Here is a 57671-nt window from a genome sequence, read left to right as displayed (position 1 = left end):
GGTCTGGTATGCGCAATTGCTCGAACCCGACGTGCCGATCAATGTGGCCCAATACGTCGATGTGCCTGGCGTGCTGGATCCCGCGATCCTGCAGGAAGTGACGGTCATCGCGGCGCGGGAATACGAATCGGTGCTGCTGCGCCTCGGCGAATCCGACGGTGTGCCGTACCAGTGCGTCGATCCGGCGAATTCCGTGGATATCCAGATGGTCGACCTGCGTGACTACCCCGATCCGGTGGCCACGGCGCACGATTGGATGCGCGCGGATGCAAGCGCGCCGGTCGATCTGCTGACCGATCGGCTGCTCGCCGGTGCCGTGCTGCGAGTCGCCGATCAGCGGTGTTTCTGGTATTTGCGGGCGCATCACATCGTGCTCGACGGATACGGGGCGCTGACCAATACGCAGCGAGTTGCGCAGTTGTATACGGCCAGGGTGCTCGGCAGCGAGCCGCGGGCGGTGCAGCCGGGAACACTGACCGAGCTGGTCGATGGTGAACTCGACTATCGGGACAGCCCGCGCTTCGAAACCGACCGGGCGCACTGGGCCGAGCGGGTCACCGGGCTCGACGGCGCGACCAGCCTGGACGGGCGGAGCGCGCCGCGTTCGGCGACCAATCTGATCGCTGGCCGGGTGTTGCCGGACGCGCTGGTCGAGCGGATGAATTCGCTTGCTGAGAACCAGGATTCGACGCTCGCGGTGGTGCTGGTCGCGGCCTTCGCCGGATATCTCGGGCGGTTCACCGATCGGAGCGAGGCGGTGTTGAGTCTGCCGGTGACGGCGCGCACCAATGCGCTCATGCGGCGGTCGGCCGCGATGCTGTCCAATATTGTGCCGCTGCGGCTCCCGGTCCACGGCTCCTGGGGGGATCTGCTGCGTGCCACGCGGGTGGAAGTGGCGGGTGCGCTGCGGCACCAGCGGTATCGGCACGAGGACATCCGCCGCGATGCCGAACACGACGGGCGGCCCGCGCGCCGTGCGCTGTTCGGTCCGCTGGTCAACATCATGTTGTTCGGCAGCGATTTGACGCTGGGCGATACGGTCGGGCGGTACCACGTTTTATCCACCGGACCGGTGGAGGATTTGAGCCTCAATGTCTATTACGGCGAGCGTGACAGCGTGCACGTCGATTTCGAGGCCAATCCCAATCTCTATGGCCCCGACGACATTGCGCGCCATCAGCGGCGGTTCGTGCGGTATCTGGAGCGGTTGGTGGCTACCGAGGTCGATACACCGATGGCGGCGGTGGCGGTGGCGACCGAACTGGAACTCGAGGTCAGCACCCGGATCTGGAATGCGACCGGCTTCGATGTGCCCGCGGCGGTCGCCGGTGCGCCGACACTGGTTTCGATGTTCGAGGCGCAGGTCGCACGGACGCCGGATGCGGTCGCGGTGCGATTCGCGGGTGTGCCGGACCTGACATATCGGGAACTCGCGGCACTCAGCAATCGGCTGGCACGGCATTTGATAGGCCTCGGCGTCGGACCGGAGACGCTGGTCGCACTCGATATCCGTCGGTCGCCGGAACTGGTGATCGCCATTTACGCCGTGCTCGCCGCGGGGGCGGCGTATGTGCCGCTGGATCCGGAGCATCCGGCCGAGCAGACCGCGCACATTCTGGCGACCGCGCGACCGGCATGCGCGCTGACGACTGAGGCCACAGACCTTTCCGGAGTGCCGGTGATCCGTCTGGATGGGCTCGATCTCGCCGACTATCCCGATGGTCCGGTCTGGGACCGGGAACGCACCGCCGCGCTGCGGCCGGGCCAGCCCGCCTACGTGATCTTCACCTCGGGGTCGACCGGACTGCCGAAGGGGGTCGCGGTCACCCACGAGGCGATCGTGAATCGGCTGGTTTGGATGCAGCGGCAGTATCGGTTGTCGGCCGATGATGTGGTGCTGCAGAAGACGCCCGCCACCTTCGATGTGTCGGTGTGGGAGCTCTTCTGGCCGTTGCAGATCGGTGCGCGGTTGGTGGTGGCCGAGCACGACGGTCATCGTGATCCCACCTATCTGCGGACGGTGATCGCCGAGTATGGCGTGACAACAGCACATTTCGTGCCGTCGATGCTGGAAGTCTTTCTGGCGCAGCCGGAATTCGACGGTTGTCCCACACTGCGAACCGTCTTCGCCTCCGGCGAGGCACTGTCCGCCGCGCTGGCGCAGCGGCTGCGGGCGCTGACCGGTGTGCGGCTGCACAACCTGTACGGTCCCACGGAGGCGGCGGTCGACGTCACCTTCCATGAAGTGACCGATACCGATACCCTCTCGGTGCCGATCGGCGCGCCGGTCTTCAATACCCGGCTCTCTGTGCTCGATTCGCGGCTGCGGCCGGTACCAGTCGGGGCTGCGGGCGAGCTGTATCTGTCGGGGGTACAGCTCGCCCGTGGTTATATCGGCCGCCCCGGACTCACCGCGGAGCGGTTCGTCGCTGACCCCAGCGGGTCGGCTACCCGGATGTATCGCACCGGTGACCTGGTGCGCTGGACCACCCATGGTGAGCTCGAGTACCTGGGCCGCACCGATTTCCAGGTCAAGTTGCGTGGGCTACGGATCGAGCTCGGTGAGATCGAAGCCGTGCTCGGGACCGTCGATTCGGTGGTGCGCGCGGTGGTCGTACTGCGCGATGACGCCGGGGTGGGCGAACAGTTGGTCGGGTATGTGGTCGAGTCCGAGCCCGCCGCGTTCGTGGTGCTGGATGCGCTGCCGGTGAACGCATCGGGCAAATTGGATCGTACGGCGCTGCCCGCGCCTGAGCGGCTCGAATACGCCGAGGTCACGACGCCGGTGGAGGCTGCGGTCGCGCGGGTATTCGGTGCGGTGCTCGGACACGATCGAGTCGGGCGCGATGATGATTTCTTCGCACTCGGCGGCAATAGTTTGGTGGCCACCCAGGTCGCGGCGCGTGTGGGCGCCGAACTGGGCTGCCGGCTCGGGGTTCGCGACTTGTTCACCGCTACCACGGTGTCCGCACTCGCTGAACTCATCGAGCGGGCGGGTGGATCCAGTGGCGTGCCGGTGCTCGCGCAGCTGCGGGCGCGACACCGGCCGCCGCTGGTTCCGCTATCTCCGGCGCAGCAGCGGATCTGGTTCCTGAACCGGTTCGACCCTTCCGGCGCCGGTTACAACATGCCGTTCGTGGTGCGGTTGCGCGGGGCGGTCGATATTTCGGCGCTGCGACAGGCCCTGGCCGATCTGGTCGATCGGCATGAGGTGCTGCGCACGATCTTTCCCGCGGTATCGGATGGCGTGGCGGCCAAGCAGGTGGTGTTGTCCACCGACGCGGTTGTCGTCGTGGGCGAGCCGGAATCGCTCGGTGCGGACGAACTGGACGACGAGCTGGCTCGGTTCGCGGCGCACGGATTCGACCTGGAGCGCGAAATACCCATTCGGGCACGGATCTTGCTGGTCGATGACGACAGCTGCGCGCTGGCGCTGGTGCTGCACCACATTGCCGCGGACGGCTTTTCGCTGCGAGTATTGGCCAGAGATGTGATGTCCGCGTACGGATCACGGCATGCGGGCGATGTGCCGAACTGGCTGCCGCTGTCGGTCCAGTACGCGGATTACAGCCTCTGGCAGCATACATTGCTCGGCTCCGCGTCGGATCCGAACGCCGCGTTGGCCCGGCAACTGGGGTTCTGGACGGCCACGCTCGCCGGTGCGCCCGATCTGATCGAACTGCCCGCCGATCGATCCCGGCCCGCCATCGCATCCGGACGGGGTGCGGTCTTCGGTTTCGAAATTCCCGGCGAGGTGCACGCCGAGGTCGTGAAACTTGCCCGTGACCAGGGTGTTTCGAACTTCATGGTGTTGCATGCCGCGCTCGCCGTGCTGCTGTCGCGGGTGTCGGGCAGCGACGACATTGTGATCGGCACGCCGGTGGCCGGGCGTGGTGAACGGGCGCTGGACGACCTCATCGGCATGTTCGTCAACACTCTGGTGTTGCGCACCGTAATCGATGCGGCCGCTGCGTTTTCCACGCTGCTCGCACGGGTGCGCGAGGCCGATCTGGCCGCCTTCGGTCATGCCGAATTGCCATTCGAGCAGCTGGTCGATGCCATCAACCCGCCGCGCTCGCAGGCGCGGCACCCGCTGTTCCAGGTATTGCTCGCTTTCGACAATGCCGCGGACATCGCCTTCGAACTCCCCGATTTGTCGGCCCGCACCAGTAGGCTGGACACCGGAGTGACCAAATTCGATCTCCAGCTCACGGTCACTGAAGGCTTCGCCGGTGCCGGACTCGGGGAAGGTCCGGCACCGGCGGGGATTCGGGCGGAGTTCACCTACGCCACCGATCTATTCGATGAATCCACCATCGCCGACTATGCGCAGGCAGACCAGCCTGGAACTGGCCGGGCTCGAAGCCTACGTCAGCCGGATTGCGGCCAATGCACCCGACTGGGAGCCGTTGTCGATCCAGTACACCGATTACAGCGTGTGGCAACGTGCGGTGCTCGGCTCCGACCGCGATCCGAGCAGTGTGCTGTCCCGGCAACTCGGCTATTGGACAACGGAATTGGCGGGTCTGCCCGAGGTGCTGCCATTGCCGACCGATAGACCGCGCCCGGCGCGCCGGGATATGCGCGGTGCCACAGTCGGTTTCGAAGTCGATGCGGTACTTACCGCTCGGTTGGCGGCGGTCGCCCGTGCGCACGGCACAACGCTGTTCACCCTCATCCACAGTGCGTTCGCAGTCCTGCTCGCAAAGCTGTCCGGCACACCGGATATTGCCATCGGCGCACCGGTCGCGGGACGCGGCGAAACCGCGCTCGATGATCTGATCGGCATGTTCGTCAATACCGTTGTGCTGCGGACGGAGATCGACCCGCGCACCGGCTTCGCGGATCTGCTTCGGCAGGCCAGGGACCGCGATATCGCGGCCATGTCACATGCCGATGTGCCGTTCGAGCGAGTCGTCGATGCCGTTGGCCGGACCAGGTCGAGTGCCTATACGCCGCTGTTCCAGGTGATGTTGACCTTCCAGAACATGCCGTCCGGTCGAGTGACGCTGCCCGGGCTCGAGGTCGAGGTGCTCGATCTCGCGCTTGCCGAGGCCAAATACGACCTGCAGCTCACCGGCATCGAGTTGTTCGATGCGGCCGGTGACCCGGCCGGATTGGATATGCGATTCGATTACCCGACCGACATTTTCGACGCCACAACGATTCGGCTGTTCGCCGAGCGGCTACTGCGCATATTCGAGGTAGTCGCGCAAGACCCGAACGTCGCGATCCGTGCCATCGACATTCGCGGTATCGGCGAACGGTCAGGTGGCGAACGGTCGGTCAGTCCAGCGGATCTGTCCGCGCTGATTACCGCTGCCGCCGAAATCAATCCCGGTGCCGTTGCTTTCACCCACGATGCGCACACGGTGACCTTCGGCGAGCTGGCAACCAAGCTCGCGACGGTCGCCAAGGCCATGGGCGCGACGGCGAAACCGGAAGCACTCATCAATGTCGCCCTCGCCGGGCTGGTGCCCGGCCTCTTGGCCGCCCTCGGCGGCAGTGGTCTCGCCGCAGTCCTGCGGACCCTGCGCACCGAAGCGCTCGCGGTGCTCGCCAACTCTGGTTCGGAAATCGATTCGGAAGGAATTAGCTGATGTCCCAGGCCGAATCGGTCGCATCCAGCAAACTCGACAATCACATTGCCGCCTACGATCATTCGGCACTGCGTCGGGCGTACAGAACCGACGATTTGCCCATCCTGATCGATAAGGTCGCCGAAGTGGACCCGGAGCGGATCGCCCTGCGGCACGACGGGACCACCATCACCTACGCTGCGCTGGCCACCGAGATCATGGTGCTGGACGAGGCGATGGGCGGCGGTCTGAGTGCCGACGCGCTGGTTTCGGTCGTGGTCTCCGGTCAACTGCCCGCCCTGCTCGAGTCCGGGGACGGTGCACTCGGCAGGGTGCTCGAGCTACTGCTCGACGATGCCCTGACGGCGGCAGCCCATGTGCTGCCGTCGATATTCGCGCCGATCGAGACCCTGGTCAGCGTATTCGAGGAGCAGGTGCGCCGGACGCCGGACGCGGTCGCCCTGGAATTCGCGGGTGCGACGCCGGCCCATTGGTCGCCCGAGCACCACCCCGCATCGCGTCACCACGCGACGCTGACATATGCGGAGTTCGATGGCCGGGTGAATGCCCTCGCCCGGCGGTTGGTCGAGCTTGGTGTCGGTCCGGACAGCCTGGTGGGGCTTGCCGTGCGACGTTCGTTCGATCTGCTGGTCGGCATGTATGCGATCTTGAAGGCGGGCGGTGCGTATGTGCCGATCGATCCGGAGCATCCGGCCGAACGCATCGGTTATGTGCTCGAGGTCGCCGCACCGGTCCTGGTGCTGACCACGAGCCACGACCAGCCCGCGCTCGCGCCGAATATCCGGGTGCTGCGGATCGACGAATTCGACTATGTCGAGGCGGAGTCGTCGGTCGAGGATCGCCCCCGGCTGTCGGCGGACAATACGGCCTACGTCATCTTCACCTCCGGCTCGACCGGCCGTCCGAAAGGCGTTGCGGTATCGCATCGTTCGATCCTGGCCAACCTGCGGTGGCGACAGCGGATGTATCGACTACACGTCGACGATCGGGTGCTGCAGAAGACGCCGTTCACCTTCGACGTCTCGGTGTGGGAGTTCTTCTGGCCGTTGCAGGTCGGTGCACGGCTGGTGATCGCGGCACCGGATGGTCATCGTGATCCGGCATATCTGGCGCGTACGATCGCCGAACGCGGCGTCACGGTCGCACATTTCGTGCCCTCGATGCTCGCGGTATTCGTGGCCGAACCGGAGATCGAAAGTGCGGCACGGGCACTACGCCTGGTATTCGCCTCCGGCGAGGCGCTACCAGCGGCTACCGCAGCCGCCTTCCGCGCAATCAGTGGCGCGACGCTGCACAATCTGTACGGCCCCACCGAGGCCGCCGTCGATGTCACCGCGCACGAAGTAACCGCCGCCGACAGCACTACCGTGCCGATCGGTGCGCCCGCCGATGACACCGATCTGCTGGTGCTGGACGACAATCTGCGTCCGGTGGCCCGTGGCGTCGTCGGTGAGCTGTATCTCGCCGGTGTGCAGTTGGCCCGCGGTTATGTGGCCCGTCCTGGCTTGACGGCTGACCGGTTCGTGGCCAATCCCGAGGGCGCGCCTGGCGACCGCATGTATCGCACTGGCGACCTGGTCCGGTGGCGTACCGATGGTGATGGCGGCCCGGACGAACTGGAATATCTCGGCCGCATCGATTTCCAGGTCGAACTGCGTGGGCTGCGCATCGAACTCGGCGAGGTCGAGGCGGCACTGCTGCGCAATGAACAGGTGGCGCAGGCCGCGGTGCTGCTGCACCGGCACGCGGGCGGTGATCACCTGGTCGCATATGTGGTCGCCCCTCATGGTGGCACCGTCGATCCGGCCACCGTGCTGGAATCCACGCCCCGGGACCTACCGACTACATGGTGCCGTCGCTGGTGGTTGTCCTCGACGAAATGCCGATCAACGCCAATGGCAAGCTCGACCGGCGTGCACTGCCGCAACCGGTGTTCGGATCACCCGCATACCGGTGTACTCGCACACGCCATCGCGAACCGATTGCAAGATCAGGGCCAACATGTCGCGCTGCTGGCCATGATGGACAGCCCGCTGCACACAACGGTGGACGATAGGGCGACCGTCCCGGTGGCGGATCTGCTCGGCGGCCTGCTCGGCGAACAAGCCGACGATATCGATACCGAACTGGACCGCACCCAACTCGCCCGCCGCATCGCCGAACTTCCGGAACCGTTGACATCCTTCGGATTCGACCGGCTCGCCCGTCTGCTGGACGCGGGCACACACGCACTGGAGCTCATCACCCGCTACCACCCGCGGCCCTATAAGGGCAGCATCGTCTACTTCACCGCCGCGCTCGACGACCCCACCGGGGCCACCGGTGCGGCCAGCTGGGCCGACGCGGTCGACGGCACGGTGCACAACCACGCTGTCCAGGCCACGCACTGGCGCATGACCTCCGAATCCGCCCTCGCCCGCATCGGCCACGTCCTGACCAATCTCTTGACGCACACCGAGCGTGCCTGAACGCCCCAACCAGGAAGGCCGATCAATGACCAACCCATTCGATGACGATGACGCTCAGTTCTACGTCCTGATCAATGCCGAGGGCCAGCATTCCCTGTGGCCGATCTTCGCTGCCGTCCCCGGCGGCTGGACCGTCGCCTACGGCGCGGCCACGCGCCGCTCCTGCCTGAAGTACGTCGAATCCAACTGGCTGGATATGCGTCCCAATTCGCTCATCGCCGCGACGCGGCCCGAAGCCAACTGAATAGGTAGGGCGCGCCGGTTCGTACACCCCCTGCCGACCGGCGCGCCCTATCGCCTCATGCCCTGGTGCGTGGCGTATCGACGACCATCCGAGCCTGCTCGCGCCAATCGGCGACGGCACGCCCCCGGAAACCCGACAGCGCGGTATCGAACTGTTTGGCGCGCTTGGTGACGGTGAGGCCGACGTAGGTGTGGCCATTGGTGATCGCCCGGGTCGCCACCGCGCACGCCTCGTCCACCTCGCCCGAGGCCAGCAACGCGGTGGCGTGTTCGAACCGGACCAGCGCGGGTTCCATGGTCTCGCTGGGGTCGTAGAGCCCGATAGCTCGCTCGGATGCCAGGGCGGTCTGCTCGGGGCGGCCCAAGCGGGAGTACCCGATCGCCTGATAGAAGGCGAGCTTCTCCGGCCGGAAGGAAAAGATGCCGATCGAAAGTTGTTCCGCGGGCACATTTTCCAGCGCCTGCTCGGATTTGAAGATGCAGCGGGTGAAGCCTTCGAAATTGCCGAGGCTGGCGTGCGCACGGGCGGCCATTCCCCATAACCACGCCGCTGCCGGGCCGTGGCCCGGATTTTCTTCGAGGCGCGGGCTGAGTAGGTTCAAAACTTCCTTCGGGTTATCGCTATAGGTGGGTAAATATGCCAATCCCGCCAGTGCGATGTCCTCCGAATAGCGATCTCCGATGTCCTGGGCGGCATGAATTGCGGTGGTGTACCACAATCGGGCCTGACCGAAATGTCCCTCGTTGAACAGAATTTCGCCGACCACATTCGCCAGTCGCCCGGCCGTACGGACCAGTCGGATTTGATGATGGGTCGCCTGTCGCTCCGCGAGACAGCCGCGCACTGCGCGGAATTGGTCGAGCGTGGTATGCAGCAACTCGTGCGGCGGGACCTGCACGACGCGGGTGCCGAGCGCCTCGACGGATTGCTCGAGCAGGCCGAGCCGTCGTTCGCTCATCGAACCCGCATCCAGGGTGGCGAGCATCTTCTCCGGTTCGCTCGCGACCATCTCGGCCGCCTGACCGGCCACGCCCGCGCCGATGCAGGCCAATAACAATCGCCTTCTCACGTCGTCATCCTCGACTTCCTTGTCGAGCCCGATGTCCCTACCGAGCTGTATCCGATCGAGCGCCGCGCTCGTATCTTCGGTATCGCGGGCCGCCGTCGGGCCCGTGATCGCGCGCTCGAATCGCGCGACGACGACCGAATCGGCCTCCGATAGCACTCGATCGAGCAAACGCCTGCTTGCGGCATGCATCCGGGTTGTCCGGCCGTTCTCCCACAAGATCACGGTGCGCGGGGTGACGCCCACCAGGCGTGCGAACTCATAGCGACTTCGCTTCATCGCCACGCGAAGAGCAAGTACGTCTTCGCCGGTCCAGTCGACCTCAACCATAGGTCCCCGCTCCCTTGTACCAGGCTGAATCAATCGGAAATTACTCGCATTTATCGCATTCGGCTCTGTTATCCACCGAATCGCAACGTGCACGCTGAAGCGGTACCCGGCACCGGGTTTGTGCCCCAAACCCTTTCGGGGGTGCCGGCTCCGGCGGAGCTCGACTCACGGTCCCGACGCTGTCCGATCCACAGCGTTGCAGGCGGGTTCCGGTGGGGCCGCCGGTGCTGGGTGCACTTATCTCTTCAGCGGAGGTGAACAATGGACGTTTTGCATTCGGATATACGGGAATTGTGGCTCGTGCAGAGCCGCGACTGCAATCAAGAGCCGGTGGGTCTGACCGATGACCGAGCGCGTTTCATACTGTCCGTTCACGCCGGCCACGGCGCCCACTGCCGACAGTATCTGGCCGCCTCCGCGCACTGCTTCCGGCGCACCGCCGAAAAGTAGCCACCGCTCGGATGAGGGGTCTCGGTGCGACGCTCGGTTACCCAGCATCACACCGGGTTCGAGCGTTCAGTGCCGCGCACGCTCAGCGAAAACGTTGCGTGCCACGGTGATTGCGTTGAGCGCGGCCGGGAACCCGGCATAACCCGCCATCTGCGTGATGATTTCGACGACCTCGGTCTCGGTGCCGCCGACATTCAGCAGGCCGTGGATGTGTACACCCAGTTGCGGCGCCACGGTGCCGAGTGCGGTGCACATGGCGACGGTGACCATTTCACGAGTCTTCAGATCAAGGCCGGGACGCGAATACACATCGCCGAAGGAGTATTCGATGATGTAGCGCCCCAGATCCGGTGCGATATCGCGCAGCGAGGCGATGACCTGTTCGCCTACGTGCCCGTCGATCTCGGCGAGCTTGGCGCTCCCGCGCTCGAACCGGTCACCGGTCGGTGCCGGTGCCGGTTCGGCCGGTGCGGGGAGATCGGTACGGGCTTCGAACACTTCGCGCGCCGCACCCAGCCCGTTCAGCGCGGCAGGGAACCCGGCATACACGCTGACGTGGATCAGCGTCTCCACGATCTCCTCCCGCGTGCACCCGACATTCAGCGCCCCGTCGATATGGAACCGCAACTGTGGAGCGGCATTTCCCATCACGGCCAGCGCCGACACCGTCGCCAACTGCCGCTGCCGCAACGTCAACCCCGGCCGCGAAAGAATGTCGCCGTACCCGAATTCGACGGTCAGCCGCCCGAGGTCCGGTGCGATATCCGCGAGACTGTCCAGCACCGCGGGCCGCTCCTGCCCACCGACCTGCCGAAGCAGTTCCAGTCCACGCTCGAAACGATCATTGCTGGCAGAGGCCTGTGTGTTGGTCATGCCCCGAACTCTAGAAGTTGGAGTGTGCTCCAACGCAAGCACTGATCCCCCCATGAGCCGTGACACAGGCGCAACCGCGTGGCCGGGTCTCGGGGTCGAAGGCTGTCGCACAACCAGTGACCACCGCACACAAGTCGCAACGTATGCGAGGTATGCATTCGATGTGCGCGAACGGTCTCCGGCGCGACACCGGATGGTCGGGCGGTGACTTACGCCTACACGAAGTCGCCGAAAACCATGCCCGATCTGCTACCCGATCCGATTGCCGACCAGGACCTTCCATAGGCTCGCGCGATGCGCGTACTTGTCACGGGAGCGGCGGGTTACCTCGGCCGAGCTGTCGTTTCGGCCTTGACGGAGGCCGGTCACGACGCTGTCGCCATGGTGCACATTGCGCGACCGAACATCGTGCAGGCGAAAGAGATTCGCTGTGCCGATTTGTTCGACTCCGTCGCACTGCGACGGGCCGTGGACGGCGTGGATGCGGTGTGTCACCTGGCCGGGCGGACCCGGGTGCGCGAGTCTATGGCCGACCCGCTCCGGTATTTCGGGGTCAACACCGTCGGGACCATCGCCCTGCTCGATGCAATGGCGACCGCCGGGGTGCCCCGGCTCGTATTCGCCTCGACCGGGGCGATCTACGGCGATGTCAGCGGACGGCCGATCGCCGAGGATCTGCGCGATAACCCGCCCCATCCGTACGCGAGCAGCAAGCTGGCGGCCGAATCGGCCCTCGAAGCCCACGACGTCGCCGCTGTTGTACTTCGACTGTTGAATGTGGCCGGGGGCCGCGATCCGGACCCCACCCGGCTCATGCCCCGGGTGCTCAGTGCCGCGGTACGGAATGAACCGTTGGAGATCAATGGTGACGGCACAGCGGTCCGTGACTATGTGCACGTTTCCGATGCCGCGAACGCGTTCGTAGCCGGGCTCGAACACCTGCCGTCGCCGGGCGCGATCGAGAGGTACGTCATCGGTAGCGGACGGGGCACGAGCGTCGGTCAGGTAGTTGCCTGCGTCGAAAACATATCCGGACGTCGTATGGTGCTCACCCATCGCCCCGCGGTGCCGGAGCTCAGTTCGCTGGTCGGCGATCCGTCCAAGGCCTTGGCTCAATTGGGTTGGGTGCCAGAGCATTCCGATATCGATGCGATCGTCGAGCAGATGTGGCACGCCTACTCGGACTAGGGTGTCTCGGGCTCGGATCGCGTTCCTGCGGATGCGGCGCGGCGCGGCCATCGGTCCGGTGGTAATCGGCCGAACCAGCACGAGTATGGGCACCCAGGGCAAGCCGCCCCAGCCAACTGTCCATGGTGATGCGCCTGGAAAAGGTGGATGCCCGCTGGCTGGTAAACAAGGTGAACTCCCCCCACCCCGGGCCTAGCCGACCCCGCGCATCCGACGATGTGGACCTGTTCCGTTGCATCGAGCAGCGGTGATATCTAGATATTTGCCACAGGTGTCGCAGTGCGCCCGATTCGACCGATGCTGCTCGGGTGGCGGTGCCATTTTCGATGTATTGTGCTCACCTCGCGGAATGTCGCTGTAAATTTGCCAACCGTTGGCGCTTGACGGCACCGACTAGTCGATGGATGCCCCGCACAACTCGTGGAGGTAGAGATCGTGACTCGTCTATTTCTTCCCTTTCTCCGCGGCAGGAGACGCCGCTGGTCCCGTGTCCTCAGTGCATTCGGCGGTGTGGCACTCGCGCTGTCACTGGCGCCGATGGCAGCTGCGGAACCGCTGTATCCACTGCCCGATCCCGATCCGTTCTACGCCGCCCCGGTGGATCTGGGCGCGCACGGCCCCGGTGACGTGCTCGATGTGCGGGCATTGCCGCCGGTGCCCCTCTTCCCCGGAGCCACGGCCACACTGGTCAAGTTCCGGTCCACCGACTCGCACGGTGGGCCGATCGCGGCGACCACCACTGTTATCACCCCGCCTTTCCATCAGCCCGACGCGCCGTTGCTGTCGTATCAGCACTTCATCAATGCACTCGGTACGCACTGCGGGGTATCGCACACGCTGTACAGCGGCGATCTGAATCTGGGCGCGACGGTGTCGATGTTGAATGCGGTGCTGCAGCGGGGTTGGAGTATCTCGCTGCCGGATCATCTCGGACCGCAGTTCGCCCTCGGAGCGGGGCGTTTGGGTGGCCAGATCGTATTGGACAGCATCCGGGCGGTGAAACGGCAGCCCGAATTCGCCGTCCAGCACAGCCCGGTAGCGCTGGCCGGCTACTCCGGTGGCGGATTGGCCACCGGATGGGCGGCCGTGCTGCAGCCGTCGTACGCATCCGAGCTGCAGCTGCAGGGCGCGGCCATCGGTGGTGTCCCGGAGAACCTGGTGACCATGGCGCAGCAGCTGGGCCTCGAGCCGCACCCGGGCTTCGGACTGGCCATGGCAGCGGCGATCGGTCTGGAGCGAGAGTACCCGGATCAAATACATACCGGCGCATATCTCAACCCACGTGGCCTCGCGCTCCGTGGCGCCATGGCCAACAGCTGCACCAACGAAATTCTCGCCATGGGCGCCAACGGCAGCGCTCGCGAGTTCGTCACCAGTACGTCGTTCATCGATAGTCGTGAGGCGCGGTCGGTGGTGGAGGAGAACAGTCTGGAACTCTATCCCGGGGTGCCGGAAATCCCGATATTCGAATGGCATTCGCCGTCCGACCCGCTTGTTCCGGTCGGCTCCATCGGCAACACCGACCGCCGGTGGTGCAGTGCCGGGGTGCGGTTGCGGACGATGGAGGTGTCGGCGCCCGAGCATTTGTCCGCGGGGGTACAGGGTGCCCCCGAGGTACAGCAGTGGCTCGAGGGCCGGATGCGCGGTGAGCCCGCGCCGGTGGCCTGCTGAGATGGACCTCGGCAACTGAACCGCGATCAGCGGCCGAATAGGATGACTCGCATCAGGTGTGCGATGCGCTGCTGTGAGCAGAGAGGGTTATCGGGGCCCAGCCACTGACCGAGGTCGACTACCAATGCCAGTGCGGCATGCACCAGCACCCGCGCCTCGGCAACGGAGAGCTCCGGTCGGACCCCGATGAGCAGCTTGGCCCACTCTTCGACATTGAGCCGCTGGATATTTCGCAGTACGGTGCGGCTCTCCGGCGGCACATTGCTGATCTCCGCGTAGTACACGAAGGTCAGCTCACGCTCGGCGAAAGATCCCTGCACGTACAGCTCGATCAGAGTGCTCAGCGCCTGTTCCGGCGTATCCGATGCGGCGATGGCGGGTCCGATGGCCGCCGAAACTCGGTCCGCCGCACGGCGAAACGCGGCCGCGAGCAGGTCGCCCTTGCTGCGGTAGAAGCGGTACACCGCCGAGGAGGCGGGCAGGCCCGCCGCATTGGCGATCTCCTCCACGCTCACATTCGGATACCCGTGCTCGTGAAACAGTTCGATGGCCCGCACCAGCAACAGCTCGTGCTTGAAGGTCAGCGGAACCTCCTTCGCACCAAGGGATTCGGTCGCATCACCCGGTGCGGGCAGATCACATGCGGTCACCGCATGACAGGCCGAGCGAAGCAAGGCCGCCAAGGCGCGCGCGGGCACTGCGACATGATGATCGGAGATGCTGCCGATAACGCTCATCGCGGCGGCCGAGAGCACCGATCGATCCTCGTCGGGCAGTTCAGGGCGAGTCTCGGTGAGCAGTTCGCGGGCGACCGAATCGGTGGCGATCAGGTTATCGATGAGGATCTGACGATCGGCATCCTCCAGATAGCGGTTCTGCCAGCGCAGCAGGGCGGCGCTGCGGCGATTCGCGATGGAGGCCGCGATCAGCGCATCGAGGATGTGGTCGAGGCGTTCGGCGGCGGGCCGGTCGCGTAGTTGTTCGGGCAGGCGCACGGCCTCGGTGCTCAGCCCGGCCAGCCGCAGCGCCTCCTCGCGGAACAGGGCGTATTTGCTCGGATAGTGGCGATACAGCGCGGTGGAGCTGATATCTAGGCGCGAGGCGATGTCCTCCATGCTCACGCCGTGGTAGCCGAATGCGCCGAAGGCCTCCGCTGAGGCAGCGGCGATCTGCGCCCGTCGGTTGCGGGGGCGGCGTCGCACCGCGCGCGGTTGCGCGGTGCGGCCCGCGGTCGCGTCCTCCGTCGCGCGAGGATCCTCGGCATCCATCCCGCGATGTTAGCCCAAACGGACGCTTGCTCGACGTCTCTTCCCAGGGCTGAAATGAGGATGAACGATTGATTACAAAAAGCGGCATTTACGTGGGCCGCCACTATGTGTTTGCGCGAAATTGTCATTAACATACATGGTTCAGTAAAGGGCGGCCTGCCCAAGCGCGGGTGCGCAGATTACGAGCGGGCAGGACGGCCGAACAGGACCAACTGCATGAGCAATCGAACCCGGGCGGGGGACGCGATCGGTTCGGTGCTGAAGGTGCGCCCCAGATCGACCACTAACGCGAAGGCCGCGTGGATCAGGAACCGGGCCTCGGCAGGTGAGAGCTCCGGTCGCACCTCGCGCAGCAGCCGCGCCCACTCCTCCACACTGAGCCGCTGGATATTTCGCAGCACCGTGCGCTCATCGCTCGGAACATGCTGGAACTCCGTGTAATACACAAAGGTCAACGCGCGCTCGGAGAACGAACCCGCGACGTACTGTTCGATCAGTATGATCAGCGCCGCTTCGGCGTCGGCTGCCGCCGCCACCGCCGGGCCGATCGCACCCGAAACCCGATCGGCGGCCCGTCGGAACGCGGCCGCGAGCAGATCACTCTTGCCCCGATAGAACCGGTACACCGCCGACGCGGCGGAAAGTCCTGCGGCAGTAGCGATTTCCTCGACGCTGACATTCGGATAGCCGCGATCGTGAAAGAGTTCGACGGCCTTGCGCAGCAACAGCTCGTGCTTGAACGAATCCGGAATCTCCGCCGCCACTGGCAGTTCGGCATCCGCTTCCAGCGCGGGCAGCTCGGCGCGCACGAGCGACCAGCAGGCCGAACTCAACAGCCGAGCAAGAGATTTCGCCGGCAGGCTGGCATGGTGATCGGCAATGCTGGTGACCGCGCTGAGCAGGGCGGCGCGCAGCACCCGCAATTCGTCCTCGGCGAGTTCCGGTCGCAATGCGGCCAATTGCGCACCGATCGCACCCACGACGGCGAGCTGTTGGTCGGTGAGAACCGTCAGGTCCTCCGGTTCGAGATAGCGACCCTCCCAGCGCACCAGGGTGACGGTCGGCCGATTCTCGATCGTGACGCCGATCAGAGCGTCGAGCACCCGGCGCAACCGCTGCTCGGGAGTCCTGCGTTCACCCACCCCGCCGATTTCGTCGGCTGCCATCCCCGGGCCCTGCGCCGCCTCCGGCAGCTCCACCGATTCCGTCATGGCCCGGCCCACCCGCAGCAATTCCTCCCGGAACAGCGCGTACTTGCTCGGATAGTGCCGATACAGCGCCGCCGAGCTGATCCCGAGCCCGGCCGCGATGTCCTCCATGCTCACGCCGTGATAGCCCAGCGCGCCGAAGGCGGCCGCCGACGCCGCCGCGATCTGGGCCCGCCGATTCTTCGGCCTGCGCCGAATCTCGCGCGGTGCCGAGTCGCCGCTGACCGCCTTGCGCGCCGTACGGCGATTGTCGACACTCATGCCGCCATGGTATCGACAACTTCGCCACCGTCAGCTGTCCAGGTCGGTCTGATTTGCCCAGGTGGGGGAGTTCGGCCCTATTTTGGGGTCAGCGCCCGCATTCAGGCGGTTTCATCGGGCGCATTCGTGTCGAAGGTGGCCAACCCCAACGATTTCCACGCATCGAGGAGGCGCTTGTCGCCGGATGCGACGACAAGATCGGTGTCCTCCAATTGTTCTGCCGAAGCGCAGTGGATGGCGTCGTACCCGCGCAATGCGAGCAGGTCGGTGAGCTCCGCCGCCCGCCGGACGAGTGCCTCATCCACTTCGGTGATCTCGAGCTGTGGCCAGAGCTGGTCCAGCAGCCGTCGGCATGACGTATACGCATTGTCGTCCAGGCGCACCATACGGTGCGCCTGTGCGAGTGCGGCCGCGGTCTCCACATACAGCAGTCTGCTCGACACAACGGCGTCCGCGTCATCCCAGAATCGGCGACACGCTTCACTGCTCGGCTCGCTGACCAGCAGCGGTACGAACGCCGACGTATCGAGATAGCCGATCACCGCCGCTGCTCCTCGATGAGCTCGCTGACTATGCCCTCGCCACGAATCGGCTCGGGCGCGGGCTGCTTCTTCTTGCGGGCGGGCTGCACACGCCCTTCGGCGCGAAGTTGCTCCAGCCGCGTCGGCTGCCCGACAGGCACGAGGCGGGCGACCGGTCGGCCGTGGTCTGTGACGGTCACCGTGCGTCCGGAGCGAACCTCGGCCAGATGGCGACTGAGGTTATCGCGCAGTTCTCGAATGCCGACGTCCATGCTGCTCTCCCTAACGTGGCTATTTCTCTTGATGGCATTGTAGCCACATACCGACGGACTCCCCGTCAGCTCCGGCTCAGCGTCTTGTCGGCGGGGTGTTGGGGACTGGCAGGGCGAAGGCGAGCCCGATGGCGTTGGCGGCTGCCAGTCGGTTCAGTGCTGGGCCGGGCGGACGGCGGCGTACCAATCGAGCAGGTCCGGGTTGTCGACGGCGCTGCGTTCGACGACGCGCGTCGGGTCGGCGCCTTGGAAGAGTTTTTTGATCGGGACCTCGAGTTTTTTGCCGGTGCGGGTGTGCGGGATGCCGGGCGCGACGATGATTTCGTCGGGGACGTGGCGGGGGGAGACCTCGGTGCGGATGGTGGTTTCGATGCGGGTCTTCAGGTCGTCGGTGAGGTCGGTGCCGGGGGTGAGGGTGACGAATAGCGGCATCCAGTAGCCGCCGTCGGGTTGTTCGGCGCCGATGACGAGGGCCTCGGTGATTTCGGGAAGGCGTTCGACCGATTGGTAGATATCGGCGCTGCCCATGCGGATGCCGTGCCGGTTGAGGGTGGAGTCGGAGCGGCCGTGCACCACGATGCTGCCCCGTTCGGTGATGGTGATCCAGTCGCCGTGCCGCCAGATCCCGGGGAACATGTCGAAATAGGCGTCGTGGTAACGGCTTCCGTCCGGATCGTTCCAGAAGCGTACCGGCATGGACGGCATGGGTTTGGTGATGACGAGTTCGCCGACCTCGTCGCGGACCGGCTTGCCGTCGGCGTCGAAGGCTTCCAGCGCGACACCCAAGTACGGCGCGGAAAGCTCACCCGGCCAGGTCGGCACGGTCCGTGCGCCGCCGATGAAGGCGGAGACCACATCGGTGCCGCCGCTGATCGAGGCGACCTGCACATGGTCACCGACATTCTCGCCCAACCACACCGCCGATGCGGGCGGCAAGGACGAGCCGGTGATGCCGACCTGTCGCAGCGCGGTGAGATCGTGGTCGGTGCGCGGCACCGCAGCCGCCTTGATGCAGGCGAGCACATAGCCCGGACTGGTGCCGAGGACGGTCGCGCCGACCTGAGATGCGATGTGCCACAGCGCATCCGGAGCTGGATAGGTGGGACTGCCGTCGTAGCAGACGATGGTCGCACCGACCAGCAGTCCGGCGACCTGGAAGTTCCACATCATCCAACTCGGGCTGGTGTACCACAAGAAGGTGTCATCGGAACCGATATCAGCTTGCAGCGCAACGGCTTTGAGATGTTCGAGCACGACGCCACCGTGCCCGTGCACAATGCCCTTGGGTAGACCCGTTGTGCCGGAGGAGAAGACGATCCACAGCGGATGGTCGAAATCGACCGTCTCGGTTTCGATCACAACGGCCTCGGTATTGGTGGCCGCCTCGGTCCAGGTCAGTGCGTCCGGAACCGGCAGGCCCAGCTGCGAGACGGCGACCGTCGTCCGCACGGTGTCGAGTCCGGCCCGCAGTGCCGCGATGTCGTCGCGCTTGTCATGGGTCTTGCCGCCGAACCGGTAGCCGTCGGCTGTTATCAGCACGGCGGGTTCGAGCTGGCCGAGCCGGTCCAACGCTGCCTTCGGCGAATAGTCCTGACCGCAGGCGCTCCACACCGCGCCAATGCTCGCGGTCGCCAGAAAGGCGATCACCGCCTCCGGAATATTCGGCAGGTATCCGGCGACGCGATCACCCGGCTGTACGCCGAGCGAACGCAGCGTGCGCGCGAATGCCGCAGTGCTGTCGATCAATTCGCTCCAGGACACGTCCCGCACCGGTGCGTCCTCGGCAACGCCGATGATGGCGGGTCGGTCGGTACGGAACTGTCGTACCACCTGATCGACATAGTTCAGCCGGGTGCCAGGAAACCACTGCGCGCCAGGCATTTCGGCGCTTGCCAGCACCTCGCCCGCGATCGGACCGAGCTCGAAGTAATCCCACAGCGCACCCCAGAAGCCGGGCAGGTCATCGACCGACCACTGCCACAGCGTCCGGTAATCCGGCGCGGACTGCCCGGTGCGTGCGGCTACGAACCGGGCGAAGTCGGTGATGCGCGCCTCGGCGATATCGGATTCGGTCGGCACCCACTGTGGTTGCACCGCATTACCTCCTGGGGATGATCTTCGGAAATCAGGTCTGGTTCGCGCGCCGCACGATCTGCTCGGCATGGCGCAGTACCGGGGCATCGACCATGCGACCCTCGAATGCGAAGACGCCCCGATGGTGCGCGACTTCGGCGAGTACCCTGCGAGCCCAATCGATGTCGTCATCCGACGGCGCGTAGGCCGCCCGGATGACCGGCACCTGGCTCGGATGGATCGCCACCTTGGCGTCGAAGCCGCTCGCGACCGCGTCCACCGCTTCGGTGCGCAACCCGTCGAGGTCGCGGATATTCAGATACACCGAGTCGAGCGCGAACTTGCCGTACGCCTTGGCCGCGAGCAGCGTGGTCGATCGAACATGGCGTGCCACATCGCGATAGCCGCCATCGGCATGCCGACTGGAATTGCCGCCGAGCCCGGCGACCAGATCCTCCGCACCCCACATGGCCCCGATGGCATTGCGCGCCGATACCGCTTGCCCAATCGATATCGCGCCGAGCGGCGATTCGATCAGCGCGATCACCTCGTAGTCGGCGAGTGAGTCGAGCTGTTCGGCGGATTCGGCCTTCGGCAGCATGATCCGCCGATACGCGGTCCGCGCCAAGGCAGCGAGATCCGGTTCGTGCTCATCGGTGCCGACAGCATTGATCCGCACCACGGTGGTCGCGGGATCCAGTGGGGTCTCCACGAGTGCCTTGCGCGCGGACGCTTTATCCCCGGCCGCGACTCCGTCCTCGAGATCGATGATCACCACATCGGCTGCCGCGGCCGCCTTCTCGTAGCGTTCGGGGCGGTCGGCGGGGCAGAACAGCCAGGCCGGTCCCGGCATGTGCCAACTCATGTGGGCTCCTTGCGTACCAATGTCTTGCGTACCGCAGTCGCCACGATATCGCCATGCTGATTGCGAGCGGTGTGCGCGAAGGTGAGGATGCCCTCGCCAGGGCGGCTCTTGGATTCGCGCTTATCGGTGACCGTCGTCTCGGCATACATGGTGTCGCCGTGGAACAGCGGCTTCGGAAAGGCGACCTCGGAGAAGCCCAAGTTGGCCACGATCGTGCCCTGCGTCAGTTGCGCGACCGACAGACCGATCAGGGTGGACAGGGTGAACATCGAATTCACCAGGCGCTGGTGGAACGGCGGCAGCTGATCGCTGAAGGCCGCGTCCAGGTGCAGTGCCTGGGTATTCATGGTCAGCGTGGTGAACAGGACGTTATCGGCCTCGGTAATGGTTCGGCCCGGCCGGTGCTCGTACACCACACCGATCTCGAACTCCTCGAACCACAGTCCGCGCTGCACCACCCGCCGTGGCGCGTCTGTCTCGCTCACAAGCCCAGCTCCCGTCCGATCAGCATCAACTGCACCTCCGTTGTGCCCTCGCCGATCTCCAGGATCTTGCTGTCGCGATAGTGCCTGGCCACAGCGTATTCGTTCATGAAGCCGTAGCCGCCGAAGATCTGGGTGGCGTCGCGGGCATTGTCCATGGCCGCCTCGCTGGCCACCAGCTTCGCGATGGAGGCTTCCTTCTTGAATGGTTTGCCCGCGAGCATGAGTGCGGCGGCGTCGTAGTAGGCGGTGCGCGCGGCGTGGGCGCGCGCCTCCATGCGGGCGATCTTGAAGGCGACGGCCTGGTTGCGGCCGATGGCCTGACCGAAGGCCTCGCGCTCCTTGGCATAGCGCACACTCTCGTCGACGCAGCCCTGGGCCGCGCCGACCGACAGCGCCGCGATGGCGATGCGGCCCTCGTCGAGAATGCGTAGGAAGTTGGCGTAGCCACGACCGCGCTCGCCGAGCAGATTCTCCTGCGGCACCCGGACGTCGGTGAAGCTCAGCGGATGGGTATCCGAGGCATTCCAGCCGACCTTGTTATAGGCGGGCTCGGCCACGAAACCGGGGGTGTCGGTGGGCACGAGGATGGTCGAGATCTCCTTCTTGCCACCCGACTGCCCGGTCACCGCGGTCACCGTCACCAGTGTGGTGATATCGGTGCCGGAGTTGGTGATGAACTGCTTGCTGCCATTGATGACCCATTCATCGCCATCGGCGACGGCGGTGGTTCTGGTGCCGCCCGCGTCGCTGCCCGCACCTGGTTCGGTGAGGCCGAAAGCGGCGAGATTGCGGCCACTCGTCAATTGCGGCAGCCATTCCTGCTTCTGCTTATCGTTGCCGAAGCGATAGATGGGCATCGCCCCCAGCGAGACACCGGCCTCGAGCGTGATCGCCACACTCTGATCGACCTTGCCGAGTTCCTCCAGCGCCAGACACAGCGCGAAGTAGTCGCCGCCCATACCGCCGTACTCCTCCGGGAACGGCAGGCCGAACAGGCCCATATCGGCCATGCCCGCGACGACCTTGTAGGGAAACGTATGGTTCGCATCGTGTTCGGCGGCTACGGGGGCGACCACCGACTTGGCGAAATCGCGCACCGTCAGTGCGAGGTCGCGATAGTCCTCGGGCAGTGTGCCGGTGGACAGGTAGTCGGTCATCCGGAAATTCCTTCTCGTTCAGCGGTTTCGGGCGCGGCGGGAGCGGCGGTGATGCGTACGAGCGGCTGGTCGAGGCGGACCTGGGCGCCCGGTTCGACCATGACTTCGACGCTGCCCGCAACCGGTGCGGTGAGCGTGTGCTCCATCTTCATGGCCTCGACCACGACGACCGGCGTGCCAACGGCGACGGTGGCACCGTTCGCGACCGGGACCGCGATCACCGAACCGGGCATGGGACTACGGATTTCGGCATCACCAACGTGTTCGGCGCCGCCGCGGACATTCACCTCGGCCACTTCGCGCAGCACCGCGACGCCGGACGGTCCGGCCACCCAGAGCTGTCCGTCGTGCTCGGCGACGCGGTAATCCCGGCGCAGCCCGTCCAGCGTCACGACCAGCCTGCCGTCGGTGAAATCAGCAGTGAGCGAAGCTGATTCACTGCTGTTGAGGTGTACTTCGGCGGCGTCGGGCGAGCCGGTCAGGTAGACGTGCTCGGTGCGGTCGCCGTTGGCGAGCCTGATGGTGGTCGGCGCGGGTGCGCCGATGCGCCACCCGGACGGGACATCCCACGGATCGCTCGCCGCCGCAGGCCAGCGCCGCAGCCAGTGATAGGCGGCCGCGGCGATGAACTCCTCGGCCCCGACGGTGGCGGGTCGGAAGTCGCCGACGCGACGATCCAGCAGTCCGGTATCGAGCTTGCCCGCGGCCACATCCTGGTCGGTCAGCAGGAAGCGCAGGAACTCGATATTGCTGGTGACGCCGAGCAGGACGGTATCGCTGAGCGCCCGATCGAGTTTCGCGAGCGCGGTAGGGCGATCGGCCGCGTGCACGATGACCTTCGAGAGCATCGGATCGTAATCGCTGCCGACGACGGTGCCGATGCGCAGGCCCGAATCCACGCGCACGCCAGCACCTTCCGGCTCGGACAGGTCGAGCACCGTGCCGCCGGTGGGCAGGAAGCCGCGACCCGGGTCCTCGGCATAAACGCGTGCCTCGATCGCATGTCCGACCAGCCGCAGCTCATCCTGGTCCACCGCGAGCTTCTGTCCGGCCGCGACGCGCACCTGGCACTCCACCAGGTCGACCCCGGTGACCAACTCGGTGACCGGATGCTCAACTTGCAGCCGGGTATTCATCTCCATGAAGAAGAACTCGTCCGGCCGATCGGCGGACACGATGAATTCGACCGTGCCCGCACCGACATAGTCGACACTGCGTGCGGTATTGCAGGCGGCGGCGCCGATGCGCGCCCTGGTCGCGGCATCCAGCAGCGGCGAGGGCGCCTCTTCGATGACCTTCTGATGCCGCCGCTGCAGGCTGCATTCGCGTTCACCGAGGTGGATCACGTGGCCGAATTGATCGGCGAGAATCTGCACCTCGATATGGCGTGGCCGGGTGACGAATCGTTCCAGGAACAGCGTGTCGTCACCGAAGGCCGCGCCCGCCTCACGCCGAGCACTGGCCAGTGCGGCGGGCAATGCCGACGGCTCCTCGACGAGTCGCATACCCTTACCACCGCCACCAGCCGATGGCTTGACCAGTACCGGATAGCCGATATCGGCTGCGGCGTCGATCAATTCGGCATCGGTGAGGCCGGGCCGAGCGATACCGGGGACGACGGGCACGTCGAACGCGGCGACGGTGTTCTTCGCCGCGATCTTGTCGCCCATGATCTCGATCGCCTTGGCGGGCGGTCCGAGGAATACGATGCCCGCCTCGGCCAGTGCTGAAGCGAAAGCCGCATTCTCGGAAAGGAATCCGTAACCGGGATGCACCGCCTTCGCGCCGGTGCGCACCGCCGCGTCGACCACTTTCTCGATGTCGAGATAGCTCTCCCGGGCCGGAGCCGGGCCGAGGCGCACTGCGGTATCGGCCTCGCGCACATGCCTGGCCTGCGCGTCCGCGTCGCTGTACACCGCGACCGAGCGAATTCCCATGGCGCGCAAGGTACGAATGACCCGCACCGCGATCTCGCCGCGATTGGCGACGAGCACGGTGTCGAAATCGATGGGATGGGATTTGTTCATCATCGCGATCACATCCGGAAGACGCCGTAGGAAACGGGTTCGAGAGGTGCCTGCGCACACACCGAAAGGGCAAGTCCGAGTACGGTTCTGGTATCGGCGGGGTCGATCACACCGTCGTCCCAGAGCCGCGCGGTCGAGTAGTACGGGTTGCCCTGATGTTCGTACTGTTCCCGAATCGGCGCTTTGAATGCCTCCTCATCCGCGGGCGACCACGGTGCTCCGCTGCTATCGAGTTGATCCCCGCGCACCGTCGACAGGACCGAGGCGGCCTGCTCGCCACCCATTACCGAAATTCGCGCATTGGGCCACATCCACAAAAAACGCGGTGAATACGCGCGCCCGCACATCGAATAATTGCCCGCGCCGTACGATCCGCCGATCACCACCGTGAGTTTCGGCACCCGCGCGCACGCCACCGCTGTCACCATCTTGGCGCCGTGCTTGGCGATACCGCCCGCCTCGTAATCGCGCCCGACCATGAAACCGGTGATGTTCTGCAGGAACAGCAGCGGAATCTTGCGCTTATCGCACAGTTCGATGAAATGCGCACCCTTCATGGCGGATTCACTGAACAGCACACCGTTATTGGCGATGATGCCGACCGGATGGCCGTGGATGCGGGCGAATCCGGTGACGAGCGTCTTGCCGTATTCGGCCTTGAATTCGTGGAATCCATCGCCACCGTCGACCAGCCGGTGGATGACCTCGCGGACGTCATACGGCGTGCGCAGATCGACCGGAACAACGTCGTACAGGTCGGACTCCGGCTTCGCGGTCGCGACGGTCGGCGTCACTTCCCACGGGCTGGCCGGACGCGGGCCGAGCGTGGCCACGATGCGGCGCACAATGCGCAGCGCGTCCTGGTCGTCCTCGGCCAGATGATCGGTCACTCCCGACGTGCGCGAATGCAATTCGCCGCCGCCCAGCTCCTCGGCGGTGACCACCTCACCGGTCGCGGCCTTCACCAGCGGTGGTCCGCCGAGGAAGATCGTGCCCTGATTGCGCACGATCACCGCCTCGTCGCTCATCGCCGGCACGTACGCGCCACCGGCGGTGCAGGAACCGAGTACCGCGGCGATCTGTGGAATTCCCTTGGCGCTCATGGTCGCCTGGTTGTAGAAGATGCGCCCGAAATGCTCTCGGTCCGGGAACACCTCGTCCTGGCGCGGCAGGAACGCGCCGCCGGAGTCGACGAGGTACACGCACGGCAGCTGATTCTGCACTGCGACCTCTTGGGCGCGCAGATGCTTCTTCACCGTCATCGGGTAGTAGGTGCCGCCCTTGACCGTGGCGTCATTGGCCACGATCACGCATTCCCGCCCGGAGATCCGGCCGATGCCGGTGATGATCCCGGCACCGGGACATTCGTCGTCGTACATGCCGGTCGCGGCCAGCGGCGAGAGCTCGAGGAACGGGCTGCCCGGGTCGAGCAGCTGATCCACCCGCTGCCGGGGGAGCAGCTTGCCGCGGGCCACATGCCGCTCGCGCGCCTTCGCGGGGCCGCCGAGCGCCGCGGCGGCCAGCCGGGCGCGCAGATCCTCCAGTAGCGCCTCATGTGCCGCGCGGTTGTCGACCCCGACCTGTTCGGTCACCGTCATCACGCCGTCCTGCCATCCAGTTAGTCGCCGATAACTGGAATTCAGGTTAATATTGATTAACCGAGATGTCCAGGTGTGCTGAAAGGAGCGCGTGTGACCAGCGCCGACACCGCCACGCTCACCCGCAGGGAACAACTGAAGATGCAGCGAAGGGCGCAGCTGCTCGATGCGGGTGCCCGGCTCATCGCCGACCGTGGGTTCCTCGGCATGCGCCTGGAAGACCTCGGCGCGGCCGTCGGGATCAGCGGGCCCGCGGTCTACCGGCACTTCCCGAATAAGGACGCGCTGCTGGTTGAGCTGCTGGTCGGGGTCAGTCAGCGGTTGCTCGACGGCGGGAAGGCGGTGGTGGCGCGGACCGGGTCGGCGCGAGAGGCGCTGGACGGGCTGGTCGATTTCCATCTGGACTTCGCGCTCGGCGAGCCCGAGCTCATCCGGATCCAGGACCGCGACCTCGACAACGTTCCGGCCGGCCCCAGACGCGAACTGCGGCGCACCCAGCGTCAGTACGTCGAGATCTGGGTGACGGTGCTGCGGGAGTTGCATCCGGAATTGCCGGAGGAGACCGCGCGGGTGCAGGCCCACGCGGGCTTCGGCTTGATGAACTCCACGCCGCACAGCGCCACCGATGCCACCGCCACTCGGGCCCGGCCCGTGCTGCGACAGATGGCGCTGTCGGCATTGGGCTAGGCCCGCCGGAATCACCGTGCGGTCCACCCGCCATCCATGGTGTAGGACGCGCCCGTGACCATGCCCGCATTCGGCGAGGCGAGCCAACCCACCAGCGAGGCAACCTCTTGCGGCTCCACGAGGCGTTTGATCGCACTCTCGGTGAGCAGCACCCGTTCCAGCACCTCTTGCTCGGCTATCCCGTGTGCCTTGGCCTGATCGGCAATCTGCTTGTCCACCAAGGGGGTTCGAACATATCCGGGATTGACGCAATTGCTGGTGACGCCGTGACGGCCGCCTTCGAGTGCGGTCACCTTGGACAGACCCTCGAGCGCATGCTTGGCCGTCACGTATGCGACCTTGTATTCGGACGCGCGCAATCCATGTACCGAGGACAGATTGATGATCCGGCCGAAGCCGCGCCGATACATCTGCGGCAGTGCCGCGCGGATCAGCAGGAACGGCGCTTCGACCATGAGGGTCATCAGGTTCCGGAATCGCTCCGGTGGAAAATCCTCGATCGGGTTGATGCTCTGCACACCGGCGTTGTTCACCAGGATGTCCACGTCCAGGGTGAGTTGTTCCAGTGCCGTGACGTCGAGAAGGTCTATGGCCCAGGCTTTTCCGTCGATCTCGCTGGCGAGTGCCTTCGCACCGACGTCATCGATATCGGCGATGGTGACGGTAGCGCCGCGCGCGGCGAGTTCTCTGGCGCAGGCGGCGCCGATGCCGCTGGCGCCCCCGGTGATCATGGCCGAACGTCCGGTCAGGTCACTCATGCCCGCACCTCGCTGGCGCTCGGACCCGGCGCCGCAGGAGCTTGTGCGGCAAGGGTTTGCGCGTCGGCGGTGTCGATGCTCTCCAGTGTTATGCCCTTGGTTTCGCGGGCGAATAGGACGGCGATCGCGGTAATCGCCGCGGCCGCGGCCAAATACACGGCGATCGGTACCGCAGACCCATAGGTATTGAGCAAGCGCACGGCGATGATCGGGGCGAGCGATCCGGCCACGATCGAGGTGACCTGATAACCGAGGGAGACACCGGAATACCGCATCCGGGTCGGGAACATCTCGGCCATGATCGCGGGCTGGCCCGCATACATGAAGGCGTGGAATATCAGACCGATAATGATCGCGGACATGATGATCGCGTTGTGGCCACTGTCCATCATGGGAAAGGCGAAGAAACCCCAGGTGCCCGCGGTGAGCGCGCCGACCAGATACACCGGTCGCCGGCCGAAGCGGTCGGAAAGGTTGCCCGCCAACGGGATCATGAACAAGTGCACCGCATGTGCGGCCAGCAGCCACCAGAGGATGACCTTGGTGTCGACGTGCACATGCACCTTGAGATAGGTGATGGTGAAGGTGACCACCAGGTAGTAGAGGATGTTCTCGCCGAAACGCAGCCCCATCGCGGTGAATACGCCGCGCGGGTAGCGCCGCAGCACCTCGACCACGCTGAGGGAATTGGCCTTGATCTGCTCGATTTCCTGCTGTGCCGCAACGAAAATGGGCGCGTCGGTGACCTTGGTGCGAATGTAGTAGCCGACCAGCACGACCACCGCGGACAACCAGAATGCCACGCGCCAACCCCAGCTCAGGAAGGCGGCGTCGGACAGCGTGGAGGTCAATGCCAGCAGCGCGACCGTCGCCAACATATTGCCCACCGGCACCCCGGCCTGTGGCCAGCTCGCCCAGAAGCCGCGACTGCGGTTCGGACTGTGTTCGGCCACGAGCAGCACCGCACCACCCCATTCGCCACCGACCGCGAAGCCCTGGATGAATCGCAGGACGACCAGCAATGTCGGTGCCCAGTAACCGATTTGGGCGAAGGTCGGTAGACAGCCCATCAGGAAGGTCGCGCTGCCGACCAGCACCAGACTGAATTGCAGCAGCTTCTTGCGGCCGTATTTGTCACCGAAATGTCCGAAGACGACACCGCCCAACGGGCGTGCGGCGAAACCGACGGCGTAGGTGATGAAGGCGGCGAGGATCGCGTCGAGATCGCTGGTGCCCTTGGCGAAGAAGACCTTGCTGAAGACGAGCGTCGCGGCCGTGCCGTAGAGGAAGAACTCGTACCACTCGACGACGGTGCCCGCCATGGACGCGGCCACCACCCGCCTCAGCCCGGCCGGTACCCCGCCTGGATTGTTTCCCATCGGCCGCATTGCATCGCGCACGCTCATCGAACATCTCCTTCATGACCGGGGGCACATCTGGCACGAAGATGTGACGGCCCCCACATTTCGTGGTCAGGACGAGTATTCGTGCACACATCTTGGGCCGCAATGACCAGTTGTGCAGTGCGCATCTGCAAGAATGCAGATATGAGTTCGGCCGCCTCGGGTGCCAGCCGCCCCAGCGCGGATGATCTGCTGGTTCTGCTCGCCGTGGGGCGCTCGGGGCGCTTCGTGTCGGCTGCCGAGGAGCTCGGGATCAACCACACCACCATCTCGCGCCGCATTGCCGCGCTGGAGCAGACGCTGGGTGGGCGGGTACTCACCAGGGCGACCGGTGGTTGGGAGTTGACCGATCTCGGGCGCGAGGCGTTGGCGGCGGCCGAAGCGGTGGAATCGGCGGTCAAGTCATTGGCTACCGACGCCGATGGCATGCGGGTGCTAGAGGGCGTGGTCCGGATTTCGGCGACCGACGGATTCAGCGCCTACGTGGCGGCACCGGCCGCCGCGGAGGTGCAGCGGCGGCATCCGAAGATCTCGGTGGAGATCGTCGCGGCGACCCGGCGGGCGTCCCAGCAACGCTCGGGTCTGGATATCGAAGTTGTGGTGGGTGAGCCGCAGGTGCATCGCGCCAGGGCTGTGCGGTTGGCCGACTACTGTCTCGGGCTCTACGGTTCGCGCGAGTATCTTCGTGAACACGGAACGCCGACGACCGTAGGGGATCTCGCGCGCCACTCGTTGGTCTACTTCATCGATTCCATGTTGCAAGTGGACGACTTGGACCTGGCTTCCAGCTTCGCCCCCGCCATGCGTGAATCAGTCACTTCCACCAATGTTTTCGTGCACGTCGAAGCGACCCGCGCGGCCGCGGGTATCGGCTTGCTGCCATGCTTCATGGCCGATCGTCACGACGACTTGATCCGAGTGCTTCGCAAGGAAGTCTCCGTTCGGCTCACCTATTGGCTGGTTACTCGGACCGAGACATTGCGCAGGCCCGAGGTGGCGGCGGTGGTCGATGCGATTCAGGTTCGGGTGCGGGAACAGCGGAATGTTCTGCTCGGCTTATCGGCGTAATCACTCGAGGTACCGACCACGGCATCGGATACACCATGCAGTTCGGCACGGATGCGAAGACCGTGACGACAACCCTCGATTCGGGAACGTTCACCGCAACCTCGACCGGAATCGCTATCGCGGATCGAGACGGTCAGCTGATTTCCACTGTGCCACTGGTCTTTCCGGCGAAGAATCGCGATATCGCCTTGCAACCCACCATTGATCACGACGGCAAGGCATTGACCTTGCGCCCCATCGATGACCCGGCGGCGGAATCCCAGCCGACCACATCGGCGGAGCGCTGGAACCAGGAAGTGCAGCGCGCCTCCTTCGGAGCGCTGATCGGCGCGGGTATCGGCCTGATCATCGGCCTGCCCCTCGGCGGCATCATCCTCTTCCCGATCCCCATGGCCACCACCGCCATCGGCGCAGCCATCGGCTTCCTCGCCGTAGGTGGACAGCCGTTGATCGACGCAGGCGTCGCCTACTTCAGCGGCCAGCCATAGCCTGATCGGATCAACAAGATCGGTGGCTCAGAACCCGTGTGCTGAGCCACCGACGTGTTTCCGGCTGTTCTTTCGGGCTCGGTATCAGGGGCTGAGAGTGAGCACGGGCGACCGTTTGCGGCGATGTTCTGCGGTCCGATGATTCGGACACAGGACTTGCAGGATAGGGGTTTCAGGTGCTCAGAGTGAGCGTGCCGTCGGTCATGCGGTAGACGGAGTTCATCTGATGTAGGTGGGTTCGGTCGTGGGTTACCAGCAGGGTGGCCGCGTTTTGGGCGCGGGCTACGGTGAGGATCAGGTCGATTATGGCGGTGCCGCGTTCGGTATCGAGGGCGCTGGTTGGTTCGTCGATGACCAGGAGGGACGGCTCGTTCATCAGGGCGCGGGCTATGTTGACGCGTTGGCGTTGGCCGCCGGAGAGTTGCGCGGGGCGTTTGGCGTGCTGGTCGGCTAGGCCAACGGCGTCGAGTAATTCCATTGCCTTGGTGTGGGTTTCGCGGCGTCGGGTAGGTGAGGTGAACAGGTGCTGGCCGAGGTGGGACATGGCCACTAGTTGTTCGACGGCGGTCAGGGCGGGGATGAGGTTGGGCTGTTGGAAGACGATGCCGATGGATGAGCGGCGCAGGGCGGCGGCTTCGCGACGGGTGAGGGTGGCGAGATCTACTGTGTCGTCGGGTGTTTGGAGGGTTATGCGGCCGGAGTCGGGGCGGATCAGGGTGGAGACTACGGCGAGGAGGCTTGATTTGCCCGAGCCGGAGGGGCCGGTGATCGCGGCGATGGTGCCACCCCTGACGTGCAGGTTCACCTGATTCAGTGCGGTGAGGCGGCCAGTGCCGTCCGGGTAGGTGAGGGATGTTTCGCTCACGGTGAGAGCGGTTTTCGTAGTGGTTGCGGTGGTCATGCGGATCTCCGGAGGTCAGCGGGTCGCACCCAGTGCGGTCAGCGGGTCGGTGGTGAACAGGAAGCGCAGGGCGAAGGCCGCTCCCAGCAGGCCGAGCAGTATGAGGGCCGCTGCGGGGAACAGGGTTGTCGAAAGATCGAGCACGAAGGGCAGCGCGTCACCGATGAATGTCGCTGCGGCGATGGTGATTCCGAGTCCCGCTGCGACACCGGCGGCCAACACGATCGCCGCTTGGGCGATGGCGTCGCGGACCAATGATCCCGATGTCGCGCCGAGTGCCTTCAGGGTCGCGATATCGGGCATGCGCTGCACCGTCCACACGGTGAAGAATGCGCCGATCACCAGGGCGGAGATGGCGAAGAGCAGCACCGTCATCAGAGTCAGCGAACCGTTTTCGGCTTGGTAGGAACTCAATGCCGACAGTGATCCGGCGACGCTGGTCGAGGTCGTGTCCGCAGATGCGTTGGTGGAGGCGGCATTCAGGATATCGGATACCGCGAGCACCGTGGCGGCGCCGCCGCGTGGGCTCACCGATTGCCAGTCGGCGAGTGACATCCAGACGACGGGGGTGTGGCTGTACCAGTCGTCGCCCTCGATTGTGGCGACTCGGAAGGTTTGCGCGCCGAGCGTGACGGTGTCACCGATGACGGCATCGAGGGCCTTGGCCGCGCCGGTGCTGAGCACGACGGCGCCGGAATCGGTTGCGATGCGGTTGCCGAATGCGGTTCCGGCGGTGCCGAACAGCGCGACCTGGGCGGGTTTGGTCGCACCCCGCCCCGATACCGCACCCTGCGCCCGGCTGATGCCGATCGGGTGCACCGCGCCCGCGCCCGCCTGCCAGGCCTCGACCTGCCGCTCGGTCAGTGCGGAAGTGTCGAAGGACGGATCCGAGTTGTTATCGGCGAAGACAATGGCATCGGCGTGGATCGCCTCGATGGCTGAGATGTTCTGGTGCGCGAGTCCGGCGGTGAGACCGCTCAGGAAACTCACCAGCAACGCCACCAGCGTGACGACCAGGGTGATGAGCAGAAAACGGCCGCGTGCGGCCCGCAGATCCCGGAGTGCGACGAACATGCCACCACCCTGCCGCGTGGCGATGCCCCCGCCATCGCGCATGCGAAGGTATGCGCCCCGATCGAAGGTTGGTCGGTGTTTTACGCCTTTCGATGGATGCCGCCCGGATAGCCGCACATAAGCTGACAACGTGCATTCGTCGCCGTTCACCCCGGTCGTCACCGCACTGCGGTTGGGGCTGCATGTGCTGGTGACGGCGCTGGCCGTGGTGGTCGCGGTGCGTGCACTGCTACCGGGCGCCGGACATCCGCTCGGCGTCGTCACGCTGACCGTGGCGTTGTTGGCCGTGTACTTCGCCGGTGCGCTGGTCGGTCGCCATCCGGCGGGGATCCGCATCTGGCTGGCGGCGCTGACGCTGCTGTGGCTCGGCCTCGTGGTGCTCGCGCCCGATGCCGGATACCTCGCGTTCGGCGTGTACTTCCTCTACCTGCACCTGCTGCCGCGACCGTGGAGTCTGCTCGCGGTTGGTGCGGCCACGGCGGTGGCGGTGATCGGTTTCGGGATGCACCGCGGCTGGTCCGTGCCGGGGGTGATCGGGCCGGTGCTCGGCGCGGGCGTTGCGGTGGGGATCGGGCTCGGCTACCAGGCGCTTTTCCGTGAATCCGCGCAACGTCAGCGCCTGATCGACGAATTGCTCGATACCCGAGCGACTCTCGCCGAACAGGAGCGAACGGCGGGCAAGTTGGCCGAGCGTGAACGGCTGGCGCAGGAGATCCACGACACCGTCGCGCAGGGTTTGAGCAGCATCCAGTTGCTGCTGCACGCCGCGGAACGGTCTGCGCCGAAGCATCCTGCGCTGCAACAGATTCGACTTGCCCGCGAGACCGCGGCGGAGAGTCTGGCCGAGACGCGAAGGCTGATAGCGGAATTGACCCCTGCCGCCCTGGAGGCACAGAGCCTCGCGCAGGCGCTGGCACGCATCTGTCAACGCGCCGAGGCGCCGGGACTGTTCACCCAGATGGCCGTCGAGGGCACGCCGGAGCGCCTGCCGATGCCCGTCGAGGCGGCACTGGTTCGGATCGCGCAGGGGGCGGTCTCGAACGTGGTGCGCCACGCCGGCGCCAGCCGAATGCGATTGACGCTGACCTACGCCGATACCGATGTGTACCTCGACGTGGTAGACGACGGCACGGGCATCGATCCATCGGTGCTCGACCGCGCCCCAGCGGGCACCTTCGGGCTAGCCGCCATGCGCAGTCGCGTCGAACAGCAGGGCGGCACGATGGCGGTCGAGTCCGAACCCGGCCACACCGCGGTCACCGTCTCCTTTCCACTGGAGACCGCGTCCCCGGAATCCCGCTCTGATTTCGGCCTTGTTTCGGGCCTACCCGCCGCGGAAACGAGCCCTGCGAAATCCGAACCTCCGCGGAACTACCCCCAACTGCCCGCCCTGGCGCAGCGTGCAACGGAGCCCGTCGCCGCGCCGAGCGATTCCGAACTGTCCGCAGTGGTGCGGCGTGCAACGGAGCCCGTCGCCGCGCCGAGCGATTCCGAACTGTCCGCAGTGGTGCGGCGTGCGGCGGAATCCGAGACTGCGCCGAATGACTGCGGCGCGTCCGCGGCGAGGCAGACAACGTCGGAACCGGTCGCCATGCCGAGCGAATCGGAACTGCCCGCCCTGGTGTGGCGTGCGGCGAGATCCGAGACTGCGCAGAACGAAACCACTAGGCACGCAGCGGATTCCGGTTCGCGGTCAGGCGAACCCGCTCCTGGCATACCAAAGGCAACCGACCGGGAGACCCGCACATGATCCGTCTGCTCCTGGCCGACGACCACGCCATCGTGCGCGCGGGCCTGCGCGCACTACTGGAGAGCAATCCGGATATCGCCGTCGTCGGTGACGCACCGACCGCCGAGGCCGCCGTCGCGTTCTGCACCACCACCCCGGTCGATCTGGTGCTGATGGATCTGAGTTTCGGCCCCGGCCGCTCCGGCGTCGACGCGACCGCCCAATTGCGTGCGCTCGACAAGCCGCCCAATGTTCTGGTCGTCACCAATTACGACACCGACGCCGACATCCTCAGCGCCATCGAGGCCGGGGCCTGCGGGTACATCCTCAAGGACACCCCACCGACCGAACTGCTCGCGGCGGTGCGTTCGGCGGCCGCCGGGGAGAGTGTGCTCTCGCCCGCGGTGGCCTCCAAGCTGATGATCCGCGTGCGCCGGGCCGACACCACCCTGAGTCCCCGCGAAATCGAGGTCCTGCGCCTGGTCGCCAACGGCAGCTCGAACCGAGAGATCGCCAAGGACCTGTTCCTCAGCGAAACCACCATCAAATCCCACCTGGTCCACATCTACGCCAAACTCGGCGTCCGCTCCCGCACCTCCGCCGTCGCCCGCGCCCGCGAACAAGGCGCCATCTAGCCACCGATCAAGATCAGGTGGCACTGGGGGCGGAGACTTCTCGCGTTTTGCCGCCATAGTTTCCCCATGATCATCGGCCCAGTGCCTAGGGTGGGGGGATGGGCTCAGGTTTGGATTCCAAGGTGCGGGAGTTTTTGAGTTATGGGAAGCGGACTGGGAAGGTGGCGTTTGTGGCTGCCGATGGGCGGCCGGTGGTGACGCCGGTGTGGTTTGTGCTCGAGGGGGACGAGCTGGTGTTCAATACCGGTAAGGCCACGAGTAAGGGGAGGGCCTTTGCTCGCGATCCGCGCGTCGCGGTGGTGGTCGACCTCGAGGAGGAGCCGTACTCCTCCATTCAGATCCAGGGCACGGTGACCCTGTCCGAGGATCCCGACGAACTCCTGCGTACCGCGACCGAGATCGCCGGTCGCTATATGGGCGCGGATCGCGCCGAGGAATTCGGCAAGCGAAACGGCGTCCCGGGCGAACTGGTGGTGCGGGTGCGCCCGGAAAAGGTGATCGCCCACTTCGACGCGACGGCCTAGCCCTAAACTCACCAGTATGACCGTGCACTTCATCGGGGCCGGGCCGGGCGCCGCGGACCTGCTGACCGTCCGCGCGGTCGAGTTGCTGCGCACCGCTGCGGTCTGCCTCTACCCGGGCACCTACCTGGATCCCGAGGTGCTCGCGCACTGCGCCCCCGGTACCGAACTGATCGACACCCAACACCTGGACATCGACCAGATCACCGAGCATCTGGTGCGCGCGCACCGCTGCGGAAACGATGTCGCCCGCCTGTGCTCCGGCGACCCCTCCATATATTCGGCCCTCACCGAACAAACCCGCCGCCTCGACGCCGCGGACGTGCCGTGGGACATCACCCCCGGCGTCCCCGCCTATGCCGCCGCGGCCGCCCTGCTGGGTACCGAGTTGACCGTCCCGGAGGTGGTCCAGTCGGTGGTGCTCACCCGCACCCGGGCCCGATCGACCGCCATGCCCGAATCCGAGGCACTGACGAACTTCGCGCGGACCCAGGCCACGCTGGTGCTGCATCTGGCCATTACCCGAATCCGTCCCCTGGCGGCCGAGCTGACCGCGGCCTACGGCGCCGATTGCCCGACCGCCGTGGTCTATCGAGCCAGCCAACCCGACCAACTGGTCCTGCGCGGTACCCTCACCGATATCGCTGACCAGGTCGAATCCGCGGGTCTGCGGCAAGCCGCCGTCATTCTCGTCGGCCGCGCCCTCACTCCGAATCTGCCCTGCACCCAGTCCCATCTCTATGACCCCGCCCGTGACCGTCACCGACCTTCGCAAGCAGTGTGAGATCGGTGACAGGTGCCCAGCAAACTTGCGATGATCGCGCTGCCAGGGGTGATGTTTTCCAGCTATGGGAGCTGATTGGTCGGGTGGCGACGACGACGGTAGATTGTTTCGGTGATCTGCATTGAACTTCCCGGCGGAGCCGGTCGGTGGGTGGCGGGCATGGTCGCGCCCATGTAACAAGGTCGGCCTGGCGGGCAGATAGTGCCAATGAACATTTTTTGCTTGATTGATGAGAACTGAACGCGGGAACACAGACGCCACGCTGGCCTAGGTGCGCGTCCACATCCCGGTGTTCATCGGGGAGCGCTCGTGTGGTGTTCCGGAAGCGAGGTTACGGTTGGACCGGCTGGATTTCGGCGGAAACGGCGAAACTGGTGGCGAACGAGCGCACGCTGCCTCGAGGGAGTCGAGTGAGCCGTTCCCGCTGTCTCCGGCGCAGCTGGGTATCTGGTACGCCCAGCACGTCGACCCGCAGGTGCCGATCAACATCGCGCAGTACGTCGACCTGCACGGCGACCTCGACCTCGAGGTCCTGCGCGAGGCGCTGATCAGCTCCGGGCAGGAGCGTGGCTCCGGCATGCTCTGCATTACCGAGATCGATGGCCAGCCGTATCAGTGGATCGACTACACGATTCCGGACCGGGACAAGGTCTACTACGTCGACTTCCGCGGTGAGGACGATCCCGAGGCCGCCGCCATGGCGTGGATGCGCGCCGAGTACAGCGCACCGCTGAACCTGCTCGAGGATCGGCTGCTGCGCTTCGCGGGCCTGCAGGTGGGCGATCACCACTGGTACCTGTACCTGCGCGCGCACCACATCGTGCTGGACGGCTTCGGCGCGGTGACCAACCTGTCCAGAGTGGCCGAGTGGTACACCGCCCTGTTGAACGGCACCGAGCCCGCACCGGCCAATGCCGCGCACCTGCGCACGCTCCTCGAGCAGGAGATGGCCTACCGGGACAGCTCCCGGTTCCAGTCGGACAAGAAGTACTGGGCCGAGCGGGTCGCCGGTGTCGAGGACGGCACCAGTCTGGTTGGCCGGTCCGCGGGGCCTGCGCCGATCAACACCCTCAGCAGTGTGCTGCTCTCGGACGAGCAGAACGCGGTGCTCGAAGCGGCTGTGACGCGCCATGATTCGTCGCCGGCCGGGTTGCTGCTCGCCGCGTTCGCCGGATATCTGGCGCAGTGGACCAGTTCCGAGGACGTGATCCTGAGTCTGCCGGTGACCGCGCGGACCACCGCCGTGATGCGCCGCTCCGGTGGCGTCTCGTCCAATATCGTGCCGCTGCGGCTGCGGATCGGGCACGAGACCACCGTGGCCGACGTGCTCAAGCAGGTCCAGGTCGAGGTGACCGGCGCACTGCGGCACCAGCGCTACCGGCATGAGGACATCCGCCGCGACGCGGCCGGTGACGGAGTGGTGACCAGGGAGTTCTTCGGTCCTTGGATCAACATCATGCTGTTCCAGGACAAGATCAGCATGGGCTCCATGGTGGGCACCATGGTGGTGCTGTCCACCGGCAGCATCGAGGATCTCGGCGTCAACTTCTATCAGTCCGAGGGCGGTTCGCGCGCGCGCATCGACTTCGAGACGAACCCGAACCTGTACTCCGAGGCGGAAACGCGGCGTCAGCACGAACGCTTCCTCGAATTCTTCGACCGCTTCCTGCGGGCCGAGGCGGATGCGCCGGTCTGGGGCCTCGAGCTGACCACGGCCGCGGAGCGGGAGCTGACCGTCGCGGAGTGGAACGACTCCGAGCAGGACGTCCCGGCAACCACCCTGGCGGCCCTGCTGGATGCGCAGATAGAGCTGACCCCGGACAACGTTGCCCTCGATTTCGAGGACGCCACGCTGACCTATGCGGAATTCGCCGCGCGGGTCAACCGGCTGGCCCGCTTCCTGATCGCCGACGGTGTCGGCCCGGAATCCCTTGTCGCACTTGGCATGCGACGTTCGCTCGAACTCGTCGTCGGCATGCACGCGGTGCTCAAGGCCGGTGGCGCGTATGTGCCGATCGATCCCGATCATCCCGCCGATCGCACCGCCTACATCCTCGAGTCCGCGGCACCGGTCTGTGTGCTGACCGTCTCTACCGACGAACTCGAGCTGCCGGAATCGGTGCGCCGAGTCGAGATCGACACTCTCGATGTATCGACGTACGACGCTGCGCCGGTGGCGGATTCGGAGCGGCTCGCACCGCTGCGGCCGGAGAACACCGCCTATGTGATCTACACCTCGGGTTCGACCGGACGCCCGAAAGGTGTTGCGGTAACCCATCATGCGATCGTCAACCAGCAGCTGTGGATGCTCGATGAGTACCGGCTGACCGCTGACGATGTGTACCTGCAGAAGACCGCGACCACCTTCGACGTATCGCTGTGGGGTTACTTCCTGCCGCTGATGGTCGGCGCGAAACTTGTTGTCGCGACCCCGGACGGGCACCGCGATCCACTGTATGTCGCCGAGATGATCGAGCGGCACAAGGTCACCGTCACCGACTTCGTGCCGTCCATGCTGACGGTCTTCGTCGCCCACGCCACCGCCGCCCAATGTGCCACGCTGCGTGCGGTTTTCGTGATCGGTGAGGCGCTGCCGCCGGAGACCGCCGCTGGTTTCCGCGCGATCACCTCCGCCGGCCTGCACAATCTCTACGGCCCCACCGAGGCCGCGGTCTCGGTCACCTACTGGGAGGCCACCGCCGCCGACACCGTCACGGTGCCGATCGGCATTCCGGAGTGGAATGTCCAGGTCTACGTACTGGATTCGCGGCTGCGTCCGGCGGCCGTTGGCGCACCGGGTGAGCTTTATCTGGGTGGACGTCAGCTGGCGCGCGGTTACCGTGGTCGTCCGGATCTGACCTCGGATCGATTCGTCGCCAACCCGTTCGGTACCGATGGCGAGCGCATGTACCGCACCGGTGACCTGGTGCGCTGGAGTGTCGCGGGCACCCTGGAATACATCGGCCGCACCGACTTCCAGGTCAAATTCCGTGGTCAGCGCATCGAGCTCGGTGAGATCGAAACCGATCTGCTCGCCCACCCTGCCGTCAGCCAGGCCGCGGTGCTTGTGGTCGATACCGCGACCGGTCAGCAGCTGGTCGCCTATGTCGTACCCGCGCCGGGGCAGTCGATCGAACCGATCGAGCTCACCCGGTTCGTCGCGGAAAAACTGCCCAGCTACATGGTGCCGGCGGCGATCATGGTGCTGGACGCGTTCCCGCTCAACACCTCCGGCAAGCTGGACCGCAAGGCCCTGCCGGAGCCGGTATTCAGTGCCGACGCGGCCGTCTTCCGCGCGCCGCGCACCCCGGCCGAGCAGATCGTGGCGGCCATCTTCGCCGACGTGCTCAGCCAGGAACGCATCGGTATCGATGACAACTTCTTCGATCTGGGCGGCAACTCGCTGGTCGCCACCCAGGTGGTGGCGCGGATCGGCGCGGCGTTCGGCACCCGCATCGGGGTGCGCGCGCTGTTCGAAACCCCGACCGTGGCAGGTCTGGCCGCACGCGCCGAATCGGCCCCGCCCACCGAGCGGCCACGTCCGGCCCTGGTGGCCCAGGAGCTGCCCGAGCAGGTGCCGCTGTCGATGGCTCAGCAGCGCATGTGGTTCATCAACCAATTCGACTCCACGCTGCCGACCTATAACCTGCCGTTCGTGGTGCGGCTGGGCGGTCGCGTCGATCTCGACGCGATGCGGGCCGCGCTCACCGATGTGCTGACCCGTCAGGAATCGCTGCGCACCATTTTCCCCAACTCGGGCGACGGTGCCTATCAGCAGGTGCTGCCGATCCAAGAGGTCGACCTCAGTATCACCGTGCAGCCGATCGAGGCGGCCGAACTCCTCGACGTGCTGACCGAATTCGCCTCCGCTGGCTTCGATGTCTCCACCGAACTGCCCATCCGGGTGCGCCTGTATCAGATCACCGATGCGTCCTCCGATCACACCGCCGACTACGCGCTCGCATTCGTCGTGCACCACATCGCGGCGGACGGCGTCTCGTTCGGACCGCTCGCACGCGATGTCACGACCGCGTATCTGGCCCGCGCGGCCGGGCAAGCGCCAGCCTGGGCACCCCTGCCGGTGCAGTACCGCGACTACACCCTGTGGCAGCGCGAATTGCTCGGTGCCGAAAGCGATCCCGACTCCATGGCCGCCCGCGAGATCGCCTACTGGCGGGACGCGCTGGCCGGGCTGCCGGATCAGCTGGATCTGCCCACCGATCGGCAGCGTCCGCCGGTGCAGAGCTTCCGCGGCGCACAGTTCAATTTCGATATCGATGCCGAACTGCACACCCGGCTTAGCGCATTGGCCCGCGCCGAGGGCGCGACCCCGTTCATGGTGCTGCACGCCGCGCTCGCGGTGCTGCTGGCCCGGCTGTCCGGCACCACCGATATCGCCATCGGCACCCCCATCGCCGGACGCGGCGAACAGGCCCTCGACGACCTGATCGGCATGTTCGCCAACACGCTCGTGCTGCGCTCGGAGGTCGATCCGGGTCGGTCCTTCACCGAATTCCTCGCGCGCACCAGGGAAATCGACCTCGCGGCGTTCGCGTACAGCGATGTTCCGTTCGAGCGTCTCGTCGAGGTGGTCAACCCGACTCGGTCGCAGGCGCGGCATCCGCTGTTCCAGGTGATGCTGTCGTTCCAGGAGATGTCGCACGGCACGCTGGAACTGCCCGGACTGTCGGTGTCGGCCGCTGAGGTCGAAGTCAATATCGCCAAATTCGATCTGCTCTGGACACTGACCGAACATCGCGGCAACCAGGGCGAGCCCGCGGGCGTTTCGGTCGCCGTCTCCTACGCCACCGACCTGTTCGACCAGGCGACGGTATCCTCGTTCGCCGATCGGCTGGTGCGGATCCTGCGCGGTGTGACCGTGGATCCGGCGGCGATTGTCGGCGATATCGATCTGCTCGACGAGCGCGAGATCGAGCTGGCCCGTGACGGCTGGCACGGCACACCGCGTGCGATCGAGGCGGCCGGGACGGTCAGCGATCTGTTCGTCCGTCAGGCGGCCGCGACACCGGATGCGGTCGCCGTTGTCGACCGCTCCGTGGACGGCTTCACCCCGGCCGTCGGCGCTTCGCTAACCTACGCCGAGTTCGGGTCTCGGGTGCACGCGCTCGCGCGCTGGCTGATCCAGGCGGGCGTCGGTCCGGATGTACCGGTCGCGCTCGGTATGCGGCGCTCGCTCGAGCTGATGATCGCGATCCACGCGGTGCTCGAGGCCGGTGGCACCTACGTGCCGCTCGATCTCGATCAGCCGGCCGAACGCATCGCCCATGTGCTCGATACCGCGGCCCCGGCCTATGTGCTGACCAATTCCCGTGACCGCTTCGCGCCGGAAGGCCTGGAGTCGCTCGTTGTCGACGAGCTCGATCTGTCCGGGATCTCCGATACCCCGGTGACCGATGCCGAGCGCGTCTCGCCATTGCGCCCAGAGCATTTGGCGTACGCGATCTTCACCTCGGGCTCCACCGGGCGTCCGAAGGGCGTCGGCGTATCGCATGCCGCGCTGGTGCACCAGATGCGCTGGCTCATCAGCGAATTCGGGATCGACGCCGACGACGTCGCACTGTACAAGACGCCCGCCACCTTCGACGCGTCGGTGTGGGAGCCGTTGGCGCCCTTGCTGACCGGTGGCCGGACCGTCATCGCCACCCACGACGGCTACCGCGACACCCAATATCTGACCGAGGTCATCGCCGCCGAACAGGTCACCATCACCTCGTTCGTGCCGTCATTGCTGACCGTCTTCGCCGGTACCGTCGATCCGGCGGCACTGAGCTCGGTGCGCATGCTGCTGGTCGGTGGTGAGGCATTCACCGGCGAGGCGGTAGAGGCGTTCCGCAAGCTCGGTCGCCCCGATATCACCCTGATCAACCTTTACGGCCCAACGGAATTCACCGTCAACGCCACCCACGCGGTCGTCCGCGAGGTGGTGCGCGGCGCGGTGCCGATCGGTGCGCCGGTCTGGAACACCCAGGCATACATCCTGGACGCGCGGCTGCATCCGGTGCCGCCGGGTGTCGCGGGTGAGCTGTACCTGTCGGGACCCCAGCTGGCGCGCGGGTACCTCACACGTGCGGATATGACGGCCGATCGCTTCGTCGCGAATCCATTCGGCCCCAGCGGTTCTCGCATGTACCGCACCGGTGACCTGGTGACCCGCGATGCGGCGGGACAGATCGTCTACAGCGGTCGCACCGACTTCCAGGTGAAACTGCGCGGTGTCCGGATCGAGCTCGGCGAGATCGAAGCCGCCTTGCGCGCCCATCCTTCGGTGGCGCAGGCAGTCGCGCTGGTCCGTTCCGACAGCAGGCTCGGCGACCAGTTGGTCGCCTATGTGGTGCCGACCGAGGCCGAGCCGGAAGCCGGATTCGATGTCGCGCTGCGCACGCATCTGTCCGCCATGGTGCCCACCTATATGGTGCCCGCGGCTTTCGTGACGCTCGAGGCCATGCCGCTCAATGCGAACGGCAAACTCGATCGGCGCGCCCTGCCCAAGCCGGTCTTCGAGGTGCACACCTTCCGTGCGCCGAGCACACCGATCGAGGAGATCGTCGCCCAGATCTTCGGCGAGGTGCTCGACCTGCCGCGCGTTGGCGTGGACGACGACTTCTTCGACCTCGGCGGCAACTCGCTGATCGCCACCCAGGTCGCCTCCCGCATCGGCACCGCACTCGATACCCGGGTGCCGGTGCGGATGGTGTTCGAGGCCTCCACCGTGGCCGCGCTGGCGGCTCGGGTGGAATCACATGCCGGTGCGGGTGCCCGCAGTGCGTTGGTCGCCCGGGAACGCCCGGAAGCAGTGCCGCTGTCGCTCGCGCAGCAGCGGATGTGGTTCCTCAACCGCTTCGATACCGCCTCCGCGGTCAATAACATTCCGGTCGCCATCCGGCTCTCCGGTGATCTCGATGTCGCCGCATTGCAGGTCGCGGTCATCGACGTGATCGACCGGCACGAATCGCTGCGCACCGTCTTCCCGGAGACCAAGAGCGGTCCGGTTCAGGTCGTGCTCGACGCCGCGCAGATCGTGCCCGATCTGACGCCGTACCGGGTCACCGAGGAGACCCTGGTCGAGCATCTGATCGACCTGGCCTCCATGGCCTTCGACGTCACCGACGAAGTGCCCTTGCACGCAAGGCTTTTCGAGATCAGCGAATCCGAGTTCGTACTCGGCATGGTGGTACACCATATTTCGGCCGACGGTTGGTCGATGGGGCCGCTGGCGCGCGATGTCATGGTGGCGTACGCGGCACGCACCTCGTGGGAGTCGCCCGCTTGGGCGGCGCTGCCGGTGCAGTACGCGGACTATGCGCTGTGGCAGCGTGAGGTGCTCGGCTCCGAGGACGATCCGAATTCGCTGATTTCCAGCCAGATCCGGTACTGGACCGAACAACTCGCGGATCTGCCCGACGAACTGGTGCTGCCGTCGGACCGCCCGCGTCCGGCGATTGCCTCCTACCGGGGCGGTACCTACGCGTTCGTGATCTCCGCCGAGACCCAGCGTGCGCTCATCGATCTGGGTCGCAAGCACAATTCGTCGCTGTTCATGGTCATGCACAGTGCGCTCGCGGTGTTGCTGGCGCGCGCCAGCGGTACCAGCGATATCGCCATCGGCACTCCGGCGGCCGGTCGTGGTGAGGCCGCGTTGGACGACCTGATCGGCATGTTCGTCAATACGCTCGTATTGCGCACCGATGTCGCGGGTTCGGCGAGTTTCGCCGATCTGCTCGCCCTGGCGCGGGAAACCGACCTGCAGGCGTTCGCGCATGCGGATCTGCCGTTCGAGCGCTTGGTCGAAATTCTCAACCCGGCCCGCTCGCAGGCGCGCAATCCGCTGTTCCAGGTGATGCTGGCGTTCCAGAACGTCAAGCAGGCCAACCTCGAACTGCCCGGGCTCTCGGTCAACGGCATCGATTACGACGCGCGGCTGGCCAAATTCGATCTGCAGCTGACCCTGCAGGAGACCCAGGAATCCGGCGAGGCCGCCGGTATGTCGGCCGAAATCTCCTATGCCCTCGATCTTTTCGATGAAGACACGGTAGCAGCCTTCGCGCGCCGCCTGGATCGAATTCTGGCGGCCATCATCGCCGATCCGACTGTGCCGGTCGGCGATATCCAGCTGCTCGACGATGAGGAAACCGCACTGGCGGTGCTCGGCTGGAACGACACCGAGCACGATTTGCTGCCGCGCCGTCAGCCCGGTCGCACCCCGCGTCGTTCCGGTGCTCACCAAACTGGTGGTCTCACTCTGGTCGGCGAGTTCGCCGCGCAGGCCGCGGCCACACCGGATGCGGTCGCGATCGTGGACCCGGCGACCGGAACCGCCCTGACCTATGCCGAATTCGGTGCGCGCGTGCACCGGTTGGCGCGGCGGCTGATCGAGGCCGGTGTCGGGCCGGAAAAGCTTGTCGCCCTCGGTCTGCGGCGTTCGGTCGACCTCGTAGTCGCGGCCTATGCCGTGCAGGAGGCCGGTGGTGGCTATGTGCCGCTGGACCTGGATCAGCCCACGGAGCGGATCAGCTATGTGCTCGAGTCGGCGGCACCGGTCTGTGTGCTGACGACCTCGCGCGACGACTTCGAAAGCGGCGGGCTGCCGACGCTTTCCATCGATGAGCTCGAGCTCTCCGAGTACTCGGATGCGCCGGTTACCGATGAGCAGCGGATTGCGCCACTGCGGCCGGAGAACACCGCCTATGTGATCTTCACGTCGGGTTCGACGGGTCGGCCGAAGGGTGTGGCGGTGCCGCACGCTGCCGTCGTCAACCAGATTCGTTGGATCACCGGTCAATACGGTATCGGTGCCGATGATGTCGTGTTGTTCAAGACCCCTGCGACATTCGACGTGTCGGTGTGGGAACTGTTCGGCCCGTTGAGCACCGGTGGCCGGATCGTTGTCGCGAGCCCGGATGGTCATCGCGACCCGCAGTACCTCATGGAAGTCATTGCGGCCGAACGGGTCACGATGACCTCCTTCGTGCCATCGATGCTGACCGTCTTCGCGGGCAGTGTGGATGCCGCCGGTGGTGCGGCATTGGAGTCGTTGCGCGCATTGCTCGTCGCGGGTGAAGCTTTCACCGGTGACGCCGTCGCCGCGATTCGCAAGGTCAGCTCCGCTGAGCTCTACAACCTCTACGGCCCGACCGAATTCGCGGTGCACGCGACGCACGGTCCGGTGGCGCAGGGGCTGGTCGGCGCGGTGCCGATCGGTCTGCCGGTCTGGAACGCCCAGGCGTATGTGCTCGATGCTCGGCTGCATCCGGTCGCGCCGGGTGTCGCGGGTGAGTTGTATCTGGCCGGTGCGCAGTTGGCGCGCGGCTACTTCGGGCGTACCGATCTGACCGCGGATCGTTTCGTGGCCAACCCGTTCGGCGTCTCCGGATCCCGGATGTACCGCACCGGCGACCTGGTGACCCGCAATGCCGACGGCGCGATCGTGTACCTCGGCCGTACCGACTTCCAGGTGAAACTGCGTGGTCTGCGCATCGAGCTCGGTGAGATCGAAACCGCGCTCACCGCACACGATTCGGTGGCCCAGGCGGTCGCGCTGGTGCGCGCGGATGCGCGGACCGGTGATCAGCTGGTCGCCTATGTGGTGCCCGCCAGCGGGGGCGCGGTCGACCTGGACGAGCTGCGCGCGCACCTGACCGAGCAGCTGCCGTCCTATATGGTCCCCGCCGCGATCGTGGTGCTCGACGCGATGCCGTTGAACCCCAACGGCAAGCTGGATCGCCGCGCGCTGCCCGAGCCGGTCTTCGAGGCCAAGGAATTCCGCGCACCGTCGACCCCGATCGAAGAGATCGTCGTCGACATCTTCAGCGATGTGCTCAGCCACGAGCGCATCGGCATCGACGACAACTTCTTCGATCTCGGTGGCAACTCGCTGGTCGCGACCCAGGTAGTGGCGCGGCTCGGTGCGGCACTGAATACCCAGGTTCCGGTGCGACTGCTGTTCGAGGCGCCGACCGTCGCCGCACTCGCCGCGCGCGTGGAGGCCAGTGCCGGGGCCGGCGCCCGTCAAGCGCTGACGGTGCGCCCGCGACCGGAGTACCCGCCGCTGTCGCTGGCCCAGCAGCGGATGTGGTTCCTCAACCGTTTCGACGCCGATTCGGCCGCCGACAATATTCCGGCGGCGGTGCGCCTGCACGGGCATCTGGATCTGCCCGCCCTGCGTGGCGCCATCGCCGATGTGATCACCCGGCACGAATCGCTGCGCACGATCTACCCGTCCCATGAGGGCGTCGCCTACCAGCAGGTGCTTGCGGCCGCGCAGGCGATTCCGGAGCTGGAGATCGTCCCCGTCGCCGAAAGCGAATTGGGCAGTGCCCTTTACGAATTCATCGGTCGCGGTTTCGATATCACCACCGAATCCGTGGTGCGGATTCGGCTCTACCAGGTAGAGCGTGCGCCGCTGAGTAGCAAGAAGTGGCGCGACAACACGCAGAACCATGTGCTCGCGGTCGTGGTGCATCACATCGCTGCCGACGGCTTCTCGATGCGTCCGCTGGTCCGCGATCTGATGTCGGCCTATATCGCGCGCAGTTCCGAATCCGCGCCGGCGTGGCCGCCATTGGCGGTGCAGTACGTGGATTACGCACTGTGGCAGCGCGAAACCCTCGGCTCCGAGGACGATCCGACCTCGCTGATCTCCGAACAGCTCGGCTACTGGCGCGAAACCCTGGCCGGACTGCCGGAGGAACTGCGCCTGTCGCCCAAGCCGCGGCCGGTCGTCGCGTCGTATCAAGCGCGCACGCACCGATTCCAGCTGCCCGGTGCACTCGTGGAGGCGCTGAACCGCGTCGCGCACGAGCACAACACCACGCTGTTCATGGTGGTGCACAGCGCATTCGCGACCCTGCTCGCGCGGCTGAGCGGTTCAGATGACATCGCCATCGGCATCCCGGTGGCCGGTCGTGGTGAGCAGGTCCTCGACGACCTGGTCGGCATGTTCGTCAACACCTTGGTGTTGCGCACCCAGATCGACCCGACCCAAGCGTTCACCGATCTGCTCGCCCAGGTGCGCGAACGCGATCTGCAGGCCTTCGCACATGCCGATGTGCCGTTCGAGCGGCTGGTCGAGGTGCTCAACCCGGCCCGTTCGCAGGCGCGGCATCCGCTGTTCCAGGTGATGCTGTCGTTCCAGAACCTCGGGCGCACCTCGCTGGAGCTGCCCGGACTCGCGGTTTCCGAACTCGGCATCGATCCGCCGACGGCCAAGGTCGACCTGCAGCTCACGCTGAGCGAGGGCGAGGAATCGGAGCTGGCCGCCGAACTCGTCTATGCCACCGATCTTTTCGACGATCGGTTCGCGCAGGCTTTCGCCGAGCGGTTCGTCCGGGTGCTGCACGGAATCACCGCCGCGCCGGCGATCGTGGTCGGCGATATCGACCTGCTCGACGATACCGAGCGGGCCCAGGTGCTCGACCGGTGGAACGAGACCGAATTCCCGGTGGACGCGGCGCTGACCTCCCCGGTCGGCGATGCGGCCGCCACCTTGGTTTCGCTGTTCGAGGCGCAGGTGCTGCGCACGCCGGACGCCTACGCGGTCAGCTACGAGGGGACAACCCTGTCCTATGCCGAGTTCGCCGCCCGGGCGCACCGGCTGGCGCGCTGGCTGAAGCAGAACGGCGTCGGCCCGGAATCGTATGTGGCCCTTGGCATGCGGCGCTCGATCGAGCTGGTCGTCGGTATGTACGCGATCAATGCCGCCGGTGGCGCCTACGTGCCGCTGGATCCGGATCATCCGGCCGAGCGCATCGATTACATCCTGGAGACCGCGCGGCCGGTCTGTGTGCTGACCGCGGGCACCGATCTGGAGACCACGGTGTCGCGCCAGGTCCGCATCGATGAACTCGACCTGTCGGAGTTCTCGGATGAACCGCTGACCGACGCGGATCGGCATCGGCCGCTGCGGCCGGGCAATACCGCGTACGTGATCTTCACCTCGGGTTCGACCGGTCGGCCCAAGGGCGTCGCGGTCTCGCACGCCGCGATCGTCAACCGCCTGGTGTGGATGCACGCCGAATACGGTCTGTCCGCCGAAGACGTTGTGCTGCAGAAGACTCCGGCGACCTTCGACGTATCGGTGTGGGAGTTCTTCTGGCCGCTGCAGGTCGGCGCACGCCTGGTCGTCGCCAAGCCGGACGGCCACCGCGATCCGGCCTATATGGCGCGGCTCATCGTCGACGAGCAGGTCACCACGGTGCACTTCGTGCCGTCCATGCTCTCGGTGTTCATCGCCGAGGAACGCGCGGCCGAATGCACCAGTCTGCGTAATGTTTTCGCCTCCGGTGAGGCGCTGCCCGCCGGGGCCGCGCAGCGCCTTCGGCAGCTGACCGGCGCGCGTTTGCACAATCTGTACGGCCCGACCGAGGCCGCGGTCGACGTCACCTTCCACGAGGTGACCGATGCCGATATCAGCTCGGTGCCGATCGGCGCCCCGGTATTCAACACCCAGGTCTACGTGCTGGATTCGCGGTTGCGTCCGGTGCCGGCGGGCGTCCCGGGTGAGCTGTATCTGGCGGGTGCGCAGTTGGCGCACGGCTATGTCGGCCGCCCGGACCTGACCACCGAACGATTCATCGCGAACCCGTTCGGTACCGCGGCGCGCATGTACCGCACCGGTGACCTCGTGATGTGGACACCACGTGGTGAACTGGAGTACCTGGGCCGCACCGACTTCCAGGTGAAGCTGCGCGGTCTGCGCATCGAACTCGGTGAGATCGAATCGGCGCTCACCGCCCAGGACGCGGTGGCGCAGGCGGTGGTGCTGGTGCACTCCGATGAGCGGACCGGCGATCAGCTGGTCGCCTACCTGGTCGCGAATCCGGACCGGGCCATCGATATCGAGACCGTCAAGAACACCCTCGGCGTGCAGTTGCCCGCCTACATGGTGCCCGCGGCCTACCTGGTGCTCGACGAGCTCCCGCTCAACGCCTCCGGCAAGCTCGATCGCAAGGCGCTGCCCGCGCCGACCTTCGCGGCCAAGGTATTCCGCGCGCCGACCACCCCGGTGGAGGAGATCGTCGCGGGCACCTTCGCGGAAGTACTCGGTCTGCAGGGCGTCGGACACGGCGTCGGCCTGGACGACGACTTCTTCGAACTCGGCGGCAACTCGCTGATCGCCACCCAGGTGGCGGCACGACTCGGCGCGGCGCTGGACACCCAGATCCCGGTGCGCGCGCTGTTCGAGGCCTCGAATGTCGCGGCACTGGCCGCGCTGGTGGAATCGGCCGCCGGTGAAGGTGGTCGGGCACCGCTGACCCCGCAGCCGCGCCCCGACCTGGTCCCGCTATCGCTGGCCCAGCAGCGGATGTGGTTCCTCAACCGCTTCGACAATCGCACCGCGGTCAACAACATTCCGGTCGCCGTGCGGCTCACCGGCGAGGTCGATATCGTCGCGCTGAATGCCGCCATCGGCGATGTGCTGGCCAGGCACGAGGCGTTGCGCACCATCTACCCGGAGGTCGAAGGCACCGGTTACCAGCAGGTGCTGCACACCGACGAGGTGCGCTTCGAGCTGGCGACCGAGACCATCGCCCCCGGCGCGGTGCCAGCGCGCATCGTCGAGCTGGCCAGTGTGTACTTCGATGTGACCAGCGAGGTGCCGTTCCGGGCCAACCTGCTCAGCATCGATGAGCACACCCATGTCGCGGTGCTCGTCATGCATCACATCAGTGGTGACGGTTTCTCGCTGCGTCCGCTGCTGCGTGACGTGGTGCTGGCCTACACCGAGCGCAGTCGCGGTGCGGTGCCCACGTGGGCGCCGCTGGAAGTCCAGTACGCCGACTACGCGCTGTGGCAGCGCGCGGTGCTCGGCAGCGAGGACGATCCGGAATCGGTCGCGGCACAGCAGCTCGCGTACTGGACCGAGCAGCTGGCCGATCTGCCCGATCAGATCGAGCTGCCCGCCGATCGCTCGCGGCCCGAGGTCGCCTCCAATGCCGGTGGCACCCATGGCTTCTCGATCGATGCCGAATTGCATGCCGCACTGGCCGAACTCGCGCGCGCCCGCGGCGTCACGCTCTTCATGGTCATGCACGCGGCACTGGCGGCCTGGGCGGCCCGGCTGTCCAATAGCACCGATATCGCCATCGGCACCCCGATCGCGGGCCGCGGTGAACGCGCGCTCGACGATCTGGTCGGCATGTTCGTCAATACGCTGGTGTTGCGCAATGAGGTCGAGCCGAGCGCCAAGTTCAGCGAACTGCTCGCGCAGGTGCGCCGCACCGATCTGGCCGCCTTCGCCAATGCCGACGTGCCGTTCGAGCGGCTCGTCGACGTCATCAGCCCGGCGCGATCGCAGGCGCACCACCCGCTGTTCCAGGTGGCATTGACCTTCGAGGCCGCCTCGGCCGCGGAAATGGGCACCGTCGCGCTGCCGGGTGTGGACCTGTCGGTGGTCGAATTCGACCCTGGCACAGCCAAATTCGATGTGCAGCTGACCGTCGGTGAGACCGCCGAAGGTGCACTCGGCCTGTCGTGGAATTACGCCACCGAACTGTTCGATCCAGAGACGGTGGCGTCGTTCGCCGATCGCCTGGTCCGGATTCTGAAGAGTGTGGTCGAGGATCCCGAGGTCGTCATCGGCGATATCGATCTGCTCGGTGAGGCCGAGCGGCTCAATGTGTCGCAGCGCTGGGTGTCATCCGGATTCGACAGCCTGACGCGCGCGACGGGCCAGGAAGCGGCAGCCCGCGTGACCACGCAGGGCGGCGGGAATCGGCACAGCACAGCGCGATTCAATGCCCCCGGTGCCACCCTGGTCGATCTGTTCGAGCAGGCGGTGGCGGCGCATCCGGACAATACCGCGGCCAAATTCGGCATCGAATCGCTGACGTACGCGGAGCTGGACCGGCGCGCGAATGTCTTGGCGCGCAGGCTGATCGCCGACGGTGCTGGTCCCGAGTCGCTGGTCGCGGTGATCCTGCCGCGCTCGCTCGACCTCGTGGTCGCGCTGCTCGCGGTGGTGAAGACCGGTGCGGGCTATGTGCCGGTCGATCCGACCTACCCGGCCGACCGCATCGCCTACGTGCTCACGGATTCACGTCCGACCAGCGTGATCCTCGATTCCACGGTCCAGGTGACGGTGCCCGACGAGCTGCCGACCGTGGTGCTCGACGGATTCGCGGTGGAGACCGGCAATGTCGAGGACGCCGACGACGCCCCGATCACCGACGCCGACCGTATCGCGGCGCTCACCCCGGACAATGTCGCGTATGTGATCTACACCTCCGGTTCGACCGGACGCCCGAAGGGTGTGGCGGTCGCGCACCGGAATGTGGTGCGCCTGTTCGCCAATACCGATCGCGACTTCGGCTTCGGCCCCCGCGATGTGTGGACGCTGTTCCACTCCTACGCCTTCGACTTCTCGGTGTGGGAGCTGTGGGGTCCGCTGCTGTTCGGCGGCACCCTGGTGGTCGTCGACTACTACACCTCGCGCTCGCCCGAACAGTTCCTGGAACTGCTGCGGGTGGAACAGGTGACGGTGCTCAACCAGACGCCGTCCGCGTTCTACCAACTGGCCGAGGCGGATCGCAATGCCGCACCGGATGCCGACCCGCTGGCCTTGCGCTACGTCGTGTTCGGCGGTGAAGCCCTGGAACTGCGTCGACTCTCGGATTGGGTCGCCCGACACGGCGACGGTGCCGATCGACGCTCCGCTCCGCTGCTGGTCAATATGTACGGCATCACCGAGACCACGGTGCACGTGTCCTACCGTGCGCTGGACGCCGCGACCATCGCCGCCACCTCCGGCAGCGTGGTCGGGCGTGCCATCGCGGGTCTGCGCGTGTACGTCCTCGATAACCGGCTGCGGCCGGTTCCGGTCGGCGTCGCGGGCGAAATGTATGTCGCCGGACCGCAATTGGCCCGCGGCTACCTCGGGCGCGCGGACCTGACCACCACCCGCTTCGTCGCGAACCCGCTCGCCGACGCGGAGGCCGCGGGCACCCGCCTGTACCGCTCCGGCGACCTCGCGCGCTGGAACCGCTTCGGCGAACTCGAATACCTCGGCCGCGCCGACGACCAGGTCAAGGTGCGCGGCTTCCGCATCGAACTCGGCGAGATCGAATCCGCCATCCTGGCCCAGCCGGGCATTGCCCAGGCCGCGGTCATCGTGCGCGAGGATCAGCCCGGCGATCAGCGGATCGTGGCCTATGTGGTCGCCGAACCGGATGTGATCCCGGACCTGGACGTGGTGCGCAGCGGTGCGGCGCAACGACTGCCGTCCTACATGGTGCCCGCCGCGCTGGTGCGGCTCGAGTGGATTCCGTTGACCGTCAACGGCAAGCTGGACCGCCGCGCACTGCCCGCACCCGCGGTGCAGGCCAAGGCCTTCCGCGCCCCGGTGACACCGGTCCAGGAGACCGTCGCCGCGGTCTTCGCCGATGTGCTCGACCTGCCGAGGGTCGGTGTCGACGACGACTTCTTCGACCTCGGCGGCAACTCGCTCATCGCGACCAGGGTCGTCGCCCGTATCGGCGCGGCACTGGGCGCCACCGTCCCGGTGCGCGCGCTGTTCGAGGCATCCACCGTGGAAGCGCTCGCGGCTCGGGTGGAATCGCATGCCGACGGCGCCGCGCGCGCCCGGCTGGTCGCCCGTCCGCGCAAGGCCGACGAACTCGTGCCGCTCTCGTTCGCACAGCAGCGCATGTGGTTCCTGAACAAGTACGACACCGCATCCGCGGCCTACAACCTTCCCGTCGCCATCCGGTTGACCGGTGCGCTCGATATCGAAGCGCTGCGGCTTGCGGTGGCGGATGTGGTGCGCAGGCACGAATCGCTGCGCACCCGCTACCCGGAGCACGGCGGCACCCCGGTCCAGGTGATCGTGCCCGCCGACGCGATCGCGCTCGACCTGCAGCCGGTTTCGGTCGATCCGGCCGAGCTGACCGCGGTGGTCACCGAATTCGTGACCACCGGCTTCGATGTGTCCGAACAGGTTCCGCTGCGGACCAGGCTCTTCGCCGCCGGTGCCGACGAGCATGTGCTGGTCGTCGTGGTGCACCACATCGCGGCCGACGGCTTCTCCATCGGCCCGCTGACCCGCGACGTGATGCTGGCCTACACGGCGCGCGCTCAGGACGCCGCGCCCGGCTGGGCGCCACTGCCGGTGCAGTACGCGGACTTCGCCATCTGGCAGCGCGAAGTCCTCGGCAGCGAGGATGATCCGACTTCGCTGATGGCGCGTCAGGTGGCGCACTGGAAGCGCGCGCTCGACGGTGTCCCGGACGAACTGCCGCTGCCCACCGACCGGCCGCGGCCCGCGATCGCCTCGTACCGCGGTGCGACGGTGCAGACCGAACTGTCCGCCGAACTCATCGCGGCGCTGGAAGGTATCGCGCGCCAACGCGGCGCCTCGCTGTTCATGGTTATGCACAGCGCGCTCACGGTGCTGCTGGCCCGACTGTCGGGCACCGACGATATCGCCGTCGGTTCGCCGATCGCGGGGCGCGGTGAGCAGGCGCTCGACGATCTGGTCGGCATGTTCGTCAACACCCTCGTGCTGCGCACCGGCATCGATCAGTCGGAGCCGTTCACGGCGCTGCTGGACCGGGTGCGCTCGACCGACCTGGATGCCTTCGGCAATGCCGACGTGCCGTTCGAACGGCTGGTGGAACTGCTCGCCCCAGAACGCTCGCAGGCGCGCAACCCGCTGTTCCAGGTGATGCTCGCATTCCAGAACCTGGAGCGCACCGCACTCGAATTGCCGGGGCTCTCGGTGTCCGCACTGGACCTCGACGAGAATGTGGCCCGCTTCGACCTGCAGTTCACGCTGTCGGAAACCGGTTCCGCCGGAATGACTTTGGCGCTCACCTACGCCACCGAGCTGTTCGACGAGGCGACCGCCGAGCTGATCACGCAGCGTTGGCGGCGGGTGCTAGAGGCCATCGCCGCCGACCCGACCGTCACGGTCGGTGCCATCGATGTGCTCGACGCGCAGGAGCGCACCGATCTGATCGCTCGCACCGGCGCGCCCGCGGTGCCCGCGCGCACCCTGCCCGAGCTGCTGGCCGAGGCCGCCGCGATGGATCCGAACGCGACCGCCGTGGTGTTCCAGGGGACACGTGTCTCCTATGGCGACCTCGATGAGCGGTCGAACCGGTTGGCGCGCTTGCTCATTGCCGAGGGCATCGGTACCGAGGATCTGGTCGCCGTCGGCGTGCCGCGGTCCGCGGATTCGGTGTTCGCCGCTTGGGCGGTATCGAAGACGGGTGCGGCATTCGTGCCCGTCGACCCGAACTACCCGGCCGAGCGCATCGCGCACATGGTCACCGATTCCGGTTCACCGGTCGGCCTCACCGTCGCGGCGGTCCGCGACGGCCTGCCGGATTCGGTGCGCTGGCTGGTGCTCGACGAACTCGACCTGGACGGATTCGACGGCGGTGCGATCACCGACGCCGACCGGGTCCGCCCGCTGCGCCCGGCGCATCCGGCCTACGTCATCTACACCTCGGGCTCCACCGGTGTGCCCAAGGGCGTGGTGGTCACCCATGCCGGTCTCGCGAACTTCAGCGTCGAGCAGATCGTGCGCTACGACCTCGACTCCGGTTCGCGCGCACTGCATTTCGCCTCGCCCAGCTTCGATGCCTCGATCCTGGAACTGCTGCTCGCGGTCGGCGCGGGCGGTGCGCTGGTGGTGACGCCGCCCGGCGTGTACGGCGGTGAGGAACTGTCCGAGCTGATCCGCTCCGAGCGGGTCACGCACGCGTTCATCACCCCCGCCGCGCTGGCCACCTTCGATCCGACCGGCCTGGACTCGCTGCGCGTACTGGTCGCCGGCGGTGAGGCGGTTCCGGCGGATCTGGTCGCGAAGTGGGCGGTGCCGCTGGAGAACGGGTCCGTCCGCAGCTTCCACAATGGTTACGGTCCGACCGAGACCACCATCATGACCAATATCAGCGATCCGCTGGTGGCCGGTGACACAGTGGTGATCGGTGCGCCGATCCGCGGCATGCAGTCGCTGATCCTGGACGCCCAGCTGCGGCCGGTGCCGGTGGGTGTCGCGGGTGAGCTGTATCTGTCGGGCATCCAGTTGGCGCGCGGTTATCACGCCCGCGCCGGACTGAGCGCCGAACGCTTCGTGGCCAACCCGTATGTCGCGGGTGCGCGCATGTACCGCACCGGTGACGTGGTCCGCTGGACGCGCACCGGTGAGGTCGAGTATGTGGGCCGCTCCGACTTCCAGGTCAAGGTGCGCGGCTTCCGCATCGAACTCGGTGAGATCGACGCGGCGCTGGCATCGCACCGGACCGTCGATTTCGCGGTCACCATCGGCCACAGGGGCGCGGCGGGTGCGACCTCGCTGGTGTCGTATGTGGTTGCGGCACCGGGGCATTCGATCGATGTCGCCGAGCTGACCGCGCACGTCGAGCAACGCCTGCCCGCGTACATGGTGCCGTCCTCGGTGATGGTGATCGACCATATCCCGCTGACCCCGGTCGGCAAGCTGGACCGTAAGGCCCTGCCGGAGCCGGTCTTCGCGACCGAGGTGGTCTTCCGCGCACCGCGTACGCCGATCGAACACACCATTGCCGAGGTCTTCGCCGAGGTGCTCGGCGTCGAGCGCGTCGGTGTCGACGATTCGTTCTTCGCGCTCGGCGGCGACAGCATCGTGTCCATCCAGCTGGTTTCGCGGGCCAAGGCACGCGGTGTGGTCTTCAGCCCGCGGCACGTCTTCGAGCAGCGCACCGTTGCCGGACTCGCCGCGGTCGCCGAAACCGCGGACAGCACCGAAACCGCCGTCGCGGCGCTGGCCGAGCTGCCCGGTGGCGGCATCGGCGCCATGCCGCTGACTCCGGTGGTCCGGTTCATGGCGCAGCGGCAGGGTTCGTTCGGCCGGTTCAACCAGACCATGGCACTCGAATTGCCGGTCGGCATCGATCGCGCTGGCATCGGGAAAACCGTTGCCGCGGTGGTCGACCGCCACGACATGCTGCGCGCACGGCTGTACCGCGCGGATGACGACTGGGCCCTCGAAACCGCCGAACCGGGCACCGTCGATGTCGACGCGCTGATCGATCGCACCGAATTCGATGCGAATATCGACGATGCCGGACTGTTCGAAGTGGCTTCCGCCGCAGTGGATGCCACGCTGGATCGACTCGATCCGGCTGCGGGCGTGGTGATTCGGTTCGTCTGGCTGGAACCCTCGGACGGCAGCCGCGGCGGCCGCCTCATCGTGGCCGCCCATCACCTCGTGGTGGATGGTGTTTCCTGGCGTATCCTGGTACCGGACTTCGTCGCCGCCTGGGGCCAGCTCACCGCGGGTCAGGAACCGCAGCTCGTCGCGCCCGCGACCTCGATGCGGGCCTGGGCGCACGCATTGCGGCGCGAGGCCGAAAGCGCCGAGCGGGTGGCCGAACTCGACTACTGGCGTTCGGTGGTCGCTACGGCGGATCCGCTGCTGACCGAGCGTGCGCTGGATCCGACCGTGGATACCTCGGGCGGCATCGAGAAGCTGCAGGTCGAGGTGTCCGCCGAGGTCACCAAGGCGCTGTTGACCACCGTGCCCGCGCTGTTCCACGGCGGCGTCAACGACGGCTTGCTCACCGCGCTCGCCCTGGCGACCGCGAAGTGGCGCGCGGGTCGCACCACCGCTCGCACCGACGACCCGCTGCTGATCCGCCTGGAGGGCCACGGCCGCGAAGAGGGCATCGTGCCCGGTGCGGATCTCTCGCGCACCGTCGGCTGGTTCACCGCGATCTTCCCGGTCCGCTTCGACCTGTCCGGCATCGATATCGATGCCGCGCTGGCTGGTGGTCCGGCGCTCGGCAAGGCCGTCAAGGCGGTCAAGGAGCAGTTGCTCGCGGTACCGGACAAGGGCATCGGCTACGGCCTGCTGCGCTACATGAACGAAGCAACCGGCTCGGAACTGCCCGTCGAACAGCCGGGCCAGGTGAGCTTCAACTACCTGGGCCGCGTCTCCGAGGGCGATGTGCCCGAGGCGCTGCGCGGCTTCGGCTGGATCCCGGCCGCCGAACTCGGTGCGCTCGGTGGCGCCTACGACGCGGATATGCCCGCGATGGCGCCGCTGGATATCAATGCCATCGTGGTCGGCGACAAGCTGACCGCCAATATCGGCTACCCGAGCACCCTGCTCGATGCCGCGCAGGTCCGCGAATTCGGCGAACTGTGGACCACCGCACTGGAAGCGGTTGCCCGGCACGCCAATTCGAATGGCGCTGGTGGGCACACCCCGTCCGACTTCTCCCTGGTGCGCTCGACCCAGCGCGATATCGACAACTGGGAGCAGCGCTACCCGGCACTGGCCGATATCTGGCCGCTGTCGGCACTGCAGGCCGGTCTGCTGTTCCACGCGCGCCTGGCCGCCACCTCGGTGGACGTCTACACCGCGCAGGCCGTGCTGACGCTCACCGGCCGGGTGGATGCGACCCGATTGCGTTCGGCCGCACAGGCTCTGGTGGATCGCTATGAGAACCTGCGCACCGCATTCGTCACCGATAACGACGGCAACCCGGTGCAGGTCGTTCTCGACAGCGCCCGGGTGGCCTGGGCCGAGCACGACCGGACGGAATCCGGCGAGGCGGCCGATATCATCGCCGCCGATCGCATGCAGCGCTTCGATCTGACCGAGCCGCCGCTGGTCCGCTTCACGCTGATCCAGATCGACACAGACCGTTGGCAGTTCGTGGTCGCGAACCATCACATCCTGCTCGACGGCTGGTCCATGCCACTGCTCATGCGGGATCTGCTGGTGCTGTACGCGGCGCACGCGGATGCCAATGTGCTGCCCGCGGCGCGCTCCTACCGGCACTTCCTGGAATGGACCCGGCAGCAGGATCATGCGGCCTCGGTGGCCGCGTGGAGCACCGCACTGCGCGGTGTCAGCGAACCGACGCTGCTGTCGCGTCCTGATGCCGGGCGCGAGATCACCGCGCTGTCCGGCGAGTACTCCTTCGAGCTGGACGAGCAGGCGACCGCGCGCCTCACCGCACTGGCGGCCTCGCTCGGCGTCACACCGAATA

30 protein-coding genes and 1 pseudogene (2 of these 31 cut by a window edge) are annotated in these 57671 nt (G+C 66.3%); 15 read left to right on the top strand and 16 right to left on the bottom strand.

All coding sequences use genetic code 11. The annotated features are described in order from the left end of the window. The 5 genes and pseudogenes from ACIBG0_RS31570 to ACIBG0_RS31550 form a co-directional block, all read left to right on the top strand. A protein-coding gene (locus ACIBG0_RS31570) for an amino acid adenylation domain-containing protein (protein ID WP_397037455.1) crosses the window boundary here: on the top strand, positions 1-4558 show its 3' portion. 116 nt of this gene lie to the left of the window's left edge; 4558 of the gene's 4674 nt are visible here — the last part of the coding sequence; its start codon lies off the left edge, out of view; its stop codon occupies positions 4556-4558. Further along, complete coding sequence (locus ACIBG0_RS31565; RefSeq protein WP_397037511.1) at positions 4452-5600, top strand: condensation domain-containing protein; 1149 nt, start codon at positions 4452-4454, stop codon at positions 5598-5600. Before ACIBG0_RS31570 ends, ACIBG0_RS31565 begins: the two co-directional genes overlap by 107 nt. Then, positions 5600-7587 (top strand): annotated as a pseudogene (locus ACIBG0_RS31560) (amino acid adenylation domain-containing protein); the annotation flags it as partial. The gene ACIBG0_RS31565 and the pseudogene ACIBG0_RS31560, both read left to right, overlap by 1 nt. After that, entirely contained in the window at positions 7496-8068 is a 573-nt protein-coding gene (locus ACIBG0_RS31555) for a thioesterase domain-containing protein (protein WP_397037453.1), read from the top strand. The pseudogene ACIBG0_RS31560 and the gene ACIBG0_RS31555, both read left to right, overlap by 92 nt. A gap of 25 nt (positions 8069-8093) precedes the next feature. Further along, entirely contained in the window at positions 8094-8312 is a 219-nt protein-coding gene (locus tag ACIBG0_RS31550) for an MbtH family protein (protein WP_397037451.1), read from the top strand. A gap of 55 nt (positions 8313-8367) precedes the next feature. Here the strand turns inward: ACIBG0_RS31550 and ACIBG0_RS31545 are convergent, their stop codons facing one another. After that, on the bottom strand, positions 8368-9708 hold the full coding sequence (locus tag ACIBG0_RS31545) for a helix-turn-helix domain-containing protein (protein ID WP_397037449.1): 1341 nt from the start codon (positions 9706-9708) through the stop codon (positions 8368-8370). Positions 9709-10224: 516 nt separating this feature from the next. Next, positions 10225-11031, bottom strand: coding sequence for a carboxymuconolactone decarboxylase family protein (locus tag ACIBG0_RS31540; RefSeq protein WP_397037447.1), 807 nt, complete (start codon positions 11029-11031; stop codon positions 10225-10227). A gap of 294 nt (positions 11032-11325) precedes the next feature. Here ACIBG0_RS31540 and ACIBG0_RS31535 point away from each other — a divergent pair, with 294 nt between their 5' ends. Both ACIBG0_RS31535 and ACIBG0_RS31530 read left to right on the top strand, forming a co-directional pair. Then, on the top strand, positions 11326-12219 hold the full coding sequence (locus ACIBG0_RS31535) for an NAD-dependent epimerase/dehydratase family protein (RefSeq protein WP_397037445.1): 894 nt from the start codon (positions 11326-11328) through the stop codon (positions 12217-12219). 537 nt (positions 12220-12756) lie between these two features. Further along, positions 12757-13890: a lipase family protein gene (locus tag ACIBG0_RS31530; protein ID WP_397037443.1), complete on the top strand. Its 1134-nt coding sequence runs from the start codon at positions 12757-12759 to the stop codon at positions 13888-13890. A gap of 26 nt (positions 13891-13916) precedes the next feature. On the opposite strand, the gene ACIBG0_RS31525 is transcribed toward ACIBG0_RS31530, so the two are convergent. The 10 genes from ACIBG0_RS31525 to ACIBG0_RS31480 all read right to left on the bottom strand — a co-directional run bounded on the left by ACIBG0_RS31525 (position 13917) and on the right by ACIBG0_RS31480 (position 25625). Then, positions 13917-15158 carry a TetR/AcrR family transcriptional regulator gene (locus tag ACIBG0_RS31525; RefSeq protein WP_397037441.1) on the bottom strand — a complete coding sequence of 414 codons (1242 nt, stop codon included), beginning with the start codon at positions 15156-15158 and terminating at the stop codon, positions 13917-13919. Between the two features lie 179 nt (positions 15159-15337). Beyond that, positions 15338-16627 (bottom strand): TetR/AcrR family transcriptional regulator, encoded by a 1290-nt coding sequence (locus ACIBG0_RS31520; RefSeq protein WP_397037439.1) that lies wholly within the window; start codon positions 16625-16627, stop codon positions 15338-15340. A gap of 101 nt (positions 16628-16728) precedes the next feature. Beyond that, a complete protein-coding gene (locus tag ACIBG0_RS31515; protein WP_397037437.1) occupies positions 16729-17169 on the bottom strand; it encodes a type II toxin-antitoxin system VapC family toxin in 441 nt (146 codons plus the stop codon). After that, positions 17166-17420, bottom strand: coding sequence for a type II toxin-antitoxin system Phd/YefM family antitoxin (locus ACIBG0_RS31510; RefSeq protein ID WP_397037435.1), 255 nt, complete (start codon positions 17418-17420; stop codon positions 17166-17168). Before ACIBG0_RS31510 ends, ACIBG0_RS31515 begins: the two co-directional genes overlap by 4 nt. Before the next feature lie 153 nt (positions 17421-17573). Continuing rightward, a complete protein-coding gene (locus ACIBG0_RS31505; protein ID WP_397037433.1) occupies positions 17574-19514 on the bottom strand; it encodes an acetoacetate--CoA ligase in 1941 nt (646 codons plus the stop codon). A 31-nt stretch (positions 19515-19545) separates the two neighbouring features. Continuing rightward, entirely contained in the window at positions 19546-20358 is an 813-nt protein-coding gene (locus ACIBG0_RS31500; RefSeq protein ID WP_397037431.1) for an HpcH/HpaI aldolase/citrate lyase family protein, read from the bottom strand. Further along, positions 20355-20843: a MaoC family dehydratase gene (locus tag ACIBG0_RS31495; RefSeq protein WP_397037429.1), complete on the bottom strand. Its 489-nt coding sequence runs from the start codon at positions 20841-20843 to the stop codon at positions 20355-20357. Before ACIBG0_RS31495 ends, ACIBG0_RS31500 begins: the two co-directional genes overlap by 4 nt. Further along, positions 20840-22000, bottom strand: a complete 1161-nt coding sequence (locus tag ACIBG0_RS31490; protein WP_397037427.1) for an acyl-CoA dehydrogenase family protein — start codon at positions 21998-22000, stop codon at positions 20840-20842. The genes ACIBG0_RS31495 and ACIBG0_RS31490 overlap by 4 nt, the downstream gene beginning before the upstream one ends. Continuing rightward, the gene (locus ACIBG0_RS31485; protein ID WP_397037425.1) at positions 21997-24030 is read right to left on the bottom strand and encodes a biotin carboxylase N-terminal domain-containing protein; all 2034 of its coding nucleotides are present in this window, start codon (positions 24028-24030) and stop codon (positions 21997-21999) included. Before ACIBG0_RS31485 ends, ACIBG0_RS31490 begins: the two co-directional genes overlap by 4 nt. Positions 24031-24035: 5 nt before the next feature. Next, complete coding sequence (locus tag ACIBG0_RS31480) at positions 24036-25625, bottom strand: carboxyl transferase domain-containing protein (protein ID WP_397037423.1); 1590 nt, start codon at positions 25623-25625, stop codon at positions 24036-24038. Between the two features lie 141 nt (positions 25626-25766). Here ACIBG0_RS31480 and ACIBG0_RS31475 point away from each other — a divergent pair, with 141 nt between their 5' ends. Next, complete coding sequence (locus ACIBG0_RS31475; RefSeq protein WP_397037509.1) at positions 25767-26312, top strand: TetR/AcrR family transcriptional regulator; 546 nt, start codon at positions 25767-25769, stop codon at positions 26310-26312. 11 nt (positions 26313-26323) lie between these two features. Here the strand turns inward: ACIBG0_RS31475 and ACIBG0_RS31470 are convergent, their stop codons facing one another. Both ACIBG0_RS31470 and ACIBG0_RS31465 read right to left on the bottom strand, forming a co-directional pair. Next, entirely contained in the window at positions 26324-27070 is a 747-nt protein-coding gene (locus tag ACIBG0_RS31470) for a 3-hydroxybutyrate dehydrogenase (protein WP_397037421.1), read from the bottom strand. Continuing rightward, the gene (locus ACIBG0_RS31465; protein ID WP_397037419.1) at positions 27067-28476 is read right to left on the bottom strand and encodes an MFS transporter; all 1410 of its coding nucleotides are present in this window, start codon (positions 28474-28476) and stop codon (positions 27067-27069) included. Before ACIBG0_RS31465 ends, ACIBG0_RS31470 begins: the two co-directional genes overlap by 4 nt. 141 nt (positions 28477-28617) lie before the next feature. On the opposite strand from ACIBG0_RS31465, the gene ACIBG0_RS31460 reads away from it, so the two are divergent. Together ACIBG0_RS31460 and ACIBG0_RS31455 are read left to right on the top strand one after the other, a co-directional pair. Further along, positions 28618-29541 (top strand): LysR family transcriptional regulator, encoded by a 924-nt coding sequence (locus tag ACIBG0_RS31460; RefSeq protein WP_397037417.1) that lies wholly within the window; start codon positions 28618-28620, stop codon positions 29539-29541. Between the two features lie 35 nt (positions 29542-29576). Further along, positions 29577-30029: a hypothetical protein gene (locus ACIBG0_RS31455; protein ID WP_397037415.1), complete on the top strand. Its 453-nt coding sequence runs from the start codon at positions 29577-29579 to the stop codon at positions 30027-30029. 172 nt (positions 30030-30201) lie between these two features. Here ACIBG0_RS31455 and ACIBG0_RS31450 read toward each other — a convergent pair whose 3' ends face one another. Continuing rightward, a complete protein-coding gene (locus ACIBG0_RS31450; RefSeq protein ID WP_397037413.1) occupies positions 30202-30930 on the bottom strand; it encodes an ABC transporter ATP-binding protein in 729 nt (242 codons plus the stop codon). A 15-nt stretch (positions 30931-30945) separates the two neighbouring features. Further along, a complete protein-coding gene (locus ACIBG0_RS31445; RefSeq protein WP_397037411.1) occupies positions 30946-32004 on the bottom strand; it encodes an ABC transporter permease in 1059 nt (352 codons plus the stop codon). A gap of 130 nt (positions 32005-32134) precedes the next feature. Between ACIBG0_RS31445 and ACIBG0_RS31440 the strand changes: the two genes are divergently transcribed. From ACIBG0_RS31440 to ACIBG0_RS31420, 5 genes are all read left to right on the top strand, one after another. Continuing rightward, positions 32135-33754 (top strand): histidine kinase, encoded by a 1620-nt coding sequence (locus tag ACIBG0_RS31440; RefSeq protein ID WP_397037409.1) that lies wholly within the window; start codon positions 32135-32137, stop codon positions 33752-33754. Beyond that, positions 33751-34368, top strand: a complete 618-nt coding sequence (locus ACIBG0_RS31435) for a response regulator (protein ID WP_397037407.1) — start codon at positions 33751-33753, stop codon at positions 34366-34368. Before ACIBG0_RS31440 ends, ACIBG0_RS31435 begins: the two co-directional genes overlap by 4 nt. Positions 34369-34466: 98 nt before the next feature. Then, positions 34467-34892 (top strand): PPOX class F420-dependent oxidoreductase, encoded by a 426-nt coding sequence (locus ACIBG0_RS31430; protein WP_397037405.1) that lies wholly within the window; start codon positions 34467-34469, stop codon positions 34890-34892. Between the two features lie 16 nt (positions 34893-34908). Next, the gene (cobM, locus tag ACIBG0_RS31425) at positions 34909-35673 is read left to right on the top strand and encodes a precorrin-4 C(11)-methyltransferase (protein ID WP_397037403.1); all 765 of its coding nucleotides are present in this window, start codon (positions 34909-34911) and stop codon (positions 35671-35673) included. A 337-nt stretch (positions 35674-36010) separates the two neighbouring features. Next, positions 36011-57671 carry the start of a non-ribosomal peptide synthase/polyketide synthase gene (locus tag ACIBG0_RS31420; protein WP_397037507.1) on the top strand. 22199 nt of this gene lie beyond the right edge of the window, so only the first 21661 of its 43860 coding nucleotides appear in the window; its start codon is at positions 36011-36013; the stop codon falls past the right edge of the window.

The organism is Nocardia sp. NPDC050630, assembly GCF_044457245.1.
Taxonomy (GTDB): Bacteria; Actinomycetota; Actinomycetes; order Mycobacteriales; family Mycobacteriaceae; genus Nocardia.
The sequence above is the reverse complement of the archived record's forward strand: the minus strand, read 5'-3'. Positions and strand labels throughout refer to the sequence as shown.

Bases quoted from the DNA above. Each gene is read 5' to 3' on its own strand.
- ACIBG0_RS31485 (WP_397037425.1), bottom strand. From the start codon at position 24,030: ATGATGAACAAATCCCATCCCATCGATTTCGACACCGTGCTCGTCGCC.
- ACIBG0_RS31545 (WP_397037449.1), bottom strand. From the start codon at position 9,708: ATGGTTGAGGTCGACTGGACCGGCGAAGACGTACTTGCTCTTCGCGTG.
- ACIBG0_RS31465 (WP_397037419.1), bottom strand. From the start codon at position 28,476: ATGAGCGTGCGCGATGCAATGCGGCCGATGGGAAACAATCCAGGCGGG.
- ACIBG0_RS31445 (WP_397037411.1), bottom strand. From the start codon at position 32,004: ATGTTCGTCGCACTCCGGGATCTGCGGGCCGCACGCGGCCGTTTTCTG.
- cobM (WP_397037403.1), top strand. From the start codon at position 34,909: ATGACCGTGCACTTCATCGGGGCCGGGCCGGGCGCCGCGGACCTGCTG.
- ACIBG0_RS31490 (WP_397037427.1), bottom strand. From the start codon at position 22,000: ATGACCGACTACCTGTCCACCGGCACACTGCCCGAGGACTATCGCGAC.
- ACIBG0_RS31435 (WP_397037407.1), top strand. From the start codon at position 33,751: ATGATCCGTCTGCTCCTGGCCGACGACCACGCCATCGTGCGCGCGGGC.
- ACIBG0_RS31530 (WP_397037443.1), top strand. From the start codon at position 12,757: ATGGCAGCTGCGGAACCGCTGTATCCACTGCCCGATCCCGATCCGTTC.
- ACIBG0_RS31550 (WP_397037451.1), top strand. From the start codon at position 8,094: ATGACCAACCCATTCGATGACGATGACGCTCAGTTCTACGTCCTGATC.
- ACIBG0_RS31430 (WP_397037405.1), top strand. From the start codon at position 34,467: ATGGGCTCAGGTTTGGATTCCAAGGTGCGGGAGTTTTTGAGTTATGGG.
- ACIBG0_RS31510 (WP_397037435.1), bottom strand. From the start codon at position 17,420: ATGGACGTCGGCATTCGAGAACTGCGCGATAACCTCAGTCGCCATCTG.
- ACIBG0_RS31500 (WP_397037431.1), bottom strand. From the start codon at position 20,358: ATGAGTTGGCACATGCCGGGACCGGCCTGGCTGTTCTGCCCCGCCGAC.
- ACIBG0_RS31450 (WP_397037413.1), bottom strand. From the start codon at position 30,930: ATGACCACCGCAACCACTACGAAAACCGCTCTCACCGTGAGCGAAACA.
- ACIBG0_RS31525 (WP_397037441.1), bottom strand. From the start codon at position 15,158: ATGGATGCCGAGGATCCTCGCGCGACGGAGGACGCGACCGCGGGCCGC.
- ACIBG0_RS31520 (WP_397037439.1), bottom strand. From the start codon at position 16,627: ATGAGTGTCGACAATCGCCGTACGGCGCGCAAGGCGGTCAGCGGCGAC.
- ACIBG0_RS31455 (WP_397037415.1), top strand. From the start codon at position 29,577: ATGCAGTTCGGCACGGATGCGAAGACCGTGACGACAACCCTCGATTCG.
- ACIBG0_RS31555 (WP_397037453.1), top strand. From the start codon at position 7,496: ATGGCAAGCTCGACCGGCGTGCACTGCCGCAACCGGTGTTCGGATCAC.
- ACIBG0_RS31480 (WP_397037423.1), bottom strand. From the start codon at position 25,625: ATGACGGTGACCGAACAGGTCGGGGTCGACAACCGCGCGGCACATGAG.
- ACIBG0_RS31470 (WP_397037421.1), bottom strand. From the start codon at position 27,070: ATGAGTGACCTGACCGGACGTTCGGCCATGATCACCGGGGGCGCCAGC.
- ACIBG0_RS31475 (WP_397037509.1), top strand. From the start codon at position 25,767: ATGCAGCGAAGGGCGCAGCTGCTCGATGCGGGTGCCCGGCTCATCGCC.
- ACIBG0_RS31460 (WP_397037417.1), top strand. From the start codon at position 28,618: ATGAGTTCGGCCGCCTCGGGTGCCAGCCGCCCCAGCGCGGATGATCTG.
- ACIBG0_RS31540 (WP_397037447.1), bottom strand. From the start codon at position 11,031: ATGACCAACACACAGGCCTCTGCCAGCAATGATCGTTTCGAGCGTGGA.
- ACIBG0_RS31535 (WP_397037445.1), top strand. From the start codon at position 11,326: ATGCGCGTACTTGTCACGGGAGCGGCGGGTTACCTCGGCCGAGCTGTC.